Origin of the sequence: Paracoccus sp. MC1854, assembly GCF_014164635.1 — a bacterium.
GTDB lineage: Bacteria > Pseudomonadota > Alphaproteobacteria > Rhodobacterales > Rhodobacteraceae > Paracoccus.
On record NZ_JACJFU010000023.1, the window covers coordinates 1 to 40,484 of the forward strand.

Below are 40,484 nucleotides of genomic sequence, written 5' to 3' on the forward strand. Positions count from 1 at the left end.
AGGAACAGCAGCGCCCCCTTGGACCCCAGCGGCACGATGAAGCAAAGGCCGAAAAGCGCCAGGAACCCCGCCAGCGCCAAGGGCGAATAGCTGATGGTCAGCCCCGGCCCGGCGGGCGTCGCCCGCCTGTGTCCGTGCCCATGCCGCCGTGCCGCGCCGGTTCCCATGGCGATCAACCTGCCATCCGTGCCGCAATGGCCGCGACCGGAAGATGCGCGCGACCCGCGGCGGTCACGGGCGGGCGCATGTGATCGATCCCTCGAACAGGCAGGCGGCCTCCAGCGGCGTATAGGCCACCCAGTCGATCTCGTAGCCGAGCGGTTCGTCGCGGGGGGTCTGCTCGCCCATCCATTCGGTCAGCACGGTCGTGCTCCAGAAGGACATGTAGATCTTCTGGGGGTGGTCGGGCAGCGGGCTGCCGGGTTCGGTGCGGTGGACCTCCTGCCCGTCCAGATACCAGGTGATGCCGTCCGCTTCCCAGCGAAAGGCGACATTGTGGAACTCCTGGTCGAAGGGGGGCGCGGTGGGCACGGTCGCGCCGTTCACCGGCTCGCCCTCGACATAGGTGTTCACCGTCATCTCGCCCGGCTCGCGGGTCAGGATCTCGATGTCGATCTCGCTGTGCGGGCTGTCGTGGACCGGGCCGGCATAGGTGAAGACCGAGGCGTTCATGCCCGACTGCCGGGGGGTGCGGATGCGCGCCTCGACCGTGCCGTAGTGGAACCTGGCCTTTGTCTGGACCTCGCCGCAGAGGGGCGGGCCGCCGTCCCCGGAGGCGGGGATGTGGGACAGCACCAGCATCCCGTCCTGCACCGTCACGGCCTTTTCAGACCAGTGGCAGTCCTGCCAGTCGCCGTTGGTCCAGCCGTCCGAGACATACCAGCGGTCGCGGTCCAGCGCGCCGGTGAAATCCTCGCGGAAGCCGGCGGTCTCGGGATGGGCCTTGTCGGTCGGCTGATCGGAGGACTGCGCCAGGACCGGCTGGCCTGCGGCGGTCAGCAGGGCGATCAGGGCAAGGGAATGGCGCATCTCGAACCTTCTCGGCCGCGGGGGATGGCGGGCGGTTGCCGCCTTGACTCCCGCGGCTTATGGAAGCCCGGCGCGGGTCGGTCAACGGAAAGGCGTTCACATGTCGTGCAATCCGGCGGGAACGCAGCCGTGACCCCTGCCCCTGCTTCCGCCACGCGGCCCGTGGTCTCGGTGGTCATGGCCAATTTCCGCGGCGCCCCGCATCTGGCGGCCGCCATGCGCGCGGTCCTGGCACAGTCCGAGCAGCGGCTGGAGCTGATCCTCGCCGACGACGCCTCGGACGACGACAGCGTGGCGATCGCGCGCGGGATCGCCGGAACCGACGACCGGGTGCGGGTGATCGCGAGTCCCCGCAACCAGGGCCCCGCCGCCACCCGCAACGGGGCGCTGGACGCGGCGCGGGGCGACTGGATCGCCGTGGTGGACAGCGACGACCTGATCCACCCGGAACGGCTTTCGCGCCTGATCGCGGCGGCGGAAGCCGCGGGGGCGGATCTGGTGGCCGATGACCTCGTGCATTTCGGCGCCCCGGCCGAGCAGGGCCGCACCCTGCTGCAGCCGCTTGCGCTGGCCGCGCCGATGTGGCTCGCGGCGCCGGCTTACCTGCGCGCCAATGGGGGCGATCCGGCCCTGCCCTCCTTCGGCTATCTCAAGCCGGTGATCCGGCGTGCGGTGTTGGGGGGCCGCCGCTACGACCCGCGGCTCAGGATCGGCGAGGATTATGATCTGGTGCTGCGGCTGCTGATCGACGGCGCCCGCTTCCTGCTGCTGCCCGACCCGCTTTACGCCTATCGCCGGCATCCCGGTTCCATCTCGCACCGGCTGTCGGTCGGGACGGTCGCGGCGATGCTGCAGGCCCACCGCGCCCTGCCGCCGCTTTCCGACCCCGAGGCGCGGGCGGCCGCGGCGGCGGTGGACCGCCAGCTTCGCCGGTCGCTGCGCTATGAACGGCTGGTCGCGGAGATCAAGGCAAGGCGCTGGAGCCGCGCCCTGCCCCGGCTGGCCGATCCGGCGACGGTCGCCCGGCTGGCCGGAAGCCTGCGCGATCGCCGCCGCCGCAAGGCCGCCCTGCAGGCGCAGGACCACGCAGAGGGCGCCGTTTCCCCTGATCCCGTTGCCGCCCTGCCGCTGCCCGGCCAGCCTTGGGACAGCCCCCCTGCCCCCGCTGCGGCGCGGATCGCGGCTGGCGGCACGCCCCCGCCCGGCGCGCCCGGCTGGGCGCTCTGGCTGGCAGGCGCGACGGCCGGGGGGTCAGCGGGCTGAGGTCCGCGCGCCCCGCTGCTCTCGCCGCGCCAGCGCCGCCTGCACGCGCAGGGACAGGGCGGCGCGGGCTGCCTCGGCCGCCAGCACATGGGGGCGGCCCTCGGTCAGCATCCGCAGCATCTGCCGCCGGCGCGGCGCCTCGGCCCGGCGCTGCCAGGGCTGGAACACCAGGTCGCGCAGCAGGGCGGGGCCGGCTGGCAGCCCGCGCAGCGGGGCCGCACCCGCGCCTGCCAGCGCCGGATGGTCGTGGCAGGCGCGGGCCAGCGTGATCCCCAGGGCCAGCGTCCGCTCCTGCCCGCTTGCGGCGGCGATCCCGTCCAGCATCCGCCGGTCGGCCGGGTCCAGCCGGGCCAGCCAGTGCGCCAGCTCGGCCGCGGCCCAGCCGCAGGGCTCGCGCGCCAGCAGCGCCTTGGCCAGCGTCACCGCCATCAGCAGGCAGCCGTCGGCGGGCGACAGGACCGGGATGGCGTCCCCGCCATGGGCCTGCGTCACGGCGCGGTCGAGGACGCCCGCCGCGCCCCGCCAGTCCGGCAGGCCCGCCTGCTGCAGCCGGTGATGCAGGTCGACCACCGCGCCGTCACGTTCGCGGCGGAAATGCTGCTCGCCCAGGAAGGGGACCCACCACAGCGCCTGCTCCTGCTCCATGGGGGCGAAGTCCAGCCCTTGTAGAAGCGCTGCCGCCCGCCTGCGGTCGCGCGGGGTCACGAACAGGTCGATGTCGCCCGAGGGGCGGCGGAAAGGATCGCCATGGACGGCCATCTGCTGGAACGGCCCCTTCAGCACGGCATGGCGCAGCCCCGCGCCCGCGAAGGCCCGGGAAACCTCGGCCGTGACCGCCATGGCCGCGCGGTTCATGGCGGCGGTCCGCAGCCGCGCCTGCAGAAGCCGGGGCGCCAGCGCGGCGCAGCCGGGGGGCAGCGCGGCGGGACTGACCGGCAACTGGCCCAGCATCTTGTTCAGCCGGGCGATGTCGAACAGCCGGTCGGGATCGGGCGGGCGCCTCGGCCCCGTCGGTTCGGGACCTGCGGCCTGTGGGCTGGCCGGGCACGCCGCAGCGGTCAGCACGGCGATCTCGGCCCCCGAGTCGCCCCGGACCGATGCGATCAACTGTTCGGTGAATGCCATCCGCGCCTTCCGCCTGCCTGATGCCCGCCCGATGCGGCACCGCAAGGCCTTGGCCCTGCCCTTCGCGGCATTTCACCCGAAGGTCCGGGCCGGGGCAAGCGGGGTCGGCGCCCGCACAGGGAGGGTTTTGCCGCCCTTCAGGGCTTGCCGCGCTTCTCGTGCCAGGACTGGCAGAAGCGGACGAAATGGCGGGCGGGGTGCTTCGGCTCGATCTCCTCGGCCGCGCACCAGCGGCGCCATTCCCCTTCCAGGTGGCGCACGTCCCAGCCGGGGGCGGCGGCGCGGGCCTCCTCGTAGGCCTCGGGGTCCAGGAAGCCCTCGAAGATCTCGGCCTCGGCCAGGGGCGCGGTGCCGCGGTTGCGGAAGACCACCCTGTCCCCGTCGTCCGAGAAGCGCACCGAATAGTCCGGCATGTGCGAATGGGCGATGTCCTCGCGGATCACGTTGGCCACCAGCCGCCGGAACTCGAAGCTGGACGAGGACGAGCCGCATTTCTTCTGCAGCAGGTCCAGCCCGACCATCCATTCCTTCTGGTTGCCGCAATGCTTGCGCGCCAGTTCGTAAAGCCGCCGTTCCAGCGGCCGGCGCAGCCGGAAATAGTCGCGGCTGATGGTCAGCACCTCCTGCGCGCGGATGGCGTTGAAGACCCAGTCCGACAGCTTGATCTCGATCTCCTGCATCCGGCCCTCGCGGGTCTGGCGCACGATGCGGGCGCTTTCGATCAGGCCGAAGGTTTCGAAGATTTCCTCGCCGCCGGTGGTGATGTTGGTCGAGATGCGGGTGCCGGCCAGCCGCTCCATGGCCGCCTTCAGCAGGTCGTAGCCCCGCCCCGTGGTCATCCGGTTGGTCGCCCGCAGAAGGTCCGCGGCCTGGAAGCGGACGATCTGGCTGACCTCGCGCCCGTCGTTCAGCGCCCGGATGAGCTGGCTGATGCAGAAGATCAGGATGTCGCGGTCGTGGACCGTGGCCATGCCGTCGGAGGAGGGCTTGATCTCGACCGACAGCCCGTTGTGCTCGTAATGGCGGGGGCGCAGGTCGGGCTTGGTCGAGAGCGAGAAGATCGGATGCTCCATCGGCCCGACATCGGCCTTGGGGGCGGCGTTGAAGATGTCGCAGACGAAGAAATCACGTTGCGGATGACGGTCGGGAAGAAGCGGGCTGTTCATATGGCCTCGGGGAAACGACACTTCACCCATAACGACACTTCACACATGAATCAAGGTTAACGACACTTCACCCATGAAGCGGGGAGAAACGACACTTCACACATGACGAATCACCACTTTACACATGAAGAAACGACACTTCACACAGACGCAGACATTTCAAAGCTTTGATAAGTAGTAGAAAAAAAGCCTTTTGTCTGCGCTTAACACCTATTTAACACCTATTTAACACAGGGGGCCCTGTGGATAAGTCGCGTCAAGCACGAAGATGGCTGGGGAATTGGAAGTGGGGCCGGCGGTGCCGGGACGGGAAGCAGGGCTGGCGGAGATGCGTGAAGGCGCCTCTTGCATGGTCCCGCCCTTCGCCGACGGGCAGCCTGATCGGGGGGCATGCCACGGTTCCCTGCGGGGCTTCCGGCAGCGCCTGTCCATGGCCTTCCGGCCTGGAGGAAGGTTCAGCCCTCGATCAGCAGCCGCCCGATCCGCGCCGGGGTGGCGGGACGCCGGGCCGCCAGCTTGTCCGCGAGGATGCCGCGCGCGATCGGGACCAGAGTGGCGGGGCGGCGCAGGGCGGACAGCACCGCCCCTGCCCGGCCCGCCTTGGCGCGGCGGTCGAGGAAGTCGCGCAGCAGGAACCGCCGGCGCTGTTCGGCCAGGTGCGCCCGCAGCGCCTCGCGCGCTGCCCTGTCGAGGCCGGGTGCCGCCAGATGCGCGCGGACGGCCGTCAGCAGGGCCGCCAGATCGGCCGTGCGGTGGCGCGAGCTCAGCGACTGTGCCCGCCAGCGGGCGGCATAGCCGGTCTCGGTGCTGACGCGGAAGCGTGCGCCCTTCTGAAGCATCCGCACGTAAAGGTCGTAGTCCTCGCCGAGCCGCAGCGTCTCGTCGTAGCGCAGCCCCTGCGCCTGGAGGAAATCGCGTCGCATGATCGGCTTGAGGAAGCCCCATTCATGCCGGTTCGCGCCGCGGCCCGAACGGTTGGCGCGCACGAAGCCCGCAAGGTCGATGTCGATCAGCGCCGGCGCGATGGCGGGCAGCGGCGGCAGGTCGGCGGGGGATGCGCTTTCGGCCACGAACAGGATGTTGTCGGCCACCATGTCCCAGCCCGGCACCGCCAGCAGCCGGGCGAAGCGGCCGGGCAGGATGAAGTCGTCGGCGTCCAGCACCGCCACGAACTCGCCCGTTGCCACCGCCAGCGCCCGGTTGCGGGCGGCGGCGGGGCCGATGTTCACCTCGCAGCGGATCACCCGCAGCCGCCCGTCCCCCTGGGCGGCCGCGCGGGCGACCTCGGCTGTGGCGTCGCGCGAGGCGTCGTCGACCACGATCACCTCGGCGGTTTCCGGCTCGTCCAGGGCCGTGCGCACCGCGTCGGCGATGGTCGCGGCGGCGTCGCGGGCGGTGATGACAACGGAAACGGAGGCAGGGATGTCGGCGCTCATGGGTCTTTCCGTGGCAAGCGTCGGGACGAAAGTCCAGCCTGCCGGCGGCCGGGTCCGGGTGATCCGGGGCGGTGCCCGGCGCCGGATGGGGCACCGGCCACGGCGCTGCCTGCTGCCCTCGCCCCGGTTGCCCCCAGAAGCTCGGCCCGAACCGCCGCAGCCGGCTTGAGCCTGCCGTTCACGGGAAGATTACCACGGAAGGAAGCGGGCAACGCGGCGGCATCCGTGTGATCCTTGTTTGCCGACGGACCGGCTGGGCTGCGCATACCGGCCGCCATTCGCGCAACCCCATGCCGAACCACCGGTTTCACCGCCCGCCCGGCGTCTTCCCGGCACTGTCGCCGCGGCCGATGCCGATGCCGCCTTCGGGTGGGACAGGGGACCGCGCCGGGCAGACCGGGGCGGAGTGCCGGGGTTGCTACCTGGCCGGGTGCGCGTTAACCATGATTCATCCGTCAGGACCCGGTGAAATTCCGGGTGGCTCTTCCGGCCGCCGATCCGCCGGACAACTTGCAACGATCAGTTCCGCCGCAAGCTCGAACAATCGGTCAGCAGGCTGACGGACCTCCCGTGATTTCACTGGATGGCTCTGGAACCGGAAGCCTCGGCGCCTGCAGCATGACCCGGCGTGAACCTTGATCTTCAAGGTGGCGACATGACGATCAACTTCGACAGCAAGGGCGCAAAGGCCGGGGCGCACAGCCTTGTGGCACCGGAGCCGCCCCGCGATGTCCCGCCCCCGCGCCCTGCCGCGCGCTACTACGAGACGCTGGACGCGCTGCGCGGGGTGGCCGCGCTCGCCGTGCTGCTGCTGCACACCAGCAGTTTCCTTTTGTGGCCGGGGCTGGCGCGCAGCGCCTATCTGGCGGTGGATTTCTTCTTCGTCCTCAGCGGCTTCGTCGTGGCCCACGCGTATGACGGCAAGCTCAGGGACGGCCTGCCCGTGGGGCGGTTCCTTTGGCTCAGGATGGTCCGGCTGACCCCGCTGCACTGGGCCGGGCTGGGGATCGCGGCGCTGCTGGTGCTGCCGGGGGCGCTGGCCGGCGACTACCGCCTGCCGCCCGACGCGGTGGTTCTGGCGCTGGTGCTGGGGGCCCTGTTCATCCCCTGGCCCTCCATGCAGGAGCCGCCGCACCTGTTCCCGCTGAACCCCCCGGCCTGGTCGCTGTTTCTGGAGGTGCTGGCCAGCCTGGCCTTCGGTCTGGCGCACCGCTGGCTGTCGACGCGCGTCCTGATCGCCATGGTCGGCGGTGCCGGGGCGGTGCTGTGCTTCAATGCGGTGACCGCCGGCACCATCGACGGCGGCGTCCGCTGGACCAGCCTTGATGCCGGCCTGGCGCGGCTGTGCTTTTCCTTCCCGCTGGGGGTGCTGCTCTGCCGGGGGCGGGCGCATATCCCTCCTGCCCTCGGGGCCTTGGGCCCCTGGCCGCTCTTGGCGATCCTGTTCGCGCTGTGCCTGCCCACGGTGCCCGCCCCCTGGACCGGGCTTTACGACCTGGCCTTCGTGGCCGTGATCGCGCCCCTCCTGGTGGCCGCCGGCACCCGGGCCTCGCCCTCGCCGGCGGCGCGCCCCTTCTTCCTGACCCTGGGGGCGATCTCGTTCCCGCTTTACGTCCTGCACGAGCCGCTGAGGGGGGGGCTGCTGGCCCTGGCGGAACGGGCGGGTTTCGGGGAACGCGCCGGCGCCGTGGTCTATCTGGGGGCCATCATCGCCATCGCCTGGGCGGCCGCCCCGGTCGATGCCGCCATCCGGCGCTGGATCGTCGGGCGCAGGCAAGGCGCGGCGCTCCGCCGGACCTCCTGAGCGAACCGGGTGCTGCAAGGCGCACAGGCGGCGGAATTTCCCGCGAAGGGCTTGACGCGAAGGCCCGGACGGTGAACGGACAACAAAGATGGGCTTGAGCGGCTTTCTCCCCGGTGGCATGGTGCCGGCGGCGGCCGTTCAGGCTGGATGTTGTGGCCGGATGTTTGCGGGATTTGGCATGCTGAGCGTGACGGCGGTGGTTCTGACCTACAATCGGCGCGACCTCGTGCAGCAGTGCCTCCAGGCGCTTCTGGCGCAGTCCCGGCCGGTCGACCGGATCATCGTGGTCGACAATGCCAGCACCGACGACACCGCCGAGGTTCTGGGGGGCTTCGCCTCCGACAGGCTGGCGGTCCGCAGGCTGCCCGAGAATGTCGGCGCGGCCGGCGGCTTTCACGAGGCCATGCGGCTCGGCCATGTCTCGGGGGCGGATTTCGTCTGGGTCATGGACGACGACGTGATCCCCGCGCCCGACGCTCTGTCCGAGCTGCTGCGCGCCTTGGACCTGCTGGACGGGCAGGGCATCGCCGCGCCCTTCGTGGTCTCCTGTGCCCATGACCCGAACGGGGTCCTGACCAATGTCCCCGAGGTGGACCGGCGGACGAATGCGCTGGCCTACGAGAACTGGCCGCACCTGCTGGAGCACGGGCTGATGCCGGTGACCCGGTCGACCTTCGTATCGGCCCTGTTCCGGCGCGAAACGCTGGAACGCCACGGCCTGCCGATCGCGGCCATGTTCATCTGGGGCGAGGACACCGAATACACCCGCCGCGTCACCCGCGACACCCCCGGCTATCTGGTCAGCCGCAGCCGGGTCGAGCATGTCCGCGCGGTGCCCGGCACGCCCGACATCCGCACCGAACAGAACGCCACCCGGATCGGCTGGCACCGCTTCCATGTCCGCAACTCGATCTATGTGGAACGCCGCTATGCGGGGCGCAGGAAGGCGCTCAACTATGCCCGCCTCAAGTGCCGGCTTGCCCTGGGCCTGCTGCTGCGGGGCGAGCCCCGCAAGGCGCTGATGGTAGCCGAGGGCATCGTCAGGGGCTTCACCTTCAACCCGGATGTCCAGCCGCTGCCGCGCGCCGAAGCGCCGGACACGCGGGTTCTGGCGGAACCGGCGGCGGCCCCGCCGCACGGGGCCTGACGGGGGGTCCGGCCCCCGAGCCTTCCGCCGGAGATGACAAGCAGCCAAGGAGATGGAATGGGCTTGCGGATACTCGTGACGGGCAACCTGGGCTATGTCGGCCCGGCCGTCCTGCGCCAGCTTCGGGAGGAATACCCCGACGCCTGGATCCATGGCTATGACAGCGCCTTTTTCGCGCATTGCCTGACCGGCGCCGAAATCCTGCCCGAATGGCGGATCGACCGGCAGAGCTTCGGCGACGTGCGCAGCCTCGACCCGGCCCTGCTGCAGGGCATCGACGTGGTGATCCACCTTGCCGCCGTCTCGAACGACCCCATGGGCGACCGCTTCGCCGCCGTGACCCGCGACATCAACCAGGAGGCCTCGGTGGCCCTGGCGCGTGCCGCGGCCGCGGCCGGGGTCGGCCATTTCGTCTTTGCCTCAAGCTGCAGCGTCTACGGCGTGGCCGACGCCCGCCCCCGGCGCGAGCAGGACGCGCTGAACCCGGTCACCGCCTATGCCCGCTCGAAGGTCGGGACCGAGGAGGCCTTGGCGGCCCTCGACGGCCCCATGGTCACGACCTGCCTGCGGTTTGCCACCGCCTGCGGGATGTCCCCGCGGCTGCGGCTGGACCTTGTGCTGAACGACTTCGTGGCCTGCGCGCTGTCCACCGGCGTCATCACGGTCCTCAGCGACGGCTCGCCCTGGCGGCCCTTGATCGACACCGCCGACATGGCCCGTGCCATCGCCTGGGCCGCGCAGCGCCCCGAGGATGCGGGCGGCCCGCATCTGGTGGTCAACGCGGGGACTGACTCCGCCAACTACCAGGTCCGCGATCTGGCGCAGGCCGTGGCCCGCTCCCTGCCCGGCACGCAGGTCTCGATCAACACCGAGGCTCCGGCCGACAGCCGGTCCTATCAGGTGGACTTCGGCCTTTACGCTTCGCTCGCCCCCCGCCACCAGCCGCAGGTCACGCTGGACCAGTCGATCGCCGGTCTGGTCGAGGGGCTGCGCGGCATGGGCTTTGCCGATCCCGACTTCCGCAACTCGCCCATGATCCGGCTGCGGGTGCTGCAGGACCACATGGCGGCGGGGCGGCTGACCGACCGGCTGGTCTGGACCGACGGGCTGCGGAGGGCCGCGGCATGAAGGTCGCCCTGCTCGCCGGCGGCTTCGGCACCCGTCTCAGCGAGGAAACCTCGGTCCGGCCTAAGCCCATGGTCGAGATCGGCGGCCGCCCGATCATGTGGCACATCATGAAGTTCTACGCCCATTACGGGTTGCGCGACTTCGTGGTGCTGGGCGGCTACAAGGTCGAGTTCATCCGCGACTATTTCCTGAATTACCGTGCCAATGAATGCGATTTCACCATCGACCTTCGGACCGGGAGCATCGAATGGGCGCGCGAGGTGGCCGAGGACTGGCGGGTGACCGTGCTGGACACCGGCGGAGAGTCCATGACTGGCGGGCGGGTGCGCCGGGCGCGGCACCTGCTGGGCGATGGCACCTTCTGCCTGACCTATGGCGACGGTCTCAGCAACGTGGACCTGCCCGAGCTGATCGCCGCGCATCGCGCCTCGGGCGCCTGGTGCACGATGACGGCGGTGGTCCAGCCGGGCCGCTACGGCGCCCTGCGGCTGAGCGAGGACAACACCCAGGTCGAGGGCTTCCGCGAAAAGGGCAAGCATGACGGCGGGCTGATCAACGGCGGCTTCTTTGTCTGCGAGCCCGAGATGCTGGACCTGATCGACGACGACGCCACCGTGCTGGAGGAAGAGCCGATGCATCGGCTGATCGAGCGCGGCAAGCTCGCGAGCTTCGTCCACGAGGGCTACTGGCAGAGCATGGATTCCTTGCGCGACCGCCACATCCTGGAAGAACAGTGGCGCCGCGGCGCGCCCTGGAAGGTCTGGAGCTGAAAGCATGATCCTTGTCGACAGCGCGCTGGCCCGCCGGGAAGCCGAGGGCAGACCGATCCGCGTGGCCGTGGTGGGCGCGGGCTTCCAGGGCGCGGCCATCGTCCGCCAGATCGTGACCGCCGTGCCGGGGATGCGGGTGGCGGGCGTCGCCAACCGCCATCTGGACCCCGCCCGCCGCGCGCTTGAGGATCTCGGGGTCGAGCCCGCCATCTGCGACGGCCCGGCCGCCATCGGGGCCGCCATTGCCGCCGGGCGGCCGGTCGCCACCGAGGACGCGATCTCGCTGGTCCAGTCGGACGGCGTCGACGTGGTGGTCGAGGTCACCGGCTCGGTCGACTATGCCGCGGGCGTGGTGCTGGCCGCCATCGAGGCGGGCAAGCACGTCGTCCAGATGAATGCCGAGCTTGACGGCACCATCGGCCCGATCCTCAAGGCGCGGGCCGAGGCCGCGGGGCTGATCTACAGCTTCTCGGACGGCGACCAGCCGGGCGTGCAGATGAACCTTTACCGCTTCGTGAAGGGCCTCGGCGTGACCCCGGTGCTGTGCGGCAACATCAAGGGGCTGCACGACCCTTACCGCAACCCCGAGACGCAGCGGGGCTTCGCCGAGAAATGGGGCCAGAAGCCCGCCATGGTGGCCTCCTTCGCCGATGGCACCAAGATTTCCTATGAGCAGGCGGTGGTCGCCAACGGCACCGGCTTCCGGGTGGCGCGGCGCGGGATGCTGGGTCCCGACTTCTCGGGCGGCGATCCGACCGCGCCGCTGGTGCCGCTGGAGGACACGGTGTCGGCCTTTGCCGAAACGCTGGACGGGCTTGCGGGCAGCGGCACGGCGGGCCTTGTCGATTACGTCGTGGGCGCGCGGCCGGGGCCGGGCGTCTTCGTGCTGGGCACCCATGATGATCCGCGCCAGCGGCATTTCCTGAACCTCTACAAGCTCGGGACCGGGCCTTACTACTGCTTCTCGACCCCCTATCACCTGTGCCATTTCGAGGTGCCGAACTCGGTCGCCCGGGCCGCGCTCTTCGGGGACGCGGTGCTGGCGCCGCAGGCCGGGCCGGTGGTGGGCGTGATCGCGGTTGCCAAGACCGACCTTGCCCCCGGCGCCCGCATCGCCGAGTTCGGCGGCTTCGAGGCTTACGGCGTGGCCGAGAGCCAGGAGGTCATCGACCGCGAGAACCTGCTGCCCCTCGGCCTTGCCTTGGGCGCCACGCTGCGGCGGCCCGTCTCGAAGGACCGGGCGCTGACCTTCGACGACGTGACCCTGCCGCCGGGGCGGCTCGTCGACCGCCTTTACGCCGAGCAGCGCCAGCGCTTTGCCGGCCTGTCTTCCGCCGCCTGAGGGTTTCCCCATGATCTTCCACGACACCGAACTGAAGGACGCCCGCCTGATCGAGCTGCGGCTTCTGGGCGACGACCGCGGCGCCTTTGCCCGCACCTTCTCGCAGGATGAATTCGCCGAGGCCGGCATGGCCTCGGTCTATGTCCAGCAGAACATGTCGGCCTCCGCCCGCAAGGGCACGGTCCGGGGGATGCATTTCCAGCGCGCCCCCCATACCGAGGCCAAGCTGATCCGCTGCCTGCGCGGCGCGATCCTCGACGTGATCGTGGACCTGCGGGCGGATTCGCCCAGCTACCTGCGCCACCAGGGCTTCGAGCTTTCCGCCGAAAACCGCCACCAGCTTTACGTGCCGCCCGGCTTCGCCCATGGCTTCCAGACGCTGACGGATGACGTCGAGGTGTCCTACCTCGTTTCCGCTGCCTATGCCCCGGCGGCCGAGGGTGGCCTGCGCCATGACGACCCCCTGCTGGGGATCGCCTGGCCCATGGCCGCCACGGTGATCTCGCCCAAGGACGCCGCCTGGCCGCTTCTGGACCCCGCCGCGCCGCTGTCGATCTAAGCCGCAAGGCGCCCCGGCAGGGCCGCCCGCTTGCCTGCCCGCCGAGGCGCGGCGCAGGGCTCGGCGGCGCGGTCGGGCACCCTGCGGAAGCTTGCAGGGCACCGCAGGGCGCCCGACCGCTTTCCAGCCAGAACGCGGACGGGGGTGCCGCTCGATGCCCTTCGCTTCCTGTGGCCTGTCCCCGTTTGCCGGCTGTCCTGAACCACGCCTGAATCGAACCGGCCGCCAGCCCCCTGCGGGGACGGCGGCTGGTCTGGTCCGGGTTGCCCTGCTGCGGGCATGAGGCGCCCCGCCCCTTTCAGGGCCGGGATGGCGGCCGCCACGGGAAAGCTGCGCGGGCATCCCCGGCCCGCCCGGCAGGCGGACGGGCCGGGCCTTTGTCAGAAGTCCCAGTGGGCGGTGTCGTTCCAGTAGAAATTGTGGTCCCTGCCGTTCGACTCGCCGTTCAGCACCACCTCGTCGACGTAAAGGTTGCGGTCGCGCGCGGCCGAGCCTTCGTAATGGTCGTTGAGGAAGGTGATCGCCACCCGGTCCGAGCCGTCGAGGCCGAAGTCGCCGCGGAAGACGAAGCTGTCCCATTCGCCCGCCGCCCGGTCGGCCGTGACCACCGTCGAGGCGGAAACCGCCTTGCCGTTCACGCTGAGCGCGAAGGCCGGATCGCCCTTGAAGGCGTCGCCGTTGACCTTGACCGTGACGCTGTCTTCGCCCCGCTGGTTGTCCTGTTCCTGGGGCGGGCGGTTCGCCGCGCCGTTGGCGACCAGCCGGAAGTTGTCCAGAAGCGCGCCATGGCCATCGCCAGCCTGCGAGGCAACCTCGCGGATGGTCAGCCGGTCGGTCCCCGACTGGCCGGTGACGGTGGCGGTGAAGCTGCCCCAGTCGGTTCCCGGCTTGGCGACCGCCACAACCTTGTCGTTCCAGACCACCTCGACATCCTGGGTCGAGGCGGCTTTCCCGGGCCGCGCCTGCAGGTCGAAGCTGAGGCTGTGGGACTGGCCCGCAGCGGCCTCGACATCCTGGAAGAAGCCGTCGCGCGCGCCCTCGAAGTCAAGCTCGACGAAATCCGTCCCCTCCGTGGCCCGGACGCCGTTGTGGTTGTTCCAGACCTCGATGCGGCCGCCCGACAGCGCCGTCCAGCCCTGCAGCGACTGGAACGCGCCATACTGGTCCGACCCCACCTCGGCCGTCTCGAACGAGCCGTTCACAAGAAGGTTGCTGCCGGAAGGGGCGGAAGGCGCCGGCGCGGGCTGCGGCGGTTCCGGTTCAGCCGGCCGTGCCGGTTCCGTGGGCCGTTCCGGCTCGCGCCCCGGGGCATCGTCCTTGAGCCAGTCGAGGCGCCGGGCGAAGTCGCCCAGCCAGGCCTCGCGATCCTCGTAGATCGTCATGGCGCCGTTCGTGTTGGGCCGGCCGAGGTCGAGATCCGGGTGGGGGTTGTCGGTGTAGTAGCGGTCCGACACCTTGATGAACTCGCCGCCCCAGCTTTCCTTCGTGGGATCGTTCTGGTCGCCGCTGAGAAAGCGCAGCACGGTGGGGCTGTCGCCCATCTTGACGCCGGCCTGGTTGAAGATGTCCCCCGACAGCTCGGCGAAGAAATCGCCCAGGGCGCCGTGGCCTTTGGCGTTCTCGTCATGCCAGCCCTTGATGATGCTTGAGCTGGACGGGGTCTGGTACATGCCCCGGAAGGACGTCAGGTTGTCCACCCACATGTCCAGCTCGCCGCGGAAGTTGTTCTTGATGTAGTTGTAGGCGTTCGGGTCCTGCGCGTTGATGTTGAAGAACCGGACATGCTTTGCGATCGAGGGATCGTCATGCAGCGCCTGGGCCAGATCGGTCTCGCCGCCCCAGGTCAGGACGTTCAGCTTCTCGCCGGCACCGGCGGCTTTCTTCGCCTCGGCGATGATCGCGCGCGAGGAATCTGTGGGCGAGGAATGGCCCCTGTCGCCGGTGATGCTCGTCGCGCCCTGCCAGCTTACGGCCTTGAGTTCGTCGGCGGTTTTGAAGGCGGAACTGCGCGCTTCCAGCTTGGCATGGTCGCGGCCATAGACGTCGATGATCCGGTCGATGTCCTGCACCAGGCCGTCCTGGTGGCCGTGGATGGAGGCGGTCCCGGCGATGCCGACGATGTCCATCTTGTCCTGGTAGAGCAGGGCATGGATGAGCGACTGGGCATCGTCCTTTTCCTCGGACGAAAGCCTGAGGTCAGTGGAAATGAAAACTCTCGGCAGCGGCATGGTCGATCTGTCTCCTTGCTGTCCCTTGTCGAAGCCGGCAGACGGCGCGCGGCCTTTGGCATCGCCCGGTCCGGCGATCCGGCGTGGCGGCCGCGCTGTCGATCACAGCCGACAAGAGGTTTAGTAAACCAGGGTTAATACAACCTTAAGGCGATTCCCGTCTGCTGAACAAAGCGGGATGCGCCAGGATGCGGGCCGTGCCCTTCGCCGGACCGGGAAGCCGCGGCCTGCAGGCGCCACGCATGACCCTGGCGGGCAGCGCGGTGCCGAAGGGTTCGGCGGAAAGGTCAGGCATCGGGCGCATTGTGGCTTTCATCATTGGCAAGCCCGGTCTACGCGGCTGTTCCCACGAGTTCACTTCACAAATGTTTATTTTTATCATGGACTTGCAAAGATCGGCGGAATCCCGGACAAGCTGCGGATGAGGATGGGCGGCATATCGCCGAGCGGGAAGGGCGCCCGGACCCGGACGCCGGGTCAGGAGTTGACCGCAGGCAGGGGTCCGTGACACGCAGCGTCCACAGATCAAGACTTTATGACTTGAAAAGACAGTTCTTCCCGGGACGGGCTGGTGGCCAACCTGTCTGCCGCCATTTACATCCCGCAAGCAAATCGTCGGCATCATGGTCGCGCCACGGCCCGGCGCTGACCTGAAGGATCGGGTAAAAGGCATGAACTATCGCTCTCTGGCGGATCTGAACGATGCGATCCTGCGCAACCTGCACGGGTTGCCGCGGGACATCGACCTTGTTGTCGGCATCCCCCGCAGTGGCCTTCTGGCCGCCAACCTGTTCAGCCTGGTGACGAACATCCCGCTGGCCGACCTCGACAGCTTTCTCGACGGACGGCTTCACACCTCCGGCACCACCAAGCGCCACAAGGGGCTGGACCGCGGCCTTGCCGACATGCGCCGCATCCTGATCCTCGACGACAGCATCTTCAGCGGCAACGCAATGCGCGATGCGCGCCTGCGGGTCGAGGCGGCGGGCATTGCGGAAAAGACCGGGGCCGAGATCATCTTCGCCGCCGTCTACGGCAGCGACGCAAGCTACCCCGAGGCCGATTTCATCTTCGAGCGGGTGAAAAGCCCCCGCATCTTCCAGTGGAACTTCATGCACCATGTCGTGCTGGAGGAAAGCTGCGTCGATATCGACGGGGTGCTGTGCCTTGACCCGACCGAGGATCAGAACGACGACGGCGAGGCCTATCGCCGCTTCCTGACCGAGGCGCTGCCCCTGCACGCGACCTCGCGCCGGCTGGGCTGGCTGGTTACCAGCCGGCTTGAGAAATACCGCCCCGAGACCGAGGCCTGGCTGAAGGCCCAGGGGATCGAATACGGGCAGCTCGTCATGCTGGACCTGCCCTCCAAGGCCGAGCGGCAGCGTCTGGGTGCGCATGGCACCTTCAAGGCCGAGTTCTACCGGAACTCGAACGCGACCCTGTTCATCGAAAGTGAGCACCGGCAGGCCCGGACCATCGCCCGGCTGTCGGGAAAGCCGGTCCTGTGTGTCGAAACCCACCAGATCTGCATGCCCGACAGCCTGTCGCCGGTCGCCATGCGCCAGCAGATGCGCAACATGCCGACCCGGCTGAAGCAGCGGGCGCACGGGACCGGCCGCCGGCTCAAGGGCGTGGCCCGCGGCCTCATGGGGGACGCGGCCTATCTTGCCCTGAAGAACCTGGTCCGCCCCCAGCCCAAGAGCCAGACCAGAAGCTGAGCCCGGCCCGCTTTCCGTATCATGCAGGCGCGAGGGGTGTTCCTGCCCCTGCCCCCGTTCACATCCGCAGGAGTTGACGACCTTTCCGGGGGCGGTCGGGGAAAGCCCCGACCCTTCGCCCTCGCCTGTCCCGCGCGTTTGCGATAAGGCCGCCATCGCGGTCAGGTGATCGGCCCGCGCCCGGTTCAGGAAACGCCGGGGCACGCGGGCACCGTTTCGGAAAGGTGGCGCGTGGCAGCCGACAGCACAGTCTTTGATCCGCCCTCGGGATCGCTCGGCCGGTCGGTCGGACGGGGGGCGCTGGTGACCGGCGGCTCGCAGGCCGTCCGGCTCGCCTGCCAGTTCGCCTCGGTCATCGTCCTGTCGCGCCTGCTCACGCCCGAGCATTTCGGCATCGTCGCCATGGCCGCGCCCGTCATGGCGTTCATCGGGCTGTTCCAGGACCTTGGGCTGACCCAGGCGACGGTCCAGAAGAAGAACATCACCCATGGCGAGGTGAACACGCTTTTCTGGCTGAACCTGGCCATCAGCATGCTTCTGGCGGCTCTGATGGTGCTGGCATGGCCGCTTGTCACGCGGTTCTACGGCGACCCGCGGGCCGGCGTGCTGGTCGCGGCGATGAGCCTGCAGCTTGTCCTTGTCGGCGGCACCGGGCAGCATCTTGCCCTTCTCAACCGCAGGATGGAATTCGGCCGCATCGCGATCCTCGACGGCCTGAGCGCGGTTCTGGGGCTGGCGGTGTCCGTGATCTGGGCGCTGGTCGATCCGACCTTCTGGGCGCTTTACGCCGGCGGCACGGCCACGGCGCTGGCGGGCCTTGCGGGGGGGTGGATGCTGTCGCGCTGGCGGCCGGGCCTGCCGCGCTGGACGCCGGGGGCGGGCCGCCTTGTCCATTTCGGCGCCGGAATCACCGGCTTCAACTTCGCCAACTTCTTTTCCCGCAACCTCGACAACATCCTGATCGGCCGCTACCGCGGAAACGAGGAGCTGGGGCTTTACGACCGCGCCTACAGGCTGCTGCTGTTCCCGCTGCAGCAGGTCACCAACCCGCTGTCCAGGGTCATGGTGCCGGCGCTGTCGCGGATGACGGACCAGCCCGACCGCTACCGCAACGCCTTCCTGCGGGTCATCCCCATCCTTCTGCTGGTGACACTGCCGGGCGTCGCGCTGGCCGTCGCCCTGGCCGACATCCTGGTGCCCTTTGCCCTGGGCCAGCAATGGATCGGCAGCGCCGTCATCTTTCAGGCGCTTGGCTTTGCGGGGCTGCTGCAGCCGCTCAACAATCCCTCGGGCTGGCTGTTCATCAGCCAGGGCCGCTCGACCGAGTTCATGCGCTGGGGCGTCTTTGTGGCCCTGACCTCGATCGTGGCCTTTGTGATCGGCCTGCCCTACGGCGCCTTCGGCGTGGCGCTGGCCTATGCGGTCAGCGAATATGTGCGCACGCCCTTTCTGTGGTTCTACATCGGAAAGCGCGGGCCTGTCCGGGCCGGGGACGTGACGCGGGTCGCCTTTCCCTTCGTGGTCGGCGCGCATCTGGCGGTGGGCGTCCTCTGGGCGCTGCGCCCGCATCTGCCGCAGGACCCCCTGCCCGCCCTCGCCTTGGGGACCGTGCTGTCCTACCTGATGGTCATTGCCTTCGCGGCGCTGTTCGCACCGGGCCGTGCCACGCTGCGGGAATGCCTGCAACTGCTGCGCCGCAGGCAGGCCGCAGTCATTTGAGGCTGCGTGGCAACTCATGCGCAGAAAGTTTCTTTATGATGCCTGATGTGACTGTCCTGTTCTCGACACATAACGGAGCGGGCGTATTGCCCACCGTCCTGAATGCCTATGCGATGCAGAAGCCCGGCTGCACATGGGAAATGATTGTCGTGAACAACGCGAGCATCGATTCTACCTCGGCTTGTCTGGAGAGCTTCAAGGGAAAGTTGCCCCTTGTCGTGCTTGATCATCCGGAGCCGGGGAAGAACAAGGCCCTGAACGCCGCCCTGCCGAAAGCAAGGGGATCGTTCGTCATCGTGACGGATGACGATGCGATTCCCGAAGCAAACTTCCTTGATGAATGGTTCAGGGCATTAGTCGAAAATCCATCCTATGACCTTTTCGGCGGCGCCATAGATCCTTTCTTCCAGAAGGACCCGCCTGCCTGGATGCTGGAAAGCCAATTTCACTTCGAAGAAATATACGCCGTCTGCAGGCACGCGAAGGGTCCCTTGGCCGCAAGAGAGATCTTTGGCCCGAACATGGCAGTCCGCTCGGCGCTATTTGAAAGCGGAATCCGCTTCAACGAGGACATCGGCCCGAACGGAAGCAACAGGAACTATCCGATGGGCAGCGAGACGGAGTTCTGTACCCGGGTGGAAGGCCTTGGTCACAAGGCCTTCTTCGCGCCAGAGCCGCGGGTGCGCCACATCGTCCGGCCCCATCAGGTTGAGAAGGATTTCTGGACCTCTCGCGCATATCGGCACGGATTAGGCGTCGGACTGCAGGAACGGATGGCAGCCGGGCAGTTGTCCCGCCCTCTTGGCAAGCGCTTGGCAAGTCTCGCCAAGGGCAAGCTCAGGCAGGCCTTCTTCTATGCGGCCCGCAATCCCCTTCATCCGACCGATCTGAAATACAATGAAAGGCTATGGCAGTATCATTGGTGCTGCGGCTATACCGATGCCAAGACGCGGGCACAGCTTTGACCACGCCCCATCGGGACGAGCCGGCAAACCGGCACGCCATGCATCTCCATGGGTTCTGCTCCTGCCTGCGACTTGCGGGCGAGCCCCTGCGTCGTCCCCCTCAGTGGGACATCAGCACTGGAACCCGAAGGTCGACGAAGATGCCCTGCGTGGCGCCGCCCAGGATGAAGTCACGCAGGCGGGAATGGCCGAAGCCGCCCATCACCAGCAGCGATGCCCCCGCCTGCAGGGCCTCGTCCTGCAGCGCCCCGCCGATCGCCTTTCTGCCCAGCGTGACCTCGCGCGCCTGCGCCGCAAAGCCGCGCCGTTCCAGCGAGGAGGCCAGCGCCGCGGCCAGGCCCTGGCGTTCAAGCTTCTTCTCGCCCTCGACCGTCAGGACCGTGATGCGGCAGCCCTGCGGGGTCAGCGCCAGCGCGTCCCCCAGGGCGCGGGCGGCCGCCCGGCTGCCGTCCCAGGCGACCGCGATGTGATCGACCCTTTCCACCCGGGCCGCCGGCGGCACGACGACCGCGGGGCGGCCGGACCCGAAGATGACGGCCTGCGCCAGGTCCTGCAGCGCCATGCTTTCGCCCGACCAGGGCAGCAGGGACAGGTCGAAATAGCGCGCCTCGTCGGCGGCGGCGTCAAGGACCTCGCCGGGCGCGGCGGGGCGTTCCTTCACCTCGGCGCCGCCCGACGCGGCGATCTGCTGGACGACGCCGGCAAGGCGCTGGCATTCGGCGCGGCTCCGTTCCTCGGCGGTGCGGGCCATCTCGGGGACGTTCAGCATCAGGCTGCCCAAGGGCGAGTTCAGCGGCGGGATCTTCACCGGGAAGGTCGTGACATGCAGCCCCGCCCCCAGCGGCGCGGCCAGCCCGGCGGCGGCCTGCACGGCCTCGGCCGAGGCCCCCTCGGGATAGCTGTTGAGCGGCATGTAGGCGGTGCGGACACGGTTCATCGAGTATCTCCCTTCTCGGTTTCGTCCTTTTCGGGGCGCGCGCCGGACCTCGCAGCCCCCGGTCGCCGGCCCCGTGCAACTGTCCGGCTGCCTGCGGACCATGGCAACCCAAGGGCACCCGCTGCCCCGGATGGCCGCAGCGGGCCCGGACCATGCGGCCTTGGCGCGGTTCCATGGAGCGGGAAAACCCCTCTGCTGTCCATGGCCAGATTGCCGCATCATCTTTCCCCTTCCTGTCCGGCCCCGGGCAGGAACCTGTAGACCGATGAGCGGGCGATGTTCAGCCGCCGGACGATGGCCGAGGGGCCTTCACGCCGACGGTGCGCTGAAGCGGACACTGTTGCAAAGATTGGGAAGAGGTAGCGGAAGCCTGATCGCCGGGTTCAGGCAGCGGCCTTGGTGAGTTGCGCCTCGGACTTCCGCATGGCCTTGCTGATCCCTGATGGTCCGATGCCGAAGGCGCGCTCAACGAGGCGGACTTCGCCCCTGACCCCGTCCTGATACTGCCATAGAGCCGCCTGACCCTTCTTGAGGGCCCGCATCACCTCGAAGCCTTTGAGGATGGCATTGGCGGTCTTCGCGTCGCGCGTCTGCGAAAGGTAGAAGTCGATGGTCCGCCCGGCGTCGGTGACGGCGCGGTAGAGATGCGACCCTTCGCCTTCACGCAGGTCTCGTTCACCTTCCACGACCGCCGCAGACCGGGCCGCTTCCAGTTCCAGCGCAGACGGCGCTCGATCTCAGGGGCCTAGGCCTGCACCCGGCGGTAGATCGTCGCGTGATCGACCGTGACGCCGCGCTCGGCCATCATCTCCTCCAGTTCGCGTCAACTGATCCCGCAGCGGCAGTACCAGCGTACCGCCCAGAGGATGATCTTGCCGCGGAAATTGCACCATTTTAAGTCACCCGGCATCACTGTTCTCCCTGGTTGCCACCTCCGTGCATCGCGCGTCCCCGACCTTGCCCTGCACGGCGTCGCGCAGGCGCATCACCGTCTGGCAGCTGGTCCCGTGCCGGCGGGCCAGTGAAGACAAGCTCTCGCCCCGTGCAAGCCCCTCCAGAACGGCTGCGCGTGCCGTTGGATCAAGCGCGTGCGGCCGACCCAGCCTCTTGCCCTGCGCCCGCGCCCGGGCGAGCCCCGACTGGGTGCGCTCGACAAGGAGATCGCGTTCGAACTGCGCGACCGCGTTGATCACCCCCATCGTCATGCGGCCGGCCGAGCTGGTCAGAACGACCCCGCCCAAGGCCAGACAGTGCACCCGCACGCCCATGCCGGCGAGCCGCGCCACCGTGGCGCTGACGTCCATCGCGTCACGCCCCATCCGGTCAAGCCGCGTGACCACCAGCACGTCGCCACGCTCCATGCGGTCGAGGAGGCGGGAGAAGCCGGCACGTCGCGCGATCGCCTCCGAGCCCGACACCGTCTCGCTGACCACCCGCTGCGGCTCGACGGCAAAGCCCGCCGCCGCGATCTCGAGGATCTGGTTCTCGGCCGTTTGGCCCGCCGTGGACACACGGACATAGGCGAAGGTGCGCGACATGGGCGGCTCCGTCCATAAAGGGAGTACGGATCGTTGCCCCCGCCCGGAAGAAGGTCAGGCTAGATTACGGACGTGCCTGCAGAACCTGTCCACAACCCTTCGGTTCCGGACAGCCAGTCTTTGCAACAGTGCCCAGGAGACAGTACGGGCATACCCATAGGAGGCCATTAAAAAGCCAGCCTGTACGATTTGAGTTCAGACCCACGCACATTGGCGTCCGAAAATACTGAAAGCGATCCTAGTCGGACGCACCACGGTGTCCGAAGCAAATCTCCTTCTACGGTATACCCCTGCCGGACAGGGCGGGCGTGCCCTGCCCCAAGCGATATTGCATATCCGGTTTCTTCATATATCCGGTAAGGAAAATTATCGGATAAGCCTCATGCCCACTGTCGTCATCGCCTCGCCCAAGGGCGGCGCCGGGAAATCCACCGCCGCGGTCCTTCTGGGGACCGAGCTTGCCCATGCCGGCGCCGCCGTCACGCTGCTGGACTGCGACCCGAACCGTTCGCTGACGCTCTGGGCCGGGCGCGGGCCGCTGCCGCCGCGGGTCGCGGTGCTGTCCGATGTCGACGAGGCTGGGATCGTCCGCACCATCAAGCGCCACGATTTGGATGGGCAGATCGTCATCGTCGATCTGGAAGGCGTTGCCTCGCGGCTGGTCAGCCGGGCGATCTCGCAGGCGGACCTGGTCATCACCCCGATGCGGGCGACCACGCTGGACGCGACGGTGGGCGTGCGCGCCCTGCAACTGATCCGGGAAGAAGAAGAGGCGCTGGACCGCCGCATCCCCCATGCCGTGGTCTTCACCATGACGCGGGCGGTGCGCTCGCGCCAGCACAGCGGGATCGAGGCCTCGCTGCGCGAACAGGGCGTCGACCTGATCGAGCCGCCGCTGATGGAGCGGACGGCGTTCTCTGCCCTGTTCGAGTTCGGGGGCGACCTGCGGACGATGCCCGCACAGGGCAACATGGCAGCGGCCATCGGCAATGCCGAGAGCTTCGCGCAGGCGGTTTATGCGCGGCTGGCCGAGGGGGGCGCGTGATGACGGGCAAGCCTTTCAGCGTCGATCTGGGCCGGCTGAGGTCGCGCGAAAAGGACCGCAGCGCCGCCGCCGTCGAGCGTGCCGACCGCGCCGGCGAGGACCTGGGCTTCATCGACCGCGATCCGGTCAAGCGGCGCGGCCGCAAGCCCAGCCCGCGCACGGGTCAGGTCCATGCCAAGGTGTTGCCCCATGTCGCCGAAGCCATTGCCGCCGAGGCCCGCCGCCGCGGCGTCCAGCAGGGCGTGGTGCTGGAGGAAGCCTGGGCGCTTTACAAGGCCAGCCAAGGCGATGGCACAGCCGGTTGAGGCAATGATCAGATTTAAGAAAAAATCCGGTAATTTTTAATATCTGGTTTTTATAAATATCGGGTATTCATTGAAACCGGATTTCTCTTGGCTGAAGGTTTCCGGCTTCGTGCCATGGCCGGATGCCTTTCAACTTGCCTGATGCCCGACAGGCATGTCCGCCCGCCTCCTCCGAGGATAGCCCGCGCCCAGGAACCTACCGCCCGACGCAAGCGCCGAACAGGACCACGTCCCCGCACCGGCAGGCCGGGCGGGGACGTCTTGCATCGTCAGCCGGATGCCCGGGGGCAGGGGATCAGGCGGCCCTGACCGGCTCGATCCGCAGGTCCGTCATCTGGCTGAGCGTGGCCCGGCTGGCCGAGATCGTGATCGTCTCGCTGTCCTTTGACGGGACGAAGTCGCGGACATGGCTGCCCGAAGACAACCCGGCCCAGCCCTGGCCCGCCCCGGTGACGGACAGGTAGCCCTGCACCGAGAAGCTGGCCCGGTGCGGGACGCCGGGCGTCACCGCAAAGGTTGCCCGGGCGCTGGACTCGCCCGTCCCCGTCTTGCCCATGACGACGGTCCTGCCATCCGTCGCGATGCCCGAGGTCGATCCCTCCTTCTGCGTGAACAGCCAGGCCCCGCCGTTGATCGTGCGGGGCGCGGGATCGACCGCCGTGCCCCCGGCGACCGGGCGGGGCAGGGGGGCCTTGTCGGGGGTCTCGATCCAGACCGCCTTCGGCGTTACGGCATGGACCCGCATCTGCGCGCCCTTGGCATAGTCCCCCGCGCTCCAGCCCGCCCAGGCGTCATGATGCTCGACCGACAGGAACACCGTCATCACGGTCGTGGTGTCCCAGGTGCCGCCCTCGGCCATGTCGGCGGGGTAGATCGTCTCGAAGATCTCTCCGTCGCAATAGAAGTCGCAGCGATCCGGGCGCAGGTCGTATTCCAGCCGCTGGACCCGGTCCGCAAGCGGCGCCCGGCGCATGATCCGCCGGGACGACGACACCCGCCCGCCGCCTGCCTGGGGCATGTGGACCGCGGGCGACCAGCCGGGCTTGCCGTCAAGGAAGGTCAGCTCGAAGTCGATCTCCTTGGCGTTGTCGGCATGGGCGAAGAAGGCGGCAACGGCATGGGGCCGGGTGACGTGGATCTCGGCGCCCATGCGGCCAAGCGCGTGCCGCATCCCGTTCTGGCCCTGCATTGCGCCGGTGTGCCAGGTGCGCCCGGTGGCCGGGTCGCGCTCGCCGAAGCCGGCGTTGACAATGACCGAGCCGTCCGCCTGCCAGTCCAGAAGCGAGGGCCTGCCCAGCGACTTCGGCCCGACACCCCACTGGGGCAGGTAGATGTCGAAGGCGGACCAGTCGAAGGTCAGCCTGCGGTCGATCTTCAGTTCGCCGATCTTGCTGAAGCCGGCCGGGCTGCCCTCGGCGGGCAGCGGCTCGGCAGGTTTCGGGGCCTCGGGCGCGGGTGGCGCCGACACGGGCGGGGCGGCTTCCAGCCGCTCCAGCCGCGCGGCGATTCCGTCGAGCCGCTGCGCCAGCGCCGCATCGGCGTCGCACAGGGCCTTGAGGATGGGGTCCAGGTCGGGATCGTGGGCCATCAGGGTCCTCTGTCGGATCAGGACTGGGCGAGGGCGGCAACCGCCGTCCGCAGCGCGGCCAGCGCCGGCTTGGCGATGCCGTCGGGGCGGTGAAGGCCGAACCAGTTCTCGGGGTTGGCGGTGTCGCCGCCGCGGTCGTCCAGCGAATACCAGAAGCACGGACCGATCCCCGGATGCTTGCGGATCGCGGCGGGCAGGTCGGCCAGCAGCTTGGCCTGTCCGGCCTCGGTCAGGCTGGCGGTGCCGCGGGTCGGATGGCCGACCTCGGTGATCCAGATCTTCCTGGCGCTTTCGCCGTTGGCGTCCATCAGCGGGCGCAGGACGCGCACGGTCTGGCCCCAGCCGGTCCAGTCCACGGGATGTTCCAGGTCAAAGGGATAGCTGTAAGGATGGATCGCCAGCGCGTCGTAATGACCCTTGGCCCCAAGCGCATAGCAGCGCGTCACCCAGTCGCGCACGCCGATGCTGCCGCCAGTGGTCGTGGGCACGGCCGACAGGCCCGCACCCACGACAAAGGCCTTGGGATTGGCGCGCTTGATTTCCGTATGGGCGGCCTTCAGCACGGGCACGTAACGCTCGGGCGTCATGCGGTTGAGGTTGGGCTCGTTCCAGATCTGCCAGTGATCGACCCGGCCCGCGAACCTGGCGGCGGCGGCCCCGGCAAAGCGGCCGAAGCGGGCGGCGTCGGCGGGATCGCTCAGGCTTTCATCGCTGCCCCAGGCGGGCTTCCCGGTCAGGATGCCCAGCACCTGGATACCGCGCTGGCCGGCCGCGTTCACCAGCGCCTCGACGCCGGCCCAGTCGAAGGCGCCGCCCTGGCTGCGCTCGATCTGGTCCCAATAGAAGTCAAAGCGGATCATGCGGGCGCCGGTGGCGGCGATGCGGTCCAGCATCCCCGCCGGGTTCTTCGCCAGCTCGTTGCGCGGCACCGCAAAGCCGAGCGCCTGCCGGTTCATCGTCGGGGCCGGTGCCGGTGCGGGGGTCGGCGCAGGCGCGGGTGCAGGGGCCGGGGCAGGCGCGGGCGCGCCCTTTTCCAGCTTGTCCAGCCGCGCCTTGATGGCTGCGAATTGTGTGTTCATGCCGTCGAAGATCACGTTCAGGTCGGGATCGTAGGCCATGCGTCTTTCTTCCTTGTGGATGCAGGGTTCAGGGGCCTTGCCGTTCGGCGGCCCCGGAATGTGGCGGATCGCCCGCCGCCGGCCCGAAGGCCCGCGGCCGCTTTCCGCGGTGATGTCGTGGTTGTGCCGCCGGGGGTCAGGCCGCCATGGCCCCCGCCGGGCGCGGCATCCGGCCGCCGGAAAGGGAATGGCCGGGCAGGCGGGGGCCAGCGCCCCTGTCAGGGTCTGCGGGAATCCCGGGCGGCAGGTTGTCGGCCATCTTTGCCCCTCGATTGCGCGCGGAAAGCGGTCGTTCCTGCGCCGTCCGGGGGAAATTATGAATGATGCGTTAACAACCGGCTTTCAGGGCGCGCGTTGCGGCTGCGGAAAACGCAACACCGGAAATGGCGGCATCCTTGCAGGTCTTTTTTCCCGTTCTGACGCCCCGGTGATCGCTGTGCCATTCTGCCACCTGTCTCTTTAGACAATTTGAGGTGTTTGGCGGTTTTCCGCCGTTGTGCAGTTCGCTATCACGCGCGAAGACTGGCCAGGGCCTTGGGGATGACAAGTCCGATCTCCGGCCCGGCCCATATTCTGACCCATTTCCATCGGCTTTTTCTGCCGGAGACGATATTGCACGTGACCTATCTTGCCCATGACCTCGATGACCCGTCGATCTGGCGGCGGGTCGAGATGCTGCGCCGCGGCGGCGCCAGCGTCCGGGTCGCGGGTTTCCGTCGCGGGGATGGGCCGCTTGCCGAACCCGCGATCGTTCTGGGCCGCACCGTCAACGCGCGCATGGGCCAGCGGGTCCGCGCGATCCTGGCGGCATGGCCGGGTCTTGCCCGGCGGGTCCCGCCCCCGGACGGCCATGGCGAACCCGAGGTCGTGCTGGCCCGCAACCTCGAGATGCTGGCTCTTGGCGCAAGGCTGGTGCGCGCCCGCAAGGGCCGCGCCCGGCTGGTCTACGAGCTTCTGGACATCCACGGCATGATGCTGGGGCAGGGGGCCGTCGCCCGCAGCCTGCGCCGGGTCGAGGCCGGGCTGATGCGCCGGGCCGCGCTGGTGGTGCTGTCCTCGCCCGCCTTCGCCGCCCGCTACCTGCGCCCCCATGGCCAGCCCGACCTGCCGGCCCTGCTGGTCGAGAACAAGCCCTTCGCCCGCCCCGATGCCGGTCCCCGCCAGGCCGGTCCCGCCCCCGGCGGGCTTGAGGAAGGCGGCCCCCTGGTCATCGGCTGGTTCGGGATGCTGCGCGATGACTGGTCGCTGAAGACGCTCGACCGGCTCACCCGGTCGCGGCCGGGGCGGTTCCGCGTGGTGCTGCGCGGGCGCCCGGCGCTGGACGTGATGCCGGATTTCCACGCCATCATCGGCGCCAACCCCGACATGGAGTTCCGCGGCCCCTATGACTGGCCCGGCGACCTGCCCGCGATCTACGGGGGCGTCGACGTGGCCTGGCTGATCGACCGCTACCAGGCCGGGCAGAACTCGGACTGGCTGCTGCCCAACCGGCTGTACGAGGGCTGCCTGAACGGCGCCGTCCCGGTCGCGCTGGAGGGAACCGAGGTCGCGCGCCGGGTCGCCGGCTGGGATTGCGGCGTGGTTGTCGCCGACCCCGGCCCCGAGGCCGTGGCAGGGGCGCTGTCGGCGCTGGACCCGGTCGGGCTTGCAAGGCTGCGCGGGGCGGTGGCTGCCATTCCCCGCGACCGGCTGGAAATGGACAGGGCCGAATGCCGGCGCCTGACCGCGGCCATCTGCGGCGCTTCCCCCGTCCCTGCGGCCAGAACCGCCCCCGTCCCCGCGATCACCGGATAGCATCGCCATGCCCATGTTTCCCGACCCCAAAGTGCTGATCGTCATCCCCACCCTCAACGAGGCGGCGCATATCGCGGGCGTGCTCGATTTCGCCGTGGCCTTCGCCGAACGCGCCGACGGGCTGGTCGTGGTGGCCGACGGCGGCTCGCGCGATGCGACCTGCGACATCGTCCGCCGCCGCGCCGCCGACCACCGGCGCATCCGCCTGCTGCACAACCCCCGGCGGCTGCAGGCGGCGGCCGTGAACCTTGCCGTCGAGCGCTTCGGCCAGGGGGCGGAATGGCTTCTGCGCCTTGACGCCCACAGCACCTATCCCGCCGATTACGGCGATGTCCTGCTGGCCGAGGCCCGGCGCACGGGCGCGGCCAGCGTGGTCGTCTCGATGCATGCCGAAGGGCAAGGCTTCCTGCAGCGGATCATCGCCGACGCCCAGAACTCGCCCTTTGGCAACGGTGGCTCGGCGCACCGGCTGGCGGGGGGCGACGCCTGGGTCGATCACGGCCATCACGCGCTGATGCAGGTCGCCGCCTTCCGCGAGGTCGGCGGCTATGACGAAAGCTTCAGCCACAACGAGGATGCCGAGCTGGACCGCCGCCTGTCCGCGGCGGGGCGCCGCATCTGGCTGACCTCCCGGACCCGCCTGACCTATTTCCCGCGGCAGAGCATCCGGGCGCTGATGCGGCAGTATTACAATTTCGGCCGCGGCCGGGCGCGCAACCTCATCAAGCACAACGCCCGGCCGGCGGCGCGGCAGGCCCTTGCGGCGATGCTGGCCCCGGCGGCGGCGCTGGTGCCGCTGGCGCCCTTCAGCGTGGTCTTCGTGCTGCCCTCTGTCCTGTGGGTGCTGGCTTGCCTGGCCGGGGGCGTGGTCATCTCGATGCAGACGAAAAGGCCCGACGGGCTGCTGGCGGGCCTGGTCGCGGGGACGATGCACATGGCCTGGTCGGCAGGTTTCTGGCGGCAATGGCTTTCCCGGCGCGAGACCGTTCCGGCAAGGGCCGCCACATGAGCAATCCCGTTCTGCGCGACGCGGTGCTGGTCGGCATCTGCACCTTCCGCCGCCCCGAGCTTGCCGCGACGCTCGACTCGCTGGCGCGGCTTGACCCCTGCGGGTTGCCCGTGTCGATCGCCATCGCCGACAACGACTGCACCCCCTCGGCGCGGGACCGGGTGCAGGAGGTCGCCGCCACCCATCCGCTGCCCATCACCTATCTGCACGCGCCCGAGGCGAATATCTCGATCGCCCGCAACGCGCTGCTGGATCATGCCCACGCCACAGGCGCGCGGTTTCTGGTCTATCTGGACGACGACGAAAGGGCCGAGCCCGCATGGCTCGCCCGCCTCGTCGCGGCCTGGAAGGCAGGGCAGCAGTCCGGGGCAGGGACCGGCGCCGTCCTGGGCCCGGTGCAGGCCCATTATCCTGCCGGCGCGCCGGGCTGGATGGACCGCGCCCGCGCCCATGACACGCTGCCGGTCTTCGGAAAGGACGGGGCGGTCCTGTCGGGCTACAGCGGCAACATCCTGATCGACCTGGCCGACCCGGCCGCCCGGGACCTGCGCTTCGACCTGTCCCGCGGCCGTTCGGGCGGGGAGGACAGCGCCTTCTTCGCCGATTTCCTCGCCGCCGGCGGCCGGATCGGCTTTGCGCCCGACGCTGTCGTTCACGAGGACGTGCCAGCCGACCGCGCCCGTCTTGCATGGCTTCTGCGGCGGCGCTACCGCATGGGGCAGACCCATGCCAGCCTGATCGCCCGCGGCCGCTCGCGGGCGGGACGGCTCGGCGCGGCGGGGATGGCTGCCGCCAAGGCCATGGCCTGCGGCGGGCTGGCCCTGCTGGGGGCGGCCCGGCCCGCCTGGCGCAACCGCCAGATCATGCGGGCGGCCCTGCATGTCGGCGCGGCGGCCCATCTCGGCGGGGCGCCGCAGATTGAAATCTATGGAACGGCGCCCGGTCGGACAGATCCGGCCCCCCGGCAAGCACCAAAGGAAAACTGATGCCGCGCGACCTGAAGCCGTTTGAACTGGCCAGTCCCTATGGCGCAAGCCAGGCTGCGCAGGTCCAGACCATCGACCTGCGCCGGGTGATGGTGGCGATGCGCCGGCAGCGCCGGACCATCCTGCTGCCGGCCGTGCTGCTGGGCGGGCTGGGGCTGGCCTATGCCGCCTCCAAGCCCGCGACCTACGAGGCTTTCTCCAGCCTGCTGCTGGACAGCAACGTCAACCGCTCGGTCCAGCAGGCGGGCGGCATCGACACCGCCGTGCTGCCGTCCGACCGCATCGAGAATGCGCGCGTCGTCCTTGAATCGGAAAAGCTGGCCTATGACGTGCTGGACCGGACCGGGCTGCAGGCCAATCCGTCCTTCATGAACCCGCCGGAATCGGGGTTCTCGAACCTGGTCGGCCGGGTCATGGGCACGCTGCTGGCCCCGATCGCCTGGGTCCAGGACCGGATCACGGCGCTGACTTCCTCCACCCCGGTCATCGACCCCGCCGCGCTGCCCTCGGCGACCAGCTTCGGCGATCCCTCGGTCGCCCCGATCGACCCCGAGCGGCGCCTGGCCGCGATGCGGCTGCAGGGGGGAATGGAAATCTACCGGGTCGGGCAAAGCTCGGCCGTGGCGGTCAGCTTCAGCTCGCATGATCCCTTTATCGCGGCCGAGGCCGCCAACGCCTATGCCGACGCCTATGTGCAGGACATCCTGGTCACCAACGCGGAATCGGTGGGCCAGACCAACGCCTGGATGCGCGGCCGCCTGGACGAGCTGCAGACGCAGGCGCAGGCCGCCGCCAACGCGGCCGAACGCTTTGCCGCCGCGAACGGGCTGGTCGAGTTCTCCTCGGGCGGGCTGCTGACCGAACAGGCGCTGAACGAGCTGAACTCGGGCCTGACTGTCGCCCTGACCGACGCCGCCCGTGCCCAGGCGGTGCTGGACACCTATGACCGCGCGGTCGCGGGGGGTGTCGAGGGGCTGACCGACAGCAGCAGCTCGCTGGCCATCGGCGGCGACATGTCCGAGGAACTGCGCTCGCGGCTGGACAACTACAACGACGTCCGCGCCCGGCTGCAGCGCCTGCTGGCCTCGTCGGGGCCGAACCATCCGCAGGTGGCGGGCCTGCGCCAGACCCTGGCCAGCACGGCCGAACGCCTGTTCGTCGAACTTGAGGCCATGCGCGCCGAGGCACAGAGTGCCCTCGACGTGGCCCGTGCCCGGGTCGAGGCCCTGCAGCAAAGCGTCAACCAGGCCTCGCAGAGGAACAGCGCCCAGGCCGCCAATTTCGTCCGCCTGCGCGCCCTGCAGGAAGAGGCCGCAACCCTGTCGGCGCTGTACCAGCAGACGCTGACCCGCTCGCAGGAGATCGAGCAGCAGCAGTCCTTCCCGGTCTCGAACGTGCGGATCCTGTCCTATGCGCAGGTTCCGGCGGTGCCTTCGGGGCCCGCGGTGCTGCGCACGACGCTGGCCGCGACCCTGCTGGGGCTGTTCGGGGGCCTGGCGCTTGCCGCGCTGAGAGAAGGCCGCGAGCGGATGCTGCGGACCGCCAGCGACGTGACCGACCGGTCGGCGCTGCGCTTCCTGGGCCACCTGCCGGTGCTGCCGCGGGTCCGCCGGCTTCGCGCCGGAAAGGTCGCACTGCCTGAATCGAGGCCCGTGCCCCGCATTTCGGCCGCGCCGCAGGCGGCGAAACGGGGCGAGATGCTTCCGGTCCTGTCGAAGCCGAAACCGCCGGTCATCAATGTGCCGGTGCCGGTGCTGCATTTCCCCGACTCGGTTTATGCCGAAACCCTGCGCCATGTCCGGCTGGCCACTGAGGCATCCGGCAGCCCGATGCCGGTGACCGGGGTCACGTCGTTCCATCCCTACGAGGGGCGGTCTCTGGTCGCCTTCAACCTGGCCGGCCAGCTTGGGGTTGGGCTGCAATCGGTCCTGCTGATCGACACCGACAGCCGGGGCCGCGGCCTCAGCAGGATGCTGGGCCTCGACCAGCGGCCGGGGCTGACCGACGCGGTGGCGGGGCGCGGCGATTGGGAAAGCATGCTGGTCGGCATCGCCAACACCAACGTCAATGTCCTGCCCTGCGGATCGACCGCGGGCGGAGCTTCGGACGACCTGATGACCGGCAAGCTGCTGGGCCAGATCGTCGAGGATGCCTGCCACGAGTTCAGCCGCGTGATCGTGGACGTGCCGCCGCTTTACCCCGTGGCCCAGGGCCGGGCGATCCTGCACGAGCTGCCGCGCTTCCTGATCGTCGGGGAATGGGGCCGGACCCCGCGCAGCATGGTCGAAACGGTTCTGGCCGAAGAGCCCGAACTTGAGGCGAACTGCCTTGGCGTGGTCTATGACCGGGTCAACCTGCGGAAGCTGCGGTCATTCCTGATGCCCGAGGCGATGGAAAACTACCTCGGCCGCTCGAAGAGCCGTCTCACGCTGCGTCGCCGCGGGGAACCATAAAACTTTAACTATTTTTTAACTTCCTTGGCGCAACCTCTGGTATACTATTGCCAGAGGTTGAAGGTTTTTTAGATGTTCGTCATTCATTACCTGATAACTGCCGTGGCGGTAATTTCCGGCCTGCTGGCATGGGCAATCCCGGCCGGATATTCGGCTTGGCAGATTGTCGGTCTGGCATTTGTGGCGGTTCTCGCCTTGCAGGCCGCAATCCTGGCTTTCGTGGTATTTGCGGCCGCGCGCCGGGACCGGGCTTGCAACGCGCGCAAGCGGCCCGATCAGCTTGTCATTCTGCCCAGATAGCTTTCCGCCTGCGGTCCCTGTTCGCGCGGGCGTTCGGACGCGGTCACGCGCCCTGATTCCATCACGAAGACCGCATCCGCCACCCGGATAAGCGCGGGGCGATGGGTGATCGCCAGAATCGTCATGCGGCCGCGCAGCCCGCCTATGGCCCGGATCAGGGCTTCTTCGTTTTCCCAGTCCAGCGCGCTTGTCGCCTCGTCCAGCACCAGCACGTCGGGCTCGCGCAGCAGCGCGCGGGCGACGGCGATCCGCTGACGCTCGCCCCCCGACAGAAGCGTGCCGCGGTCGCCCATCATCGTGTCCAGCCCCGCCGGCAGGTCCCGCACGAACCCGGCCGAGGCAAGGTCGAGCGCCCGGAAGATCCGGTCGTCATCGACGGGACCGGCCGCCGCGATCGCCATGTTGTCGCGGATGCTGCCGTTGATCATGAACGGCTCCTGCGCGACATAGCCGGTGCGGTCGCGCCAGCCGCGGAACTGGCCAGGGCGCAATGCCTTGCCATCGACCAGCACCGTGCCCTTCTGCGGCTCCAACAGGCCCATCACGATGTCGGCGAGCGTGCTTTTGCCCGCACCGGACGGCCCGACCAGCACCGTCAGCTCGCCCGCGCGCAGGGTCAGGGAACAGTCGCTGACCGCTTCGCGCGATTCGCCCGGAAAGCGCCAGCTCACCCGGTCCAGCCGGATATCCCGGCGCGGGGCGGGGGCGGGATCGTGGCCCGCCATCGCCGGGTCGCGTTCGGCCTGCAGGTCGTCCCGCAGCCGGGAAATCGCCCCCCAGGCCGGCAGGTCGACCAGCAACTGCTGCACCGAGCCCTGGATGCCCATGAAGCGCGGCGCCGTCCGCATGAACAGCAGAAGCAGGATCACGATCCGGGCGACATCAAGCTGCGCCCAGGCCAGCGCCACCCAGATGAACAGCGCGGCGCCGCTGACCACGGCGAACTGGAACAAGCCCGTCCCGATCGAGGACTGTCGGATGAACTGCCGCGCATCGGCCTTGGTTTGCCCCAGAATCGCCGAAAAAAGCCCCAGATAGCGGTCCTCTAGGTTCATGCTGCGGGCCATCTTGAGGCTGCCGACGAATTCCGACACCGCCGCAAGCTGGCCTTCGCGCCGCGCCTGCAGCCGGTCGCCGTAATGCCGGGCAAGGCGGCGGAAGGGCCGCATCAGCACCAGCGCCACCACCCCGAATCCATAGGACAGCAGCGTCATCGGCGCCGAGATCGCCAGGCTCAGGACAAAATACAGCGCCAGCCCCACCAGGTTCTGCAGGATCGACAGGACAAGAAAGGCGGCAAGATACAGCCGCTCGATCTCGCCGGTCAGGGCATGCTCGATGCGGGTGCGGGGGATGCGGGCGACATGGGACCAGCGGGCCAGCGCCACCTCGCGGAACAGGGCGGTGCGGTGGTGGTTGGTGAAGTCGTGGATCAGGTCGGACAGGTAGACCGCCTTGCTGCGGTTGAAGATCGCCTGCAGCGCGGTCAGCCCGACGATGACCAGCAGCAGCGCGCCCAGCGGGACCATTGCGGGCAGCAACCCGGCGCCGGGGAAATCCAGCCCCGACATATCGATCGAGGTGCCGCCCGCGCCGACCAGTTGCAGCACCGGCAGAAAGGTCACGATCGCGGCGCCTTCGCTGAGCGTGCCCAGCACCAGCAGCGCCAGCCCGATCCAGAGCCGCCGCCCCTCCAGATGCCGCAGCGCCCGCCACAACGAGGCAAGCTGGCCCGCAGCGCCACGGCTTCGGGCGCGGGCTTCCTCGGTGGGGACCGGGGCCGTCAAGGGTGGGCTGGCGTCAGTCATCGCCGAGGTCGCGGTCGATCGCCGCGCGGATGTCAGGGGCGCGGTCCAGTCCCTCGGCCAGCAAAAGCCGCCGGGGCGGGCAGCGCAGCGCCACCTGCGCGGCGGCGCGGAAATGCTGGGCGGCGGCCGCGCCGTTCAGCAGCGCCGGGCCGAAGCGGACCGCATAGGAAAAGCGCAGTACCGCCGCCAGCGCCTCGGATGGGGGGAGGCGCAGCACCTCTGACGGCTGACCCCGGCGGGCGCGTTCCAGCAGGTAAAGCCGCGCCGCCGGGACCGGCGTCCCCGCCAGATGGGCAGGGTCCAGCATCGCGCGGGCCTTGTCGATTGCGTCATGGACAGGACCGCGGACGGTGGCGCCGGGGGGCAGCATCCGCGCCGCGCCCTCGGATAGCTTGACCTGACCGAAGCCGGGCAGCATCCGCCCCTCGCCGTCGATCGCCACAAGGTCGTCGGCCAGCAGCCGCGCCCCGTTTCGCAGAAAGCCGGTGGCGGTGGTGGACTTGCCCACGCCCTTGTCGGCCAGAAAGGCGATGCCGCGCCCGCGATGGACGACGGCGCTGGCGTGCAGGACGAAAAGGCCGTTCCGCCGCAGCGCCTCGAACAGGACCGGCCCCAGCAGCGGGAAGGCCAGCAGGTCGTCCGAGATGCCCGGCCTGCGCTCGATCCCGATGCGGCTGCCGTCGGCCGAGACCGAGAAGGCCCCGACCTCGGGCCACCAGAACCATGTCCCCTCGGGCCCGAAACGGCAGTCGGGCAGGGGGCTGCGGGGAATCGCGGGCTGCGGTGCCTCGGAGATCCGCAGGTCTGCCGGACGCCCCGGCATTCCGGGGGCAAGCTCGGGCAGGATAACGTCCGACACCACGCAAAGCCCATAGGCGGCATAGGCATGGGCCTGAAGAGGCGGGGCGGAAAGGGCAGGGACAGCGGTCATCGGACACTCGCAAGGGTCGGGCCGGGGGCGCGGGACGAAAGGGACAGGGCGGGCCGTTCCAGCCATGCGGCAAGCCATAGCGACCGCCACAGCCGGAAGGCCGTTTCCAGGTCGGGCTCGGGCGCGCGGGCCAGGCGTTCGGCATCCGCGCGCAGGATGCCCGTGTCCACCCAGCCCCGCAGGGGGCCGGGATCGGCCCGCAGGGCGGCGATGCGGCCCTGCGGGTCGCGCCGCAGCGCGCCCCAGAAGCCGGCGATGAAATCGGTCTTGTCCCCGCGCATCCGCACCGATTCCGGCAGGATGCCCCGCATCGCCCGACGCAGCAGGGCGCGGGGCTGGCCGCCCGCGACCTTGGCGGGTTCGGGCTGCCAGACGCAAAGCTCGACCACGCGATGGTCATAGAAGGGATAGCGCGGCGCCACGCCCTCGGCCTGCGCGGCCCGGCCCATCGTTTCAAAGGCGGCGGGGGCCAGCGGGCCGGTCAGCATCGCGGCATGCAGGCGCACGCCCTCGGGCAGGTGGCGGTCCTCGGGGGTAGGGGCCTGCCCGGTGCGGGCGCGTTCCACCAGCCGGGTTTCGCGGGCGAGGTCGGGATCGACCAGCGCGCGCCAGTCCCGGGGGTCGGGACCTGCGTCCTTCAGCGCCCAGCGGCCCAGCCGGCCAAAGCCGCGCCGGCCGCGGATGGCCAGCAGGGTGGCCAGCGCCTGCGACACCGGCTCGCCGGTGAAGCGGGCGTGGCGCACGGCCAGCGCCAGCGCCAGCGGCCAGCGGCCTTCCCTGGCGATCAGGGCGATGTCGCGGAAGCTGCCGCCGATCACCTCGTCGCCGCCATGGCCGTCCAGCACCGCCGCGCAGCCCTGTTCCCGCGCGGCGCGGTAAAGGCGGTGGTTGCGTTCCAACCCGGGGGCGAAGACCGGCTGGTCCTGCCAGTCAAGCTGGGCGTCGATGTCGAAAAGGGTGTCGTCCTCGGCCTCTCCGGTCAGGAAGACGGGGGCGAGTTCCCGGCCCGACCGGCGCAGCACCTCCTGGATATGGCGCCCCTCGTCCATGGCCGGGTCGCGGTAGCGCAGCGACAGCGCCGGGCGGCGGCAGGGGGCGGGCGCGTCCGGTCCGACCGACAGCAGCGCCAGCGTGCTGGAATCGAGCCCGCCGCTGAGCATCGTGGCCGTGGGACCATCGGCGCAGGCCTGCACCGTCGCATGGGCCAGCGCGGCCTGCAGGGCAGGGCCCACGTCCCTCGCGTCAGCCGGGGCAGTCCGTTCCAGCCGGTACCAGCGGCGCAGGGCGGCGGTCCCGTCGGGGTCCAGGGTCATCAGGTGGCCGGGGGGCAGGCGCGACACGTCCCCCCAGGCCGTCGCGGTGGCGTCAAGCGGCTGCCCGGCCAGGAACCCCGCCACCCAGGCGCGGTCGATGCCGGGGACCGCATCCAGCCCCGCCAGCACCGTGGACAGGTCGCTGGCAAAAACGGCGCGGCGCGGGGTCAGCGCATAGGCCAGGGGCTGGATGCCGAAACGGTCGCGGACAGCGGTCAGGCGCCGGGTCCGCGCATCCCACAGGACAAAGGCGAAGGCACCGTTCAGGCGGTCGGGAGCATCCGTGCCCCAGCGCCGCCAGGCGGCCAGTACCAGATCGGCGGGATCGCTGCCCGGATGGGCGGCCAGCGCGCCCCGCAGCTCGGGCAGGTCGGTCAGCGCCAGGTCCCCGGCCAGCGTCAGCGGGCCGAGGGTCCGCACCGTGGCGGGGCTGCCGGTCCGTCCGGCCTGCCACAGATGGAGGCCCTCGGCCCCCCGGTATCCGGGGATTTCCCCGGTGCGGCGGGTCAAGTCTGCCGCGATGCGCCAGGCGGCGGGGTCGTGATCCGGGCCATGGCCCAGCATGGCGGCAAAGCGGCTCATGCCGGACCGGCGCCCGGCAGGGTGAAGTCGTGCAGGATGCGGTGGCGGTTGTAATCCTCGGGCGTGCCGCCAAGGACGATGGTGTCCCCGGCCATCAGCCAGGCATGGGGCGCCAGTATGCCGGGCGTGGCGGTCTGCGCCGGAACCGACAGCCGGATGGTCGTTGCATGGCCGCGCCGCGCCAGTAGAATCTGGCCGGCGCTGGCCTGGGTGAGGCAGCTCGCCCCCGGCACCAGCCGGGCGACGGCCCGGACCGACCAGGCGATCTCGGCCAGTTCGGCACGTGGCGCGCCGGGGTCGGCGGCGGGAAGCGTCAGCCCATGAGCCTCGATCATCCGGCGCAGGTCGTGATGGGCGCCGCGCCCCAGATAGCCGCGCACCAGTAGAACCGCGCCGAGCGCCTGCCACAGCAGCACGGCATCGCGGCGGCGCAAACGGCGGATGCGTCGCAGGACTCTCACGTCAGACCGCCCGGATCAGGCCGTGCTTGAGCATGTCGTCCAGAAGATCGGCGATGTCGCGCCGGCATTCTCCGGGGGCGATCTCGTATTCGGCGGCGATGGCGGCGGTCAGGTCCTCAAGCGAGGAGGGCGCCGTCATGCGGTCCCAGATCCGGGCGCCGACGGGATCGAGGCTGAAATAGGTGTTGGATTTCAGATCCAGGATCGCAATGCCGTCTTCGACCGCGCAGGAAACGCATTCGGGGGAAGCGAGATAAGTCATGAATGACAACTTTGATAAATCCAGAAGAAAATGGTCGCCTCAACGTACGAATTGAACAGGGGTTCCAGTTATTCGTTCTGACGTGGCGGAAGGCCGCGCAGATGGGCGGCGGTGATCCGCCGCCCGCCAGCCTGCATTACGAAAAGGTAAGCTGGCTCACCGGAGTGCCGGCCTGAAAGGTGTTGTCCAGAGCGCTGCCCCGGCTGTTGCCGTGGGTCATCGCTTCGAGCTGGCCCTGGACGCGAAGAACGGGGCGGGAGTAGGTCTTGACCATGATGTACCTTGGAAAAAATACGACAGCACAACGCTGCCGTCAGCAGATTTCCGCTTACGCAGGCATTTTCAACCTATCTATAAGGACAGGTCCCCTTCCCTTGGGGAAAAAAACCTTATATGATGCCGGCTTGCGTGAAAATCCTAGAGTATGGGAGCCTCTGGCGGAGTGTCGGATTTAACTTTCAATATTAATTGATAAAGTTTTAACTAGATAATTCTGCCTGCTTTGATCTAGGTATTCGCTCGGGGCATCCACGCGCCCTGCCGGCGCCTTGCCGGGTATTTGTTGTTGTTTTTTGTAGGGCTGGTGTTCAGATGCAGATGCTCCGTGCTCATGATCTTGTTGCCGATACCGACTCGCCCAAGCTTGTTGCTCCTCATGTGCAATCCCCCGCCGCAAGGCCGCTGCAGATCCCGCGGACGGTTCCGGTCGGCGGCGCGGCAAAGCGGGCCCTGGATATTTTCCTTGTCATTCTTGCCATTCCGCTGCTGCTGCCGCTGATCCTCGGGCTGGTCATCATTCTCAGGATCAAGGACCCCGGGCCGCTGCTTTACGGCCATCGCCGCATCGGCTTCGGGGGGCGCGAGTTCAGGTGCTGGAAGTTCCGCACCATGGTCGTCGATGGCGACGCGGTGCTTGAACGGCATTTCCGCAGCAATCCCGCCGCCGAGGCGGTGTGGAAGGAACAGCGCAAGCTGGTCGACGATCCCCGCGTCACCCCCCTCGGCGCAGTGCTGCGCAAGCTCAGCCTGGATGAGCTGCCGCAGCTTCTGAACGTGCTGAAGGGCGAGATGAGCCTGGTCGGCCCCCGTCCGATCGTGCAGGCGGAACTGGACCATTACGGCGCCTCGGCCCGGCATTACCTGGCCGCCCGCCCCGGCCTGACCGGACTGTGGCAGATCAGCGGCCGCAGCGACACCACCTATGCCGAACGGGTGCGCTTGGACCGGTTCTACGTCACCAACTGGAACCTGTGGCAGGATCTTCGGATCGTCTTCATGACCATTCCGGCGGTGGCGATGTCACGCGGCGCCCACTGAGCCACGCCCTTGCCGGAAGACCGCCGCGGGGCGCCCTTGTGAAAGGGCGCCCCGTTGCCGTTCCGAGGGGTTCTCAGGTGATGGCCGGCAGACCCGGCCTCCCCCTGCGGGCGATGGCCGCCTGCACCGGGGGGCGCTGTGTCCTGCGGAAGCCGCGCCCGTAGCAGACGGCGGCGATGGTGATCACCGAGGACAGCTCGAACTGATAGAAATAGGCGGCCTCGATCCACATCAGCATGAACTGCCGCACCATGAAGAGCGCAAAGAAGACCGAGGCGGCCGAGGGGCTGCGGATCGCCCAGGACAGCGACGCCGCAAGGCCCCCGAAGAAGATCACCGCCTGCAGCGCCGCCCCGATCAGGCCGATTTCCACCGCGTTCGAGATCAGGGTGTTGTGGAAGTTGAACCCGCTGCGGCCGCCGATCCCGAACATCGCCCAGAGTTGTTCAGCCAGCGGCTGGCCATGGACCCAGAAGGCCTGGAACCCCACGCCCAGGACCGGCCGTTCGGCGATCTCGTGGAAAGCCACGGCCCACAGGTCCGTCCGGCCCGTCAGCGTGACGTCCTTTCCGGTGGTGTTCAGGAACCATTGCGACAGTTCGGGCACCACGAATGACAGCAGCACCCCCGCCGCCGCGGCCAGCACCAGGGCAAGAGCCACCAAGACCAGCCGCGCATAGGGGGTCAGGCGCTGCAGCAGCACGATGACGCCGAAGACCCCGACCACGCCGATGGTGCTGACCAGCGCGCCCGATGACTTCCCCATCACCAGCAGCAGCGCCCCGACCAGCAGGCTGGCCAGCGCCGGCAGACGCCAGCGCCATGACAGCCGCCGGTCGATCAGCACCGCCAGCGCCAGGATGACAAGAAGCGCGCTTGCATTCGCCAGCGCGTTCTTGCTGGCATAGATGCCGAGGTATCCCATCCCGTCCTCGCGGGTGCGGCCCGACAGAAGGCTGGCCAGCCCCGCAAGCGAGCTTGCCACGAACAGGACCTTGACAAAGGTCATGGGCGCCAGCCGGTAGCTGAGGACCAGCGCGATCACCACGGTCAGGCAGAACTGGATGCCGTAGCGGATCGTCAGGGACGGATAGTCCGACCAGGCAAAGGACATCAGGCACCAGAGCGCCAGCAGAACCAGCATCCATTCCTGCCGCAGCGCCGCCAGCGTCGCGCCCGGCCGGCTGAGCGCCACCGCCATGCCGGCGGCCAGGAACAGCAGCGCCCCCTTGGACCCCAGCGGCACGATGAAGCAAAGGCCGAAAAGCGCCAGGAACCCCGCCAGCGCCAAGGGCGAATAGCTGATGGTCAGCCCCGGCCCGGCGGGCGTCGCCCGCC

Annotated in this window: 35 protein-coding genes, 1 pseudogene and 1 other annotated feature; of the genes and pseudogenes, 19 read left to right on the forward strand and 17 right to left on the reverse strand. The window is 69.2% G+C overall.

Going from position 1 to position 40,484, the window contains the following annotated elements; translation table 11 throughout:
• Positions 1 to 231: 231 nt before the first annotated feature.
• Entirely contained in the window at positions 232 to 1,029 is a 798-nt protein-coding gene (locus tag H5395_RS13785) for a family 16 glycosylhydrolase (protein WP_182793154.1), read from the reverse strand.
• A 129-nt stretch (positions 1,030 to 1,158) separates the two neighbouring features.
• On the opposite strand from H5395_RS13785, the gene H5395_RS13790 reads away from it, so the two are divergent.
• Positions 1,159 to 2,292, forward strand: a complete 1,134-nt coding sequence (locus H5395_RS13790; protein WP_182793155.1) for a glycosyltransferase family 2 protein — start codon at positions 1,159 to 1,161, stop codon at positions 2,290 to 2,292.
• Here the strand turns inward: H5395_RS13790 and H5395_RS13795 are convergent.
• The 3 genes from H5395_RS13795 to H5395_RS13805 all read right to left on the reverse strand — a co-directional run bounded on the left by H5395_RS13795 (position 2,281) and on the right by H5395_RS13805 (position 6,019).
• A complete protein-coding gene (locus H5395_RS13795; RefSeq protein WP_182793156.1) occupies positions 2,281 to 3,417 on the reverse strand; it encodes a nucleotidyltransferase family protein in 1,137 nt (378 codons plus the stop codon). The two genes, H5395_RS13790 and H5395_RS13795, sit on opposite strands and share 12 nt — an antisense overlap.
• A gap of 137 nt (positions 3,418 to 3,554) precedes the next feature.
• The gene (locus H5395_RS13800; protein ID WP_234450994.1) at positions 3,555 to 4,583 is read right to left on the reverse strand and encodes a replication initiator protein A; all 1,029 of its coding nucleotides are present in this window, start codon (positions 4,581 to 4,583) and stop codon (positions 3,555 to 3,557) included.
• Between the two features lie 455 nt (positions 4,584 to 5,038).
• A complete protein-coding gene (locus H5395_RS13805) occupies positions 5,039 to 6,019 on the reverse strand; it encodes a glycosyltransferase family 2 protein (RefSeq protein WP_182793158.1) in 981 nt (326 codons plus the stop codon).
• A gap of 455 nt (positions 6,020 to 6,474) precedes the next feature.
• Positions 6,475 to 6,530, forward strand: a sequence feature (sul1 is cis-regulatory element that is thought to sense ions involved in sulfur or methionine metabolism; They are found in Alphaproteobacteria).
• A gap of 117 nt (positions 6,531 to 6,647) precedes the next feature.
• Between H5395_RS13805 and H5395_RS13810 the strand changes: the two genes are divergently transcribed.
• From H5395_RS13810 to rfbC, 6 genes are all read left to right on the forward strand, one after another.
• On the forward strand, positions 6,648 to 7,823 hold the full coding sequence (locus H5395_RS13810) for an acyltransferase (RefSeq protein WP_182793159.1): 1,176 nt from the start codon (positions 6,648 to 6,650) through the stop codon (positions 7,821 to 7,823).
• A 178-nt stretch (positions 7,824 to 8,001) separates the two neighbouring features.
• Entirely contained in the window at positions 8,002 to 8,970 is a 969-nt protein-coding gene (locus H5395_RS13815; protein WP_182793160.1) for a glycosyltransferase family 2 protein, read from the forward strand.
• Between the two features lie 57 nt (positions 8,971 to 9,027).
• Entirely contained in the window at positions 9,028 to 10,098 is a 1,071-nt protein-coding gene (locus tag H5395_RS13820; RefSeq protein ID WP_220495047.1) for an NAD(P)-dependent oxidoreductase, read from the forward strand.
• Positions 10,095 to 10,868: a glucose-1-phosphate cytidylyltransferase gene (gene rfbF, locus H5395_RS13825; protein WP_182793161.1), complete on the forward strand. Its 774-nt coding sequence runs from the start codon at positions 10,095 to 10,097 to the stop codon at positions 10,866 to 10,868. Before H5395_RS13820 ends, rfbF begins: the two co-directional genes overlap by 4 nt.
• A gap of 4 nt (positions 10,869 to 10,872) precedes the next feature.
• The gene (locus H5395_RS13830; RefSeq protein ID WP_182793162.1) at positions 10,873 to 12,210 is read left to right on the forward strand and encodes an NAD(P)H-dependent oxidoreductase; all 1,338 of its coding nucleotides are present in this window, start codon (positions 10,873 to 10,875) and stop codon (positions 12,208 to 12,210) included.
• 10 nt (positions 12,211 to 12,220) lie between these two features.
• Positions 12,221 to 12,769 carry a dTDP-4-dehydrorhamnose 3,5-epimerase gene (gene rfbC, locus H5395_RS13835; protein WP_182793163.1) on the forward strand — a complete coding sequence of 183 codons (549 nt, stop codon included), beginning with the start codon at positions 12,221 to 12,223 and terminating at the stop codon, positions 12,767 to 12,769.
• Positions 12,770 to 13,149: 380 nt separating this feature from the next.
• Here the strand turns inward: rfbC and H5395_RS13840 are convergent, their stop codons facing one another.
• A complete protein-coding gene (locus tag H5395_RS13840; RefSeq protein WP_182793164.1) occupies positions 13,150 to 14,997 on the reverse strand; it encodes a nucleoside hydrolase-like domain-containing protein in 1,848 nt (615 codons plus the stop codon).
• Positions 14,998 to 15,239: 242 nt separating this feature from the next.
• On the opposite strand from H5395_RS13840, the gene H5395_RS13845 reads away from it, so the two are divergent.
• The 4 genes from H5395_RS13845 (at position 15,240) to H5395_RS13860 (ending at position 19,399) form a co-directional block, all read left to right on the forward strand.
• Positions 15,240 to 15,422, forward strand: a complete 183-nt coding sequence (locus tag H5395_RS13845) for a hypothetical protein (protein WP_182793165.1) — start codon at positions 15,240 to 15,242, stop codon at positions 15,420 to 15,422.
• Positions 15,423 to 15,668: 246 nt separating this feature from the next.
• Positions 15,669 to 16,715 (forward strand): phosphoribosyltransferase family protein, encoded by a 1,047-nt coding sequence (locus tag H5395_RS13850; protein WP_182793166.1) that lies wholly within the window; start codon positions 15,669 to 15,671, stop codon positions 16,713 to 16,715.
• A 231-nt stretch (positions 16,716 to 16,946) separates the two neighbouring features.
• Positions 16,947 to 18,434 carry a lipopolysaccharide biosynthesis protein gene (locus tag H5395_RS13855; RefSeq protein WP_182793167.1) on the forward strand — a complete coding sequence of 496 codons (1,488 nt, stop codon included), beginning with the start codon at positions 16,947 to 16,949 and terminating at the stop codon, positions 18,432 to 18,434.
• A 38-nt stretch (positions 18,435 to 18,472) separates the two neighbouring features.
• On the forward strand, positions 18,473 to 19,399 hold the full coding sequence (locus H5395_RS13860; RefSeq protein WP_255440676.1) for a glycosyltransferase family 2 protein: 927 nt from the start codon (positions 18,473 to 18,475) through the stop codon (positions 19,397 to 19,399).
• Positions 19,400 to 19,499: 100 nt separating this feature from the next.
• Here the strand turns inward: H5395_RS13860 and H5395_RS13865 are convergent, their stop codons facing one another.
• The 3 genes and pseudogenes from H5395_RS13865 to H5395_RS13875 all read right to left on the reverse strand — a co-directional run bounded on the left by H5395_RS13865 (position 19,500) and on the right by H5395_RS13875 (position 21,874).
• Positions 19,500 to 20,336 carry a universal stress protein gene (locus H5395_RS13865; RefSeq protein WP_182793169.1) on the reverse strand — a complete coding sequence of 279 codons (837 nt, stop codon included), beginning with the start codon at positions 20,334 to 20,336 and terminating at the stop codon, positions 19,500 to 19,502.
• Between the two features lie 383 nt (positions 20,337 to 20,719).
• Positions 20,720 to 21,246: pseudogene (locus tag H5395_RS13870) on the reverse strand (transposase).
• Entirely contained in the window at positions 21,236 to 21,874 is a 639-nt protein-coding gene (locus tag H5395_RS13875) for a recombinase family protein (RefSeq protein ID WP_182793170.1), read from the reverse strand. The pseudogene H5395_RS13870 and the gene H5395_RS13875 overlap by 11 nt, the downstream one beginning before the upstream one ends.
• A gap of 382 nt (positions 21,875 to 22,256) precedes the next feature.
• Here H5395_RS13875 and H5395_RS13880 point away from each other — a divergent pair, with 382 nt between their 5' ends.
• Entirely contained in the window at positions 22,257 to 22,919 is a 663-nt protein-coding gene (locus H5395_RS13880) for a ParA family protein (protein ID WP_182793171.1), read from the forward strand.
• On the forward strand, positions 22,919 to 23,224 hold the full coding sequence (locus H5395_RS13885) for a chromosome partitioning protein ParB (protein WP_182793172.1): 306 nt from the start codon (positions 22,919 to 22,921) through the stop codon (positions 23,222 to 23,224). Before H5395_RS13880 ends, H5395_RS13885 begins: the two co-directional genes overlap by 1 nt.
• Positions 23,225 to 23,519: 295 nt before the next feature.
• Here H5395_RS13885 and H5395_RS13890 read toward each other — a convergent pair whose 3' ends face one another.
• Entirely contained in the window at positions 23,520 to 24,812 is a 1,293-nt protein-coding gene (locus H5395_RS13890; protein WP_182793173.1) for a hypothetical protein, read from the reverse strand.
• 17 nt (positions 24,813 to 24,829) lie between these two features.
• Entirely contained in the window at positions 24,830 to 25,930 is a 1,101-nt protein-coding gene (locus H5395_RS13895; protein ID WP_182793174.1) for a cellulase family glycosylhydrolase, read from the reverse strand.
• Between the two features lie 618 nt (positions 25,931 to 26,548).
• Here H5395_RS13895 and H5395_RS13900 point away from each other — a divergent pair.
• The 5 genes from H5395_RS13900 (at position 26,549) to H5395_RS13920 (ending at position 32,472) form a co-directional block, all read left to right on the forward strand.
• Positions 26,549 to 27,724, forward strand: coding sequence for a glycosyltransferase (locus tag H5395_RS13900; protein WP_182793175.1), 1,176 nt, complete (start codon positions 26,549 to 26,551; stop codon positions 27,722 to 27,724).
• A 7-nt stretch (positions 27,725 to 27,731) separates the two neighbouring features.
• On the forward strand, positions 27,732 to 28,733 hold the full coding sequence (locus tag H5395_RS13905) for a glycosyltransferase family 2 protein (protein WP_182793176.1): 1,002 nt from the start codon (positions 27,732 to 27,734) through the stop codon (positions 28,731 to 28,733).
• Positions 28,730 to 29,719: a glycosyltransferase family 2 protein gene (locus tag H5395_RS13910; RefSeq protein ID WP_182793177.1), complete on the forward strand. Its 990-nt coding sequence runs from the start codon at positions 28,730 to 28,732 to the stop codon at positions 29,717 to 29,719. Before H5395_RS13905 ends, H5395_RS13910 begins: the two co-directional genes overlap by 4 nt.
• Complete coding sequence (locus H5395_RS13915; protein WP_182793178.1) at positions 29,719 to 32,172, forward strand: GNVR domain-containing protein; 2,454 nt, start codon at positions 29,719 to 29,721, stop codon at positions 32,170 to 32,172. Before H5395_RS13910 ends, H5395_RS13915 begins: the two co-directional genes overlap by 1 nt.
• A gap of 72 nt (positions 32,173 to 32,244) precedes the next feature.
• Positions 32,245 to 32,472 carry a hypothetical protein gene (locus tag H5395_RS13920; RefSeq protein ID WP_182793179.1) on the forward strand — a complete coding sequence of 76 codons (228 nt, stop codon included), beginning with the start codon at positions 32,245 to 32,247 and terminating at the stop codon, positions 32,470 to 32,472.
• Here H5395_RS13920 and H5395_RS13925 read toward each other — a convergent pair.
• The 6 genes from H5395_RS13925 to H5395_RS13950 form a co-directional block, all read right to left on the reverse strand.
• The gene (locus H5395_RS13925) at positions 32,448 to 34,280 is read right to left on the reverse strand and encodes an ABC transporter ATP-binding protein (protein WP_182793180.1); all 1,833 of its coding nucleotides are present in this window, start codon (positions 34,278 to 34,280) and stop codon (positions 32,448 to 32,450) included. The two genes, H5395_RS13920 and H5395_RS13925, sit on opposite strands and share 25 nt — an antisense overlap.
• Positions 34,273 to 35,211, reverse strand: a complete 939-nt coding sequence (locus H5395_RS13930; protein WP_182793181.1) for a serine kinase — start codon at positions 35,209 to 35,211, stop codon at positions 34,273 to 34,275. Before H5395_RS13930 ends, H5395_RS13925 begins: the two co-directional genes overlap by 8 nt.
• Complete coding sequence (locus H5395_RS13935; protein WP_182793182.1) at positions 35,208 to 37,106, reverse strand: asparagine synthase-related protein; 1,899 nt, start codon at positions 37,104 to 37,106, stop codon at positions 35,208 to 35,210. The genes H5395_RS13930 and H5395_RS13935 overlap by 4 nt, the downstream gene beginning before the upstream one ends.
• Complete coding sequence (locus H5395_RS13940; RefSeq protein ID WP_182793183.1) at positions 37,103 to 37,567, reverse strand: lasso peptide biosynthesis B2 protein; 465 nt, start codon at positions 37,565 to 37,567, stop codon at positions 37,103 to 37,105. The genes H5395_RS13935 and H5395_RS13940 overlap by 4 nt, the downstream gene beginning before the upstream one ends.
• A 1-nt stretch (position 37,568) precedes the next feature.
• Positions 37,569 to 37,829: a PqqD family protein gene (locus H5395_RS13945; protein WP_182793184.1), complete on the reverse strand. Its 261-nt coding sequence runs from the start codon at positions 37,827 to 37,829 to the stop codon at positions 37,569 to 37,571.
• 136 nt (positions 37,830 to 37,965) lie between these two features.
• On the reverse strand, positions 37,966 to 38,103 hold the full coding sequence (locus tag H5395_RS13950; protein ID WP_182793185.1) for a hypothetical protein: 138 nt from the start codon (positions 38,101 to 38,103) through the stop codon (positions 37,966 to 37,968).
• A 317-nt stretch (positions 38,104 to 38,420) separates the two neighbouring features.
• On the opposite strand from H5395_RS13950, the gene H5395_RS13955 reads away from it, so the two are divergent.
• Entirely contained in the window at positions 38,421 to 39,146 is a 726-nt protein-coding gene (locus tag H5395_RS13955; protein ID WP_234450995.1) for a sugar transferase, read from the forward strand.
• Between the two features lie 73 nt (positions 39,147 to 39,219).
• Here H5395_RS13955 and H5395_RS13960 read toward each other — a convergent pair.
• Positions 39,220 to 40,484: O-antigen ligase (locus H5395_RS13960; RefSeq protein ID WP_182793186.1), on the reverse strand; the 1,265-nt coding region annotated here is incomplete at its 5' end.

Bases quoted from the DNA above. Each gene is read 5' to 3' on its own strand.
- H5395_RS13785 (WP_182793154.1), bottom strand. From the start codon at position 1,029: ATGCGCCATTCCCTTGCCCTGATCGCCCTGCTGACCGCCGCAGGCCAG.
- H5395_RS13795 (WP_182793156.1), bottom strand. From the start codon at position 3,417: ATGGCATTCACCGAACAGTTGATCGCATCGGTCCGGGGCGACTCGGGG.
- H5395_RS13800 (WP_234450994.1), bottom strand. From the start codon at position 4,583: ATGAACAGCCCGCTTCTTCCCGACCGTCATCCGCAACGTGATTTCTTC.
- H5395_RS13805 (WP_182793158.1), bottom strand. From the start codon at position 6,019: ATGAGCGCCGACATCCCTGCCTCCGTTTCCGTTGTCATCACCGCCCGC.
- H5395_RS13815 (WP_182793160.1), top strand. From the start codon at position 8,002: ATGCTGAGCGTGACGGCGGTGGTTCTGACCTACAATCGGCGCGACCTC.
- H5395_RS13820 (WP_220495047.1), top strand. From the start codon at position 9,028: ATGGGCTTGCGGATACTCGTGACGGGCAACCTGGGCTATGTCGGCCCG.
- rfbF (WP_182793161.1), top strand. From the start codon at position 10,095: ATGAAGGTCGCCCTGCTCGCCGGCGGCTTCGGCACCCGTCTCAGCGAG.
- H5395_RS13830 (WP_182793162.1), top strand. From the start codon at position 10,873: ATGATCCTTGTCGACAGCGCGCTGGCCCGCCGGGAAGCCGAGGGCAGA.
- rfbC (WP_182793163.1), top strand. From the start codon at position 12,221: ATGATCTTCCACGACACCGAACTGAAGGACGCCCGCCTGATCGAGCTG.
- H5395_RS13840 (WP_182793164.1), bottom strand. From the start codon at position 14,997: ATGCCGCTGCCGAGAGTTTTCATTTCCACTGACCTCAGGCTTTCGTCC.
- H5395_RS13845 (WP_182793165.1), top strand. From the start codon at position 15,240: ATGACCCTGGCGGGCAGCGCGGTGCCGAAGGGTTCGGCGGAAAGGTCA.
- H5395_RS13850 (WP_182793166.1), top strand. From the start codon at position 15,669: ATGAACTATCGCTCTCTGGCGGATCTGAACGATGCGATCCTGCGCAAC.
- H5395_RS13860 (WP_255440676.1), top strand. From the start codon at position 18,473: ATGCCTGATGTGACTGTCCTGTTCTCGACACATAACGGAGCGGGCGTA.
- H5395_RS13865 (WP_182793169.1), bottom strand. From the start codon at position 20,336: ATGAACCGTGTCCGCACCGCCTACATGCCGCTCAACAGCTATCCCGAG.
- H5395_RS13875 (WP_182793170.1), bottom strand. From the start codon at position 21,874: ATGTCGCGCACCTTCGCCTATGTCCGTGTGTCCACGGCGGGCCAAACG.
- H5395_RS13880 (WP_182793171.1), top strand. From the start codon at position 22,257: ATGCCCACTGTCGTCATCGCCTCGCCCAAGGGCGGCGCCGGGAAATCC.
- H5395_RS13885 (WP_182793172.1), top strand. From the start codon at position 22,919: ATGACGGGCAAGCCTTTCAGCGTCGATCTGGGCCGGCTGAGGTCGCGC.
- H5395_RS13890 (WP_182793173.1), bottom strand. From the start codon at position 24,812: ATGGCCCACGATCCCGACCTGGACCCCATCCTCAAGGCCCTGTGCGAC.
- H5395_RS13895 (WP_182793174.1), bottom strand. From the start codon at position 25,930: ATGGCCTACGATCCCGACCTGAACGTGATCTTCGACGGCATGAACACA.
- H5395_RS13905 (WP_182793176.1), top strand. From the start codon at position 27,732: ATGCCCATGTTTCCCGACCCCAAAGTGCTGATCGTCATCCCCACCCTC.
- H5395_RS13910 (WP_182793177.1), top strand. From the start codon at position 28,730: ATGAGCAATCCCGTTCTGCGCGACGCGGTGCTGGTCGGCATCTGCACC.
- H5395_RS13915 (WP_182793178.1), top strand. From the start codon at position 29,719: ATGCCGCGCGACCTGAAGCCGTTTGAACTGGCCAGTCCCTATGGCGCA.
- H5395_RS13920 (WP_182793179.1), top strand. From the start codon at position 32,245: ATGTTCGTCATTCATTACCTGATAACTGCCGTGGCGGTAATTTCCGGC.
- H5395_RS13925 (WP_182793180.1), bottom strand. From the start codon at position 34,280: ATGACTGACGCCAGCCCACCCTTGACGGCCCCGGTCCCCACCGAGGAA.
- H5395_RS13930 (WP_182793181.1), bottom strand. From the start codon at position 35,211: ATGACCGCTGTCCCTGCCCTTTCCGCCCCGCCTCTTCAGGCCCATGCC.
- H5395_RS13935 (WP_182793182.1), bottom strand. From the start codon at position 37,106: ATGAGCCGCTTTGCCGCCATGCTGGGCCATGGCCCGGATCACGACCCC.
- H5395_RS13945 (WP_182793184.1), bottom strand. From the start codon at position 37,829: ATGACTTATCTCGCTTCCCCCGAATGCGTTTCCTGCGCGGTCGAAGAC.
- H5395_RS13950 (WP_182793185.1), bottom strand. From the start codon at position 38,103: ATGGTCAAGACCTACTCCCGCCCCGTTCTTCGCGTCCAGGGCCAGCTC.
- H5395_RS13955 (WP_234450995.1), top strand. From the start codon at position 38,421: ATGCAGATGCTCCGTGCTCATGATCTTGTTGCCGATACCGACTCGCCC.